Origin of the sequence: Amycolatopsis alba DSM 44262 (genome assembly GCF_000384215.1) — a bacterium.
Lineage (GTDB): Bacteria > Actinomycetota > Actinomycetes > Mycobacteriales > Pseudonocardiaceae > Amycolatopsis > Amycolatopsis alba.
Genome location: NZ_KB913032.1, coordinates 7,459,272 through 7,514,641, shown reverse-complemented (window position 1 = coordinate 7,514,641; position 55,370 = coordinate 7,459,272). Strand labels below are relative to the sequence as shown.

Here is a 55,370-nt window from a genome sequence, read left to right as displayed (position 1 = left end):
GCTCGACTCGCTCCCCGACGAGGTCTGCGCGACGCGGATCAGCCGCGCCAGCGCGCCTCCGGCACCGCGGGGACCCGGTGACCCCGATGGCCGGTCATCTCCTCGTTCGCGAACAGCGCGTTGAGCACCGCCTCCTCGGTCGCCTGCACCACGGCTTCGAAGAACGGGTCGAGCCTGCCCCACGGGATGAACCGGAGGTTCTCGTACTCGGCCTCTTCCGTCCGGGGGAACCGGCTGGTGAGCGCGCCGGGATTCGCCGTGCTGAACGCGAGGAAGAGATCACCGGAGAAATGCGAGCCCGTGGTGCCGGTGCGGGCGAGACCGAGCGGGACCCGGCGCGCGAGCGACGTGCACTGGCCGGGCAGCAGGGGAGCGTCGGTCCCCACGATCACGATCACCGAACCCGCGCCCGACGGCGCCGACCATTCCTCCTCCATCGGGTTGTCGGCCCCGAGTTCCAGGCCGACGTGCTCGCCCGCGACGGTGAGCTCACGGCGCGAGCCGAAGTTGGCCTGTACCAACGCACCCACGGTGTACTCGTCGTCCCCATAGGACACGACGCGGGAGGCCGTGCCGGTGCCGCCCTTGAAGCCGTAACACGTCATCCCGGTGCCGCCGCCGACGGAGCCTTCGCGCACCGGCCCGGTCCTCGCGGCGTCGATCGCGGCGATCGCGTGTCCACCGTGGACGGTCGGCGCGGTGCTGTCGTTCAGGTAGCCGTCCCAGGTTTCCGCGACCACCGGCAGCAGCCATTCGGCCGCGACGTCGGGCCGTTCGCGCACCACCCAGTCGATCACGCCACGATGACACGCGCCGACGGCGTGCGTGGAGGTGATCAGCACCGGCAGGGTCAGCGACCCGGTCTCGGCCAGCCAAGCGGTGCCGGTCATCTCGCCGTTGCCGTTGAGGGCGTACGTCCCGGCGGCGCACGGCACGGCGAAGTCCCCACGTCCGCGCGGCAGGACGGCGGTGACACCGGTGCGCACCGAATCGCCTTCGACGAGTGTCGTGAAGCCGACCTCGACGCCGGGGACGTCGGTGAGCGCGTTGAGCTCGCCGGTCCGGCCGGGCAGCGGGATACCCAGATCGCGGGCGCGGGTCATGGACGGTCCTCCAAGGGGTTCGAAGTCGCGGTGCGGGCGTAGGAGAGCAACATCGCTTCGGCGGTCGAGGTTTCCAGCGTCGGCACGGCCTGGGTGAGGTGCAGGCCGTAGCCGTCTTCCAGTGCGACGAGGTTCCGCGCGATCGACACCGCGTCCGCGGTCAGGGTGAATTCGCCGGTGGCGGCACCCGCTTCGAGGATGCCGGTGTAGATCCGGACCTGCTGCTCGTAGAGCGTGATGTGCCGGGCGGCGTACACGGGATCGCGGCGGGCGATCGTGCCGAGTTCGTAGAGCAGCACGCACAGTTCGTCGCCGGGACCGGTGGGCAGGCCGCTGCGGATCATCGAGAGCAGCCGCTCGCCGGGGTCCGTCTTCGCGCTCGCGGCCCGTTCCCGCGCCGAGCAGAACCGCGCCACCGCCTCACGCTGCACCTCCTGGAGCAGGTCGGCGAGGGTGGGGAAGTAGTACAGGACCGAACCCGACGACAGGCCCGCGCCTTCGGCGATGTCCCGCAGCCGCAGGTTCAGCACGCCGCGGTCGAGGACGGCCCGTCTGGCCACCTCGATCAGTTCGGCCCGTCGTTCCGGTGCCTTGCTCGGTCTCGCCATGCCCTCATTCTTCGAATCTTGTTCGAAAAACGCAAGGGCTGATCACGATCGGCTCTTGACGTCACAGCGCGGAGAGCCTTTGATGCGTGCTCAACAGTTCTTCGAAGGAGTTTCAAGGAACCTACCTTGTAGGAGGTCGGCCGTGTCCACTCCCGCCCTGCGCCGCGGTCTGCGCACCCTCGGCACGCTGCTCATCACGCTCTCCGCGATCAGCCCCGCCTCGTCGGTCTTCATCATCGCGCCGGGGGTGATCTCCGGCGCCGGGACGGGCGCCTTCTACAGCTTCGTGGCCGCCGCGGTCGTCGGCGTGTTCATGGCCTTCGTCTACGCCGAGCTCGCGTCGGCGTTCCCGCTGGCAGGCGGCGAGTACGCGATCGTCACCCGCACGCTCGGCCGATTGCCGGGGTTCGCCGTACTGGGCCTGATGATCATCACCCAGGTGCTCATCGTCGCGGTGATCGCGCTCGGCGTAGGCACCTACCTCGGCGTGCTCCTGCCCGGCGTGCCCGGCCCGGTCATCGCCGCCGTGACCTGCGTGGTCGCGGCCGTGGTCGGGGTGTTCGACATCAAGCTCAACGCCTGGGTGACCGGGATCTTCCTGGCGATCGAGATCCTCGCGCTGATCGTGGTCAGCGCCCTCGGCCTGTTCAATCCGGCGCGGTCGTTCAGCGAGTTGCTCGCGCATCCGGTCGCTTCCGACGGGAGCCCGGCCACGGTCGGCGCCATCGCGATCGCCACTTCGGTCGCGATCTTCGCCTACAACGGCTACGGCTCGGCGGTGTACTTCGGCGAGGAGACGCAGGACGCCTCCCGCGGGATCGCCCGCGCGATCCTGATGGCGCTCGGCATCACGGTGCTCGCCGAACTGATCCCGGTGACCGCGGTCCTGCTCGGCGCGCCCGATCTGAACGCGTTGTTCGCCTCGGAGAACATGCTGTCCTACTTCATCGGCTCGCGCGGCGGCGGAACACTCGACACGGTGCTCGGCCTGGCGGTCGCGCTCGCGATCATCAACGCGGTGCTGGCGATCGTGCTGATCAGCTCGCGGATGCTGTTCAGCAGCGGCAGGGACAGCGCGTGGCCGTCGCCGGTGAACCGGGCGCTGTCCGCGGTGCATCCGAAGTTCGGGACGCCGTGGGTGGCCACCGTCGGCACCGGCCTGGTGGCCGCGCTGCTCTGCTTCGTCGATCCGAAACTGCTGCTGGTGGTGACGAGCACGTCGATCGTGGCGGTCTACGCGGCGCTGTGCCTCGGTGCGATCATCGGCCGCCGCACCGGCGCCACCTCGCACGCGAAGTACCGGATGCCGTGGTTCCCGGTCGCGCCGGTGCTGGCGCTGGCCGTGCTGGTGTTCGTGGTCTATCAGAACCTGCTCGACCCGGCGGTGGGACGGCCGAGCCTGATCGTCACGGCCTGCGTCGTCCTGCTGTCGATCGGGTACTACCTCCTGGTGCTGCGGCGGAAGGGCGGCTGGAAGCTCGCCGACGTCACCGAAGAGAAGTCCGACGAGCCTGCCGCCTGATCAGGTGTACTCCGCGATCTCGACGCCGTACGTGCCCGGTTCGAGCGCCTCGAAGATGTGCGGGATGTCGCCGGGGTAGCAGATGTAGTCGCCGGGCAGGAGCTCGACAGGGTCGTCCTGTGGCCCGACCCTGGCCCGTCCGGCGCTGAGGACCATGTGCTCGACGATGCCGCTCATATGCGGATCCGAAAGCCGGGGCCGTCCGGGCTCGCCGCGAATCAGGTAGACGTCGCGCCGGGCACCGGGCGGGCAGGAGCTGAGCAGCGTGCACGCGTAGTCGGCGTGTTCGGCGAACACCGTCGGCCCGTTGCCCGAACGGATCACCTGCACGCGGGGGCGCTCGGGTTCGACCACACGGGAGAAAGGAATGTCGAGCGCGACGCACAGCGCCCAGATCGTCTCGACGCTCGGGTTCCCGGCCCCGGACTCCAGCTGGGAGAGCGTGGATTTCGCGATGCCGGCGCGTTTGGCGACCTCGGTGAGGGACAGCCCGGTGCGGGCGCGTTCCCGCCGCAGGGACGTGGCGATGACGTCCAGTGGTGCGCCGTCGGACGCGGTCGGGGACATGCGTTCGCTCCATCGGTCGTTTTGTTCGCCTTGACGAACATGGCTGCGTTCGTTCATTGTATGACACTATGCGTTCGATATGGCGAACAACCACTCGTGTCCTGGGGCGCGATCTTCTCCGTGACATCGGGCTGGTCTGCCTCGCCGACATCATTGTCGGCATCTCCTACGGCGCGATCGCGGTGGGTTCCGGCTTCCCGATCTGGGCGCCGATGCTCCTGTCGGTGCTCGTCTTCGCGGGTGCCTCGCAGTTCATGTTCGTCGGCATCATCGCCGCCGGCGGCAGCCCGGTCGCGGCCGTCGCGGCGGGCCTGCTGGCCAACGCGCGGCATCTGCCGTTCGGCTTCGCGATCGGCGACGTCCTGGGGAAGCGGTGGTCGTCGAGGATCGTCGGCAGCCACCTGATGATCGACGAATCGGTCGCTTTCGCGCTGGCCCAGCGAGACGAAGAGCGGCGCAAGGCGGCGTACTGGGTGTGCGGGATCGGGCTGTTCGTGTGCTGGAACATCGGTGTCCTCGCCGGGGCGTACGCCGGGACGGCGATCAGCGACACCGACGCCTTCGGCCTCGACGCGGCCTTCCCGGCGGTCCTGCTCGCACTGGTCCTGCCGTCGCTGCGCGACCGTGCCACCCGGCTGCCGGTGGTCCTCGGCGTGGCTGTCGCGCTGGCCACGACACCGTTCCTGCCCGCCGGGCTGCCGGTCCTGCTCGCGCTGGTCGGCGTGCTGGCCGGAGTGGCCGCGAAGGAACCCGCCGAACGTGAACCCGAGGGAGTGCGCTGATGGATCCGCTGGACCTGATCATCGCGGGCGGCGTGCTCGCGGCCGGGACTTTTGCCTTCCGGTTCGCCGGACCGGTGCTGAAGACGCGGTTCACCGTGTCGCCCAAGGCCGAGAAGCTGATGGCACGGTCGGCGATCGTCCTGCTGGCGGCGCTGGTCGCGGTCGCCGCGCTCACCGAAGGGCACGAGTTCGCCGGATACGCCCGGCCCGCCGGTGTCCTGGTCGGCGGCGTGCTCGCCTGGCGCAAGGTGCCGTTCGCGCTGGTCGTCGTCGCGGCGGCGGCGACCGCCGCCTTGCTGCGGCTGGCCGGGGTCCCCTGACCTGGCCGTTCCCCTGGGCGCCTAAGCTGAGGGGAAGGTCTTTCGGGAGGTCGGGTGGCGATCGCGACGGGAGCACGGCCGGTGGTCGGCGTGCTCGCACTGCAGGGTGACGTGCGGGAGCACGCCGCGATGGTGGAGCGCGCCGGTGCCCGTGCGCTGCCGGTCCGCCGCGCGAGCGAACTGTCCGAAGTGGACGGCCTGGTGCTGCCCGGCGGCGAATCGACCACCATGTCGAGGCTGCTCGAGACCTTCGAACTGCTCGAACCCCTGCGCGAGCGCATCGCGGGTGGCCTGCCCGCGTTCGGTTCCTGCGCCGGGATGATCCTGCTCGCCCGCCAGGCCCTCGACGGACGGCCTGACCAGCAGCAACTCGGCGGGCTCGACGTCGTCGTGCGGCGCAACGCGTTCGGGCGGCAGGTGGACTCGTTCGAGGCCGACCTCGACTTCACCGGCATCGAAGGCGGTCCGGTGCACGCTGTGTTCATCCGCGCCCCGTGGGTCGAAAAAGTGGGCGACGGGGTCGAGGTACTCGCCAGTGTCCCCGAAATGCCGGGCTCGGACGACGCGGCCGCTAGGATCGTCGCGGTCCGGCAGGGGGCGGTTCTCGCCACGTCGTTCCACCCCGAACTCACCGGGGACGAACGCGTGCACAGGCTGTTCGTCGACCTCGTGCGGCAAGCTTAAGCAAAACCGGTGCTCAGCGGCGGGCACAGGAGTAGATGGAGGAGAGATGAGCGGCCACTCCAAGTGGGCCACCACGAAGCACAAGAAGGCCAACCTGGACGCGAAGCGCGGCAAGCTCTTCGCCCGGTTGATCAAGAACATCGAGGTGGCGGGACGCACCGGCGGTGGTGACCCGGACGGCAACCCGACGCTCTACGACGCCATCCAGAAGGCCAAGAAGAACTCGGTCCCGCAGGACAACATCGAACGCGCCCGCAAACGCGGCGCCGGTGAGGAAGCGGGCGGCGCCGACTGGCAGACCATCACCTACGAAGGCTACGGCCCGAACGGTGTGGCCGTGCTGATCGAATGCCTCACCGACAACAAGAACCGTGCCGCCATGGAGGTCCGGACCGCGCTCACCCGGAACAACGGCTCGCTCGCCGACCCCGGTTCGGTCGCCTACATGTTCAACCGCAAGGGCGTCGTGATCATGCCCAAGGGTGAGGCCGCCGAGGACGACGTCCTCATGGCCGTCCTCGACGCGGGCGCCGAGGAGGTCAACGACCTCGACGAGAACTTCGAGATCGTCTCCGAGGCCACCGACCTCGTCCCGGTGCGGAAAGCCTTGCAGGAAGCCGGTTTCGAGTACGAGTCCGCGGATCTCACCTTCCTGCCGACGGTCAGCGTCCCGCTGGACGTCGACGGCGCGAAGAAGGTCTTCAAGCTCATCGACGCCCTCGAGGATTGCGACGACGTGCAGAACGTCTACGCGAACTTCGATGTGTCCGATGAGGTCATGGCCGAGGTCGGCTGATCGTTTTTCCCGCCGTGCCGCGGAAAAACGGTCCCAGGGCTAGGTGCGGGCGCCCGCGTGGGGCAGAATGTCGCGCGTGACGACCTCCGAAGCCGATGCCCTCACCGCCGAAGAAACCGAACTCGTCCAGTGGATCGAGTCGCAGGCGCAGGCGAGAGGGAACGCGGTCATCGCGGTCGACGGCGACGAGAACGACGCGCCCTTCTGTTTCACCGCGTGCGCCTGGGCACTGCACAACGTGGCGGAAGCGGTCGTCATCGGACTGCCGGGGCAGATGGGGCCGGTCCTGCTCGACGCCTACGTCGACCGTGCGGCCGCGGGCGAGATCTTCGAGGTCGGCAAGCGCTACGACGATTTCTTCGAGGGCGCGGCGGTGGTCTTCGAACGGGTCGCGAAGGGGCACTATCCCGAGTACTTCGGGAGCGCGTTCCTGATCTACCCGGACGGGGACTTCCCGGCGCTGCAGCTGATCGTCGCCACGCCGGACGGGCACTTCCCCTGGCATCCGGACGCGCCGGAGGGCTTCGAGCAGTACCAGCCGGTGCTGACCGAATCCGGCGATCCGGAGAGCTGGACGCCCGGCGTCGACGGCCCCTGAGGTCCGCGGTCTGGTGAGTGGCGATTCGCGTTAGAGCGGACCGGTGTTTGCCCACCTGCGCCTGACCTGCACGAAGGGCGCCGGTCGCGCGGGCATGTCCCGCATGACGGCCGAGCGGGGAAGATTCGGGACGTTGAACGTCCCGAATCTTCCCCCGTCACACCTTCCGCCCAGCACGAAGACACCGACGCGAGACCGGATTCCCGTGGGTGGGCAAATACGGGTCCGCCAGAACCCGAACCGCCACTCACGATGGGCTGAGCCGGTACTTTCGCGTGACTGGACGGACGTCACGCGTGATCAGACGGACGGCACACGTGATTGGACGGACGACACAGCCACGGCCGAGTCCGCCGCTGTGTCGTCCGTCCAATCACGCGTGCCGTCCACTCAGTCACGTGTGTCGTCCCACTGGTCACGCGAAACCGCCCGGCCGAAGGTGCCTGAGACACGGTTGGCTCCAGCCGTCTCAGCACTCACGAGACCCGTCATGGTCCGCGAGTCAGACATTGCCGGACTCCGGCTGAGGCTGCCCGCACGAACGCTCACTCAAGCCAAGTGGCCAGGTCCTCTGCGGCTCCCGGCCACTCCGCGGCCAAAGCCGCCGCGGACCGGAACTCCACACAGTCGTCGGTGTAGGGCGGCACCACCACCGTCCCGAGCAGGCTCCACTCACCGGTGCTCACCGACGCCTGCCAGACCCCGGCAGGCACCCCCACCTGCGGACGCTGCCCGGCCGCGACGTCCGGCCCCAGCACCGGCCGGGAGATCCGCCCGTCGGGGTACAGCAGCAGCATCCGCACCGGCGCGCCCGCGTGGTGGGCGTAGATCTCCAGCCGGTCCAGCCGGTGCGGTGCCGAGTTCTCCGGCGGGACGAGCAAGTAATAGATGGCCGAAGCGGTCTCGTCGCGCCAGCTCTGCGCCCAGCGGCCGCCCTCCACGGGCAGCGGCTGGAGACCCAGATGGGCGGTGAAGTCGTCGAAGCTCGGCATGTCCTCATCTTGCCCGGAGGCAGCTCCGGGTAGCCTCAGTCCTCGAACTGATGTTCGCCGGAGCGGAGGGAAACGCGTGCGGGTACTCGGGGTCGACCCCGGTCTGACCAGGTGCGGGCTCGGAGTGGTCGACGGCGGCACGGGCCGCACCGTCCGCCCCGTGGCCGTCGAAGTCGTGCGGACGCCGCCTGAAGCGGATCTTTCCGTGCGCCTGCTGGGGATATCCGACGCCGTCGAGCGATGGCTCGATCGCTACAAGCCCGAGGCCGTCGCAGTGGAACGGGTTTTCGCTCAGCACAACGTCCGCACCGCGATGGGCACCGCGCAGGCGGGTGGCGTCGTCGCGCTCGCGGCCGCCAAACGCGGGCTGCCGGTCGTGTTCCACACGCCGAGTGAGGTCAAAGCGGCCGTCACCGGCTCCGGCCGCGCGGACAAGGCCCAGGTCACCGCAATGGTCATGCGGTTGCTCGGCCTCGAGGTCAAACCGCATCCGGCGGACGCCGCCGACGCGCTCGCGCTCGCCATCTGCCACCTGTGGCGCGAGCCGATGCGGGTCCGGCTCGCCGAAGCCGAGGCCAGGGCGGCCGAGATCGCCAAGAACCACAAGGCCCGGCTCGCCGCCGCGGCCAAAGAAGCCAAAGCACAGGGAGCGGCTCGATGATCTCCTCGGTACGCGGCGAAATCCTCGCCATCGGTCTCGACCACGTCGTGATCGAGGTCGGGGGAGTGGGCTTCGCCGTGCAAGCCACCCCCGCCACCCTCGCGACGCTTCGCCGCGGCGAGGAGGCGAGGCTGCACACCGCGCTCGTGGTCCGTGAGGATTCCTTGACGCTGTTCGGTTTCGCCGACGCCGACGCGCGCGAGCTGTTCGGTCTGCTGCAGACGGTTTCCGGGATCGGCCCGCGGCTCGCACTGGCGACGCTGGCCGTCCTCGATCCCGACAAGCTGCGGTCCGCGCTGGTCGAAGGCAACATCACCGTGCTCACGCAGGTGCCCGGCATCGGCCGCAAGGGCGCCGAGAGGCTCACGCTCGAACTGCGCGACAAGGTCACCGCGCTCGCCGGCCCGACCGACGGTTCCCCGGCGGTCGTCGCGCCCGGCGCGCTGCGGAACGAGGTCGTCGAGGCGCTCGCGGGTCTCGGCTTCCCGGCCAAGCAGGCTGAACAGTCTGTCGACAAGGTGCTCGGCGAGGGCGAAGGCCACACGACGTCCTCCGTGCTGCGTGCCGCGTTGGCCACCCTCGGACGTAAGCGATAACCCGCCACATGGACTATGAGGCCGTGACGGAATTCGAGGCAGGCGAGGACACCGAGACGCTGTCCGCGCTGCCGCAAACGGGCGAACGCGAGGTCGAGACCACGCTGCGCCCGCGAAAACTGGACGAGTTCGTCGGCCAGCCGCGCGTGCGCGAGCAGCTCGAACTCGTCTTGGAGAGCGCACGCCGCCGGGGAGTTCCGCCGGATCACGTGCTGCTTTCCGGCCCGCCGGGGCTGGGCAAGACGAGTATGGCGATGATCGTCGCCGCCGAACTCAACGCCGCCATCCGGATCACTTCGGGGCCGGCGCTGGAACGCGCGGGCGACCTGGCCGCGATGCTGTCCAACCTGGCGCCCGGCGACGTCCTGTTCATCGACGAGATCCACCGCATCGCCCGCCCCGCCGAGGAAATGCTGTACCTCGCGATGGAGGACTTCCGCGTCGACGTCGTCGTCGGCAAGGGACCCGGCGCCACCAGCATCCCGCTGGAGATCGCGCCGTTCACGCTGGTCGGGGCCACCACCAGATCCGGTTCGCTGACCGGTCCGCTGCGCGACCGGTTCGGTTTCACCGGGCAGATGGAGTTCTACAGCGACAGTGAACTGGAACTCGTCGCCCGCCGCGCCGCCACGATCCTCGACGTCGACATCGACCGGGACGGCTGCGCGGAGATCGCCCGCCGCTCCCGCGGCACGCCCCGGATCGCGAACCGGCTCCTGCGCCGGGTGCGCGACTACGCCGAGGTCCGGGCCGACGGCAAGGTCACGCGTGAGATCGCGCGCGCCGCGCTCAAGGTCTACGACGTCGACGAACTCGGCCTCGACAGGCTCGACCGCGCGGTGCTGACGGCGCTGGTCAGGTCCTTCGGGGGCGGCCCCGTCGGCGTGTCCACGCTGGCCGTCGCGGTGGGGGAAGAACCGACTACGGTGGAAGAGGTGTGTGAGCCTTACCTGGTCCGCGCCGGTATGCTCGCCCGCACTCCTCGCGGCCGGGTCGCCACAGCGGCCGCCTGGGAACATCTCGGCCTGCCGGTTCCGGCCGGCGCCACACGTGGCGAGCAGGGTGGCCCGAGCCTGTTCGACCAGGACTGACCAGACCAATCGCGAGGTCCGAGGCCTGTGGTGGCGACGGGTGGTGGTGGAGTTTCCGCTGGCACCTGGCACACTCGGGTAGAGCACACCCCGCCAAACCGGACAAAACAGCGCACCGCGCGGCGTCCGCTCGAAATGGAGAATCATGAACCAGTTATTGCTGCCGCTGCTCCTGATGGCCGTCGTGGCGATTCCTCTCGTCATGGGCACCCGTAAGCAGAAGAAGGCGGCGGCAGCGCAGCAGGAGCTGCTCTCGAGCCTTGCTCCCGGTGACCGGGTGATGACCACCTCCGGTCTCTACGCGTCTGTCGCCGACGCCTCCGCCGACACCACGATCGACCTCGAGATCGCTCCGGGCGTCGTGACCACCTGGCTGCGCCAGGCCGTCCGTGAGAAGGTCGAGCCGGTCGTCGAGACCGACGAGGACACCATCGACGACGAGGCCCTCGTCGAGGAGCCGGTCGTCGAGTCGAAGGACGACGAGCGCGTCGAAGAGAAGACCGGCGCGCAGATCGCTCCTCCGCTGGAGCACGGCAAGAAGTAGCGCTTGTAAGGCCATCCCCGACACCAGACTTTCGTAGGTGCGGGGCCAACGCCGGGCTCACGCAGCACCGAGTAGTGTCTCGGTGCTGCGTGCGTGTCCGTCGTCATAGTCGTGCCCGTTCACCGGGCATCGTCATCGAGGCAGGTTCGCGGTACCACCGGACTCCCGTCCGGCGAGTGAACAGCCAAGTCCATTGGGGAAAACCCAGTCCGTCCGAGGAGACCGAAGCACAGTGGCCGCACCGGCCGGGCATCTCCGCCCGGGACGCTATCTCGCCTTCTTCGCCCTGATCGTGGTGGCGCTGTACGCACTGGTGTTCTTCACCGGTGGCGGCAAGCCGACGCCGAAACTCGGCATCGATCTGCAAGGCGGCACGAGGGTCACCCTGTCCGCCCGTAATCCCGACGGCGGCGACCCTCCGCGAGAGTCCCTCGAACAGGCCCGCTCGATCATCGAGCGCCGGGTCAACGGTATCGGCGTCGGTGGCACCGAGGTCGTCCTCGACGGCAGCAACGTCGTCATCACCGTCCCCGGCGAACAGGGCGACCAGGCCAAGACCCTGGGCAAGACCGCGAAGCTCGGCTTCCGGAAGGTCGTGACGTCGCAGCCGGTGACCCCGGTACCGCAGCCGTCGAACCCGCCGGCCTCGGGCGCGCCGTCATCGGCACCGCCGTCGTCTTCGGGTGCTCCGGGCGCGAGCGCACCGCCGAGCAGCCCGGCCAACGGTGGCGGTGGCGCCGCCGGTGCGCCGCAGCAGCAGCCCGGTGGCGATTCCGACGAGCAGACGAAGAAGGAGATCGAGGAGGCCCGGAAGCTCCGGCAGAATCCCGATCTGCTTTCGACGGACCAGGCGAAGCAGGCCGCGGCCGCCGAGAAGGCCTTCTCGGCCCTCAACTGCGACCCCAAGGTGACGGACCCGCTGGTCGGCAACGACCTCACCGACAAGCCGCTGGTCGCCTGTGGTGACAAGAACACCGCGAAATACCTGCTGGAGCCGGAGTTCCTTCCCGGAACGGAGATCTCCGACGCCTCCTCGGGCTACGACACCCAGAACTCCCAGTGGGTCGTCAACCTGAACTTCAAGGGCGAAGGCTCCCGGATCTGGGGCGACTTCACCTCGAAGAACGTCCAGAAGCAGGCGGCGTTCGTCCTCGACACGCAGGTCGTCTCCGCGCCGACCATCCAGTCCGCGATCCTGGGCGGCCAGACCCAGATCACCGGCCGGTTCAGCCAGGCCGAGGCGAAGGACCTGGCGGACGTGCTGAAGTACGGCTCGTTGCCGCTGTCGTTCGAGTCCTCGGACGCGACGACGGTGTCCGCGACGCTGGGTCTCGCGTCGCTGCAGGCGGGCCTGATCGCGGGCGGTATCGGCCTGCTGATCGTCTTCATCTACTGCCTGTTCTATTACCGGCTGCTCGGTGTGCTGACGATCCTTTCGCTCGCCTTGTCGTTCTCCCTCGTCTACGCGGTCCTGGTGTTGCTGGGGCGGTGGATCGGGTACACCCTCGACCTCGCCGGCGTGGCGGGTCTGATCATCGCGATCGGTATCACCGCCGACTCGTTCGTCATCTACTTCGAACGACTAAAGGACGAAATCCGCGAGGGAAGGACGTTCCGGTCCGCGGTGCCGCGCGGCTGGTCCCGTGCCCAGCGCACGATTCTGGCGTCGGACGCGGTCAGCTTCCTCGCCGCGGCGATCCTGTACTGGCTGGCCGTCGGTGAGGTCAAGGGCTTCGCGTTCACCCTCGGTATGTCGACGGTGCTCGACCTCGTCGTGGTCTACCTCGTGACGCACCCGCTGGTCGCCTTGATCTCGCGGTCGAAGTCGAAGGTCCTGTCCAACCCCAAGAACCTCGGCCTCGGTGCCGTGCAGCAACTGGGCTCGGAGCGCAAGGCGGCCCGTCCCGCCACCGGTCGCCCGAACGTCAAGGAGGCGTGACCGTGGTCGACGACAACACCACCACTGCGGGCAAGCGCGACAGCATCTTCCGTCGCCTCTACGTGGGCACGGGCGCGTTCGACGTGGTCGGCAAGCGCAAGCGCTGGTACCTCTTCTTCGGCGCGCTGGTCCTGGTCTGCGTCGCGTCGATGGGGATCAAGGGGTTCAACTTCGGGATCGACTTCGAAGGCGGCACCCAGATCCAGATGCCCGCCAACGGCAAGAGCGGGCAGATCACCGAGCAGCAGGCGAAGGACGTCTTCGCCGAAGCCCTCGGCAGGCCCGCCGACGAGGCGCAGAAGGTCGGAACGGGCGGCTCCTCGACCATCCAGCTTCGTTCGGAAACGCTGGAGACGTCCGAGGTCAACAAGCTCAAAGAGGCGCTGTTCGAGAAGCTGGGTCCGATCGGGTCCGACGGGCAGCCGAGTGTCCAAGCGATCAGTGACAGCGCGGTGAGCGCGTCCTGGGGCGGGGAGATCTCGCGGCAGGCGTTGATCGCGCTCGGGGTGTTCCTGCTGGCGGTCACGCTGTTCCTGGCGTTGTACTTCGACACCAGGATGGCCGCGGCGGCGCTGATCTCGCTCCTGCACGACATCGTGGTGACGGCGGGCGTGTACTCGCTGATCGGCTTCGAGGTCACGCCGGCGACGGTGGTCGGCCTCCTGACGATCCTCGGGTTCTCGCTATACGACACGGTGGTGGTGTTCGACAAGGTCCGTGAGAACACGCGCGGCCTGCTCGGACTCACCCGCCGCACGTTCGGCGAGGCGGCCAACCTGGCGCTGAACCAGACGCTGATGCGGTCGTTCAACACCGCGCTGATCGCGATGCTGCCGATCCTCGGCCTGCTCGTCGTCGGGTACATCCTGCTCGGCTCCGGCACCCTGCAGGACCTGGCGCTGGTGCAGCTCACCGGCACCGTGGTCGGCGTGCTGTCCTCAGTCGCGCTGGCCACCCCGCTGCTGGTGGACCTCAAGATGCGTGATCCGAAGTTCCGTCAGCAGGCCGACCGGGTCCACGCGCGGCGCGCGAGCCAGGCCCGCAAGGCCGCCGAGCGCGACGACGACGACTTCGACCCGAACGACGAGGACTCTCTCGCCGCCGAACTCCGCAAGGAGAAGGCGTACGCCGCCGCGGCGAGCGTCCCGGCCCGGACCCAGAAGGCCCACAAGGGCCGTCCGTCGGGCAAACGCAAGAAGTAACCGGTTTCAAGCCAGGAAAGGTCCTTTTCTCGCGAACTCCGTGAGGAAAGGACCTTTCCTGGTGTTCAGGAGAGCAGGAAGTACATGGAGCTGGACAAGGCACTCGACCTCATCGCCGACGTGCCGGACTTCCCGGAACCCGGCGTGTTGTTCCGCGACCTGAGTCCGCTGTTCGCCGACGCGGGGGGCTTCAAGGCCGTCACCGACGCGCTGGCCGCCACCGTCGATCCCGATGCCGACTTGCTGGCGGGCGTGGAGGCGCGCGGGTTCCTGCTGGCCGCCGCCGTCGGCTACGCCAGGGGGCTCGGCGTCGCGTTGATCCGCAAGCCCGGAAAGCTGCCGAGGGTCGCGGGCCGGGTCGGGTACACCCTGGAATACGGGACGGCGACCGTCGAACTTCCCGAAGGCGTCGTCCAGCCGGGGCAGCGTGTCGCGGTTCTCGACGACGTGCTCGCCACCGGCGGCACGGTCGCGGCCACCTGCAAACTGCTGGAAGACGCGAAGGTGCAGGTCACCGGGGTTTCGGTGGTCATGGAACTCGGGGCGCTCGGTGGTCGTTCCGTCCTTGAGGGGCGTCGCGTGGAGGCCCTCCGGGTGTGTTGAACGGGCGTACCAAGTGAGCCGCGAGGGGGAGCGGTTACCCTTGATGTCCGAAGGCCGCACGAAGCGCAGGAGGTGCGGGTGAGCCAAGAGCTCGATGCCGCGGTGTCCTCGAAGGACGGCACCGAGCAGAACGGTGCGGCGCGACAGGGGGCAGCGCCGACGCCATCCGCGACGCGCCGGGTTCGCGCCCGTCTCGCCCGCCGGATCACCGCGCAACGCGCCGCCCCGGTCAAGCAGGTCCTCGAGCCACTCGCCGTCATCCACCGCGAGCTGCATCCGAACGCCGACCTCGCGTTGCTCCAGCGCGCCTACGACGTCGCCGAAGAGCTTCACCGTGAGCAGCGGCGCAAGTCCGGCGACCCGTACATCACGCATCCGCTCGCCGTCGCGACCATTCTCGCCGAACTCGGCATGGACACGACGACGCTGGTCGCGGCACTGCTGCACGACACCGTCGAAGACACCGGGTACTCGCTGGAGAGCCTGAAGGCCGACTTCGGTGAGAAGGTCGGCGAGCTCGTCGACGGCGTCACCAAACTGGACAAGGTCAAGCTCGGCACGGCCGCCGAGGCCGAGACCATCCGCAAGATGGTCATCGCGATGGCCCGCGATCCGCGCGTGCTGGTCATCAAGCTGTCCGACCGGCTGCACAACATGCGCACCATGCGTTTCCTCCCGCCGGAGAAGCAGGCCCGCAAGGCTCGCGAGACCCTGGAGGTCCTCGCCCCGCTGGCGCACCGGCTCGGCATGGCGACGGTCAAATGGGAGCTGGAGGACCTGGCCTTCGCCATCCTGCAGCCGAAGAAGTACGACGAGATCGTCCGCCTGGTCGCCGATCGCGCGCCTTCGCGCGACACCTACCTGCGGTCCGTGATCACCGAGCTGACCGGCAACCTCGAAGGTTCGCGGATCACCGCCAAGGTCGAGGGCAGGCCGAAGCACTACTACTCGATCCACCAGAAGATGATCGTCCGCGGGCGCGACCTCGACGACATCCACGACCTGGTGGGCGTGCGGATCCTGGTCGAGGACGTCCGCGACTGCTACGCCGCGATGGGCGTCGTCCACGCGCTCTGGCAGCCGGTCCCCGGCCGGTTCAAGGACTACATCGCGCAGCCCCGGTTCGGCGTCTACCAGTCGTTGCACACCACGGTGATCGGCCCGGACGGCAAGCCGCTGGAAGTCCAGATCCGGACCTACGAGATGCACCGCACCGCCGAGTACGGCATCGCCGCGCACTGGCGGTACAAGGAGACCAAGGGCACCCACAACGGGAACGCCATGGACGTCGACGAGATGGCGTGGATGCGCCAGCTCCTCGACTGGCAGCGTGAAGCCGCAGACCCCGGAGACTTCCTGGAGTCCCTGCGCTACGAGCTCGCCTCGCGCGAGATCTTCGTGTTCACGCCCAAGGGCGACGTGATCACGCTGCCGGTCGATTCGACCCCGGTCGACTTCGCCTACGCCGTGCACACCGAGGTCGGGCACCGTTGCATCGGTGCCCGCGTCAACGGCAGGCTCGTCGCGCTCGAGCGCAAGCTGGAGAACGGCGAGGTCATCGAGATCTTCACCTCGAAGGCCGAGACGGCGGGACCGAGCCGCGACTGGCTGCAGTTCGCCGGGTCGCCCAAGGCCCGCGCGAAGATCCGGCAGTGGTTCGCCAAGGAACGCCGCGACGAGGCGATCGAAGGTGGCAAGGAGGCCATCACCAAGGAGGTCCGCAAGGTCGGCCTCCCGATCCAGCGGCTGGTCTCCGCCGAATCGATGGGCGCGGTCGCCACCGAACTGCGGCATCCGGACATCAGCTCGCTGTACGCGGCCGTCGGCGAGGGCCACACCAGTGCGAAGCACGTCGTGCAGCGGCTGGTCGCGCTCATCGGCGGGGTCGACGAGGCGGAAGAGGAACTCGCCGAGCGGGCGACACCGTCCACGGTCACCCGCCGCCGCGGCTCGAACGACGTCGGTGTCGTGGTGAAGGGCGCCAGCGACGTCTGGGCCAAGCTCGCCCGCTGCTGCACGCCGGTGCCGGGCGACGAGATCCTCGGTTTCGTCACCCGCGGTGGCGGTGTCAGCGTGCACCGGACCGACTGCACCAATGCCGACGACTTGACGGCTCAGCCCGAGCGGCTGGTCGAGGTCGAATGGGCCCCGTCGGCGTCGTCGGTGTTCCTCGTCGCGATCCAGGTCGAGGCGCTGGACCGGCACCGCCTGCTCTCCGACGTCACCAAGGTGCTCGCGGACGAGAAGGTCAACATCCTGTCCGCGTCGGTCACGACGTCGCGGGACAGGGTCGCGGTCAGCCGGTTCTCGTTCGAGATGGGCGACCCGAAGCATCTCGGGCACGTGCTGAAGGTGGTCCGAGGTGTCGAGGGCGTCTACGACGTGTATCGGGTCACTTCGGCTTCGTGATCGCGAGTGGGGTCCGGTTAGGTTCGAAGCATGACTGACGGGTTCGAATTCACTCGCGACGGCGAGGTCGCGCGGCTGACGTTCACCAGGCCGGAGAAGATGAACGCGATCACCTACGGGATGTGGTCGGCGATCCCGGACGTGGTGGCGCGGGTGGAGGCGGATCCGGCGATCAAGGTCCTGGTCCTGACCGGCGCGGGCGCGCATTTCTCGGCGGGCGCGGACATCAGCGAGTTCCAGGACCTGCGATCCACCGCCGACGCGGCCGAAACCTACGACAAGGCCGTGGACGGGGCCGTGGCGGCGCTGACGGCGTCACGGAAGCCGACGGTGGCGATGATCCAGGGGAACTGCATCGGCGGCGGCTGCCAGATCTCGGTCGCCTGCGACTTCCGGTTCGCCGCGGAGGGCTCGCGGTTCGGCATCACGCCGTCGAAGCTCGGCATCGTCTACCACTTCGACTCGACCCGGCGGCTGGTCTCACTGGTCGGCCCGGCGCACGCGAAGTACTTCCTGCTGTCGGGTGAGCTCGTCGACGCGCGGCGGGCGCGGGAGATCGGGCTGCTCAACGACGTCTTCCCCGCCGACGAGCTGGAGGCGTCGACGGCGAAGTTCGTCGAGACGCTGGCTTCGCGGTCGCAGGCTTCGGTGCGCGGGATGAACCGGATCATCGAGAAGATCGTGGCGGGACAGCAGGAATCCGACGCCGAGGTGGACGAGATCCGGCTCGGCGCCCTGCACGGTGAGGACTACGCCGAGGGCGTTGCCGCCTTCCTCGCGCGGCGGCCGCCTAAATTCACCTACCGCTGAGACGCCGCATTTGAATGCGAGTCGGGCTAGATCTCGTCCCAGGGGTTGCTCTCGTACGCCTCGGTCAGGATCCGCCGGGTCTCCGGCGCGAAGGGCAGCGCGACGTCGTCCACCGACGCCACCGGCCAGCCGACCGATTCCGAGTTGGTCAGGAACATCGCGTCGAACCCCGGCAGCTCCGCCGGCCGGACTTCGCGGGTCTCCTGCGGGATCCCGTGGCGCGTCAAGCCGCGCCGGATCAGCTGCTGGGTGATCCCGTCGAGAACGGGAGCCTGCGGCCAGACCACCGTGCCGCCGTCGAGGAAACCGACGTTCCAGATCGACGCCTCGCTGATGCGGCCCTGGTAGTCGACGAACACCGCGTCGTCGTAACCTGCCAGCATCGCCTCGCGCGTGTGGTGGACAAGGCCGAACGAGCCGACGTGCTTGACCTCCGGCAGTACCCGTTCGTAGCGCACGGAGCGCAGGCGCAGCGGCGTCAGCTCGTGTTCCTTCGGCGGCGCGGTCCGGACGAGGACGTCCGGGGCGGCGGGCGCGCCGGGGTCTGACCAGTCCATCGCGCGCGAGAAGACCAGCACCCGCACGGACAGCGCGTCCGCACCCTGGATCGCCTGCCGGACGTATCCGCGCACCGCCTCGGTGTCGAGGTCGCTCGCGAACAGCCGCCGCGTGCTCGTCACGAGCCGGTCCAGATGGACGTCCAGGCCGCGCACCTTGCCGTCGCGGACCTGCATCGCGGTGAAGTGGGCGTAGCCGAACGCGCCCGCCAGGTCTTCCGACCGGGCGGGCGCGCCGTTGATCTCCAGCTTCACGTCAGGGGCTGACCGTGACGCCGGTGAACTTGACCTCGGTGTTGGGCGGGCCGGTCCCGTCGCCGTTGCCGGCCTGGGCGTTGGCGCCCGCCTTGGCGACCTTGTCGAGCACCTTCAGGCCCTCGTCGGAGATGCTGCCGAAGACCGAGTACTCCGCGGGCAGTTCGGCCTCGCCGTACACCATGAAGAACTGGCTGCCACCGGAGTTCGGCTGCTGCGTCTTCGCCATCGCGAGGATGCCGCGGCCGTACTTGATCTCCTTGAACGCCTCGTCCGGCATCGTGTAGCCGGGGCCGCCCATGCCGCTGGCCTCGGGGTCACCGCACTGCAGCATCTGCAGGCCGGTGGTGCCGAGCCGGTGGCACTTGGTGTCGTTGAAGTAGCCCTGCTTCGAGAGGCTGATGAAGCTCTGGACCGCGCACGGGGCGAGCGCCTTGTCCAGCGTCAGCGGGATGTCGCCCGCGGTGCTCTTCAGCACGAGGTTCACCGTGCCGGTGGATGAGACGCCGCCGCCCTCCGGCTTGGTCACCTTCTTCGACGCCGGCTTGGTGGTGTCGTCCTTGTAATCGCAGGTCACCGGGTTCGCCAGCGGCGTCGGCCGCTTCGGCATCGGGGTGCGCTCCGTGGGGATGGTGACCTCCGGGGTCGGAGGAGCCGAGCTCGGGGAAGCGTCGGAGGCGGCGTCGTCACCACTGCTACTGCTGACGATCCACCACACCGCGCCCGCCACGATCGCGACGACGCCGACGACCGCCACCGAGCCGACGATCTTGCGCCGCTTGGCCTTTTCGGCCCGATGCACGATCTGTCGCTCGAGCTTGCGCTTCGCGGCTTCGCGGCGCTGCTGGTTGGTCGGCACCCGCCCTCCCGGTTTCCACTCGATGTCACACGTCTGAGGTAGCGGAAGTCTATGGGCACAGCCTGTGAGACCCCCGTACAGGGGCCGCTAGGCTTACTTGATCGTGATCAGGGCCATCCTGTCACCTGTTCGGCGGAAGAACTGAGGAGGCGTTTCGTGCTGGTTGTCGGTTTTCCGGCAGGCCCCCTCGAAGCCAACTGCTATCTCCTCGCCTCGGACGACGGCGGGGAGTGCGTGATCGTCGATCCCGGCGAGGACGTCGTCGAACCGCTCGAGGCCGCGCTGTCCGGACACCGCCTGACGCCGGTCGCGATGCTCGCCACCCATGGGCACCCGGACCACGTCGCCTCGGCGGCCGAGGTCGGCGCGCGCCACGGAATACCTCTTCATCTGCACGAGGCGGACCGGCCACTCCTGGGTCCGGGCGCCGGGGAACGGAAGGACGGGATCGTGTCACTCGTCGATGGCCCGCTCAGGCTGGCCGGACTGGAGATCTCGGTGTCCCGCACACCGGGGCACACCGCCGGTTCGGTGGTCTTCGGGCTGACCTCCGCCGAGGGCGGCCGGATCGTGCTCACCGGGGACAGCCTGTTCGCCGGTTCGATCGGCCGGTCGTCCGGCGACGGTGACGAGCTCATGCGGTCCTTGGGCGCCAAGGTGATGACGCTGCCCGACGACACCGTCGTCCTGCCAGGGCACGGCCCGGCCACGACGATCGGGCAAGAGCGCGCGGGCAACCCGTTCCTGGCCGGGACGGGCGTGTGATGACCGAGCCGACCGGGACGCCCGAGACCCCCGAGCGTCTCCCGCTGTTCCACGACGACCCCAAGCTCCGCCGCAGGCGCGGCTGTTCCAGCGTCGCCGGCGTCGTGATCTTCGCGGCCGCTTTCGGCGGGATCGCCGGGCTGATCGGCGGTGAGATCGTCGGGCTCGTGGTCGCCGGGGTGATCGCGCTGCCGCTGCTCTACATCATGTTCTACAACCTGCGTCGCCGAGTCTGGCTCGAAGGCGACACGCTCATCGTGCGGACCTGGGGCGTGCGGCGGATCGCACTGACCACAGCCGAGCGGATCGACCTGGTGATCAGCGACGTGCGCGGCACCCGGACGGTCAGCCTGCTGGTCAACGCGGGCAAACGCCGCAAGGTCGCGAAGGTCGACCTGGCCGTGTACTCCGGCGCGGGCGGCCGCGAACTCGGCATCCTGCAACTGCGCAAGCTGGCGAACGCGCTGCTGAACAACACCGACGCGAACGGCCTGGTGTTCTCGGAACTGCTGGTGGCGCAGCTGAAATCGGAGGCACGCGGAGACGCGGCGGCGGAGCGGCCGCTCTACCGGCTGGCTTCGGCGGCGCCCACCGGGAAGTACATCCAGCGGTTCACGATGGAGGCGGTCAGCCGTTTCGTGGCGACGCTGGACTGATCTCCAGCCAGGGTCGGTCTCAAGCCCGGTCCGTGAAGGACTCCTTGAGGGACTCAGAGTCCCTCAAGGAGTCCTTCACGGACCTCCGGCGCACCGTGAGTGGCGATCATGAGACGTCGGTGCAGGTTTCCAGCTTCTCCAGCCGCGCCTTGATCTCCTCCAGCTGGTAGACGATCTCCGGCAGCTCGCCCGCCGCGAAGGTCGCCAGCCGCTCGGAATGCTTGAGCGTCGCCCGGACGTCGTCGAGCGCGGCGGCGATCTTGGGGACCGCCTCGACGGCTTCGAGCGTCGAGACGAGTACGCGCCGCGCGACGGCGGTCAACTGTCTCGGGACGGCGAAAACGGCGTCGAACATGGCCCCTCCGATCACGCGGCGAACCTCGGGTGCGGCCTCTTCGTACCCGACTCCGGCCCGTGATCGCGAGGGGGACTCGCCCTTTGGGGTGCCTGTGACTACAGGGACTCTTGAGGCTCCCGCGAGGCGATCAGCGCGGCCAGCACGGTGGTGACCGGGACCGCCGCGACGATGCCGACGCTGCCGGCGAGTGTCCGCACGATCTCCTGCGCGATGTCCTCCGCGCCGAGGATCGAGCCGAGCCCGACCCCGGAAAGCGACGTGTACAGCAGCACCGGCAACGCCGCGCCCGCGTACGCCATGACGAGCGTGTTGACCGCCGAGCCGACGTGGTCACGGCCGATCCGCAGGCCCGCGTTGTAGAGCTCACGCCAGCCGAGTGACGGGTTCGCCCGCCGCAGCTCCCAAACGGCGCTCGTCTGCGTCACCGTGACGTCGTCCAGCACGCCGAGCGCGCCGATCACGACGCCAGCCAGCAGCAGTCCGCGCGCGTCGATGCCGTGCCCGAGCGAGCCGATCAGCTGCGAGGTGCTGTCGTCCAACCCGGTCAACGACGCCGCGGCCGAGAAGATCGCCGACAGGACGCCGATCAGGACCAGGCTCACCAACGTGCCCAGCACCGCCACCGAGGTTCTCGCGGACAGCCCGTGCGTCAGGTACAGCGCGACGAACATGATCGCGCCCGCGCCCGCGATCGCCACCAGCATCGGGCTTTCCCCGGCGAGGATCGACGGCAGCACGAACAGCGCCAGCACCAGGAAGCTCAGCCCCAGCGCGATCAGCGCGGCGAGTCCCTGCCACCGGCCCAGCACGATCACCGCGAGCGCGAAGAGCCCGGCGAGCAGCAGCAACGGTGTGCCACGCTGGAAGTCGACGATCTGGAACGACGCGGGATTCGCGACGTCGCCGCCGTTGTAGGACAGCACCACCTTGTCGCCCGCGGCGAACCGCGGCGTGCTCGGCTCGATCGGGAGCGTCAGCTTCAGCGGCTTTCCGGACCCCGGACCGTCGGTCATCGTCACTTCGCTGGTGAGACAGGGTTTCGCGTCCGGCGGTGGCTCGCCGACCTGGACCTGGCCCTCGGCGAGACACGGTCCGGTGATCGTCGCGGTGACCGTGGCGCTCACCGGGGTTCCTTGGGGGAACACGCTTTTCGCTGGATCCTTGCCCCACGGGTAGAGCAGGATCATTCCGGCGACGGTCGCGACGGCGAGGGGGATCAGGAGCCACATCAGCAGCAGCCGGACCCGGCGCGACGCGGGCGCGGCCGGACCGTGCCCGTGCGAGTGCCCGTGACCGTGTCCGACCGGCTCGGCCTTCGGTTCCGGTTTCGGCTCGGGCGCGCGTCGCTTGCCCGGTTCGGCCTGCCGCGGCCGCTGGGCCGGGGGCCGGGGGCGTCGCGGGCCGTCCGGCGGCGGGGTCCGGCGCGGCGAACGGGACGTTCCGGGCGAACGATCGGACGGGGTGTCCGTTACCCGGCGAATCGGGCCGGTGTCGTCGTCGGAGATGTCGCGGCGGTTCACTCGCACATCCTCCACAGTCCGTGGCGCGTGCTGCACACGGCCTAGCCGAATGCCTGCCTGAGGTGGACCCGGCGGTAGGCCGACGGCGGGGTGTCGAAGTGGTCGAGGAATGCTTGCCGCAGGGTTTCGGTCGACCCGAAGCCGCATCGCCGTGCGATCGAGGTGAGCGGGAGTTCGGTGCCGCACAACAGTTTCGCCGCGTTCTCGGTCCTCGCCGCCCGTACGTACCGGCTGGGCGTGGTGCTCAGGTGCGCGTCGAACAGCCTCGTCAGCTGCCGGGTGCTGATCCCCGCCCGTTCGGCGAGGACGGCGGTGCCGAGATCACCCGCAAGGTGCTCGGCGACGTACGCGGTGATGTCGCGGACCAGCCGGTTCTCCGGCGGCGGTCCGGACAGGAACATGCTCACCTGCGCCTGATTGCCCGGCCGCTGCAGGTAGGTGACCAGCATGCGGGCGACCTCCCTGGCGACACTCGGGCCGTGATCGTCCTCGACGAACGCGAGGGTGAGGTCGATCCCGCTGGTGACACCCGCCGCCGTATAGACGTTGCCGTCGCGCACGTACAGCGGCACCGGGTCCACGTTCACCTGCGGATAGTTCGTCGCGAGCCGGTTGGCGAACCTCCAGTGGGTGGTGGCGCGACGCCCGTTGAGCAGCCCGCACGCCGCGAGCACGGTGGCGCCGGTGCACACCGAAGCGACGCGACGGCTCTGGTGCGCGAGCCTGCGAACGTGGGAGACGACCCTCGGATCGGCGGCCGCCGCCTCGTGCCCGGTACCGCCCGCGACGATCAGCGTGTCCAGTTCACCGGTCACCTGATCGAGCCGGTGCTGCGCCTGCAGCGTCAGCCCGGACTCGCAGCGGATGCCGCGGCCGTCGACGCTGGCGAGCATGATCTCGTAGCCCGGCTTGCCGCCGAGTTTCGTCGCGGCGTCCAGGACGTCCGCCGGACCGGCGATGTCGAGCATCTCGGCGTTGCTGTAGCCGACGATCAACACTCTTCTGGGTGAACCCGGCATGATCGAACGCTAGCAGTAGCGCCCGGCCGACGGACGTTGTTCGCAGGAATCCGGACATCCGGCCGGTCGGGGCCGCGTCTCTTCGACACCGTTGTCCCATGACAGACGACAAGAAGATCATCGCGTTCGTGGTGTATCCGGGGATGACCCCGCTCGACATGGTCGGTCCGCTGACCGTGCTGGACGGGATGGCGAGCACGGCGCAGGAGTACCGGACGGTCGTGGTCGGCGAGACGAAGGACCCGGTCACCACCGACAACCCGCTGAAGCTCGTGGCGACCCACACCTACGACGAAGTCCCGTCGCCGTACGCGCTGCTCGTGCCGGGTGGCGCCGAACCCACGCTGAAGGCACTCGCCGACGAGAAGCTGATCGGATACCTGCGGACCGCCGGGGCGAACGCGGAACTCGTGACCTCGGTGTGCACGGGATCGCTGCTGCTGGGGGAGGCCGGACTGCTGAAGGGCCGCAAGGCCACGACGCACTGGATGTTCCGCGAGCTGCTGGGCGCGTTCGGGGCGGAGCCGGTGGCCCAGCGCTGGGTCGAGGACGGGAACGTGATCACCGCCGCCGGGGTGTCGGCGGGGATCGACCTCGCGCTGCATCTGGTCGAACGGCTCGTCGGCGCCGAGATCGCGCGGACCATCCAGTTCGTCATCGAGTACGACCCGGAGCCGCCGCAGGGCCCGCTGGACTGGTCGAAGCGGCCGTACGGGGACCTCAAGCCGTTACTGGAGCACTCCCTGAACGAGGCGCTCGCGGGCGAACCCGCCCTGAGGGACAGGCTGCTCGCGCACACTGGACGGTGAGGGGACGGCCATCCGGGTGAGAAACCGCCGAAACGGGGACTGCGCCGGGTTACATTCTGGGCATCCGTCCAGGTGATAGGTGGTTCGTGGAGTTCACAGTGCTCGGCCCGCTCGGGGCCTCGGTCCAGCTCCCGTCGGCGGCTCAGCCCCGTCGGGTGCTCGCGGTGCTCCTGACCCGGCCGAACGAGTTCGTCCACCGGGACACGCTGGTGGACGAACTCTGGCCGCAGGACCCGCCGTCGAGTGCCGCCGCGGTCGTGCAGATGGCGATTTCCAAGCTGCGCAAGGCGTTGTCACCCGGATTGCCGTCGGACGACGTCCGGCAGCGGCTGCGGTCCGGGCTGGGCGGCTACCGGCTGACGGTTGCGGAAGGGGAGCTGGACGTCACCGGCTTCTCCGAGCTGGTCGCGGCGGCCGCGACGGCGGCCGGTGGTGAGCGCAGGACACTGCTCGAACGGGCGCTGGGGTTGTGGCGCGGCCGGGCGTTCGCCGACGTTCCGGCCGGTCCGCTGGTGGAGGCGCACCGGCTGTGGCTCGAGGACCAGCGGTGTTCGGTACTGGGCAAGCTCGTGGAGCTGGAGCTGGCGGCCGGTGACCACAAGGCGGTCGCCGAGCGGTTGGGACCGGAACTGGCCACCCGGCCGGGTGACGAGCGCTTCGCCGGGTGGCTGGCCGAGGCGTTGCAAGGACTCGGGCGGCGGGACGCGGCCTTGGCCGTGCTCGACCGGTGCCGCCACGCGCTGTGGGCGCACGCCGGCGTCTCACCGGGGGAAAGCCTGCTCGCGATCCATCACCGGATCGCCGGAACCGGCTGGTCGGCCGGGGGACCGCCGTGCGGTCTTCCCCCGGCGACGCCGGATTTCACCGGCAGGGCACGGGAACTCGCGGAGGTCGGACGAGCACTGCGGACTTCCGCGCCGGTCGTGCTGCACGGCGCGGCGGGAGCGGGCAAGAGCGCGCTGGCCGTCCAAGCCGCGTGGCGGGCGCGCAAGCGGTTCCCGGACGGTCAGCTCGTCGCCGACCTGCGGGCGAGTGGCGACGTGCTCGCCGCGTTCCTCCGTGCGCTCGGCCTGGCGGAAGCCGAACTCCCCGCCGACCGTGCCGGGCTGATCTCGTTGTGGCAGCGCCATACCGCGGACCGGCGGCTGCTGGTGATCCTCGAGAACTGCCGGTCCGAGGCGGAGGTGCGGCCGCTGCTGCCGAGCGGTCCCGGCTGCGCCACGATCGTCACGACGCGGCGTCGGCTGGCCGGGCTCGCCGGGGCGAGGCCGGTCGAGGTCGGCGCGCTGCCCGGCGCGGAATCGCGGGCACTGCTCGGCGCGATCGCCGGGGAGAGCCGGTTGTCGGCCGAACCCGACGCCGTCCGGCGGGTGCTGGCCTGCTGCGACGGGCTCGCGCTGGCGGTGCGGATCGCGGGGATGAAGCTGCTGCAGCGATCGAGAGTGAGCGTCGCCGAGTTCGCGACGCGCCTGGAGAACGAGCGCCTGCGCCTTGACGAACTCGCCGTCGGAGACCTGGCCGTTCGCCCCGTGCTCGCCGAAGCCCTCGCCGAGCTTTCACCGAGGCAGCGAAATTCCTTGCGGTTGCTCACTTTCCCCGGCGCGACCGAGATCGCGGACTGGTTCGCGGCGGCCCTGCTGGGCGTTTCGTCCCGCGAGGCGGGCGAGCTGCTCGACGAACTGGTGGACGATCATCTGCTCCACGCCGAGCCGGATCAGGCCGGTTTCCCTCGGTACCGGCTGCCGGGTCTGGCCAGGCTCGCGCTCCGGGAACCGCAGGACCCAGGAGCTCTCAAGCGTGCGCTGACGGTCACGGCGGCTTTGGCCGAACACGCTGCCGCCGCGCTCGGCGCCGATTATCCGCCACCTCGGCTGGCTGGCGTCCCGATGGCGGCCTCGGACCGGGTCGCGGCCGATCCGATCGGCTGGCGCGCCTCGGAGAAGGTGAACCTGGCGCTCGCCGTCCGGACCGCGAAAAGCCACGGCTGGACCGGGCTGACCGCGCGGCTGGCCGACGCCTACACCGATCTCGTCGGCGCTCGGAACGGCGGTTCCCCGGCCTGGCTCGGGTTCGGCATCGCGCGTGATCGCCTCGACGTCCCCGCCGAGGCGGGGAAACTGCTGAAGCTCGGCCATTCCCACGCCGACGCGGGGGATCTGGCGCGGGCGAGGACGTGTTTCTCGCTGGCAGAGGGCCGATTCCGTACTTCGGGCGATCCGCGGGGGACCGGGGCCGCGCTCGTCGCGCTCGCCGACGTCGACGCGGATTCCGGCCGGACCCACTCGGCGGTCGACGCGCTGCGGGAGGCCCTGGACCTGTTGCGGGAGTGCGGTGACCTCGCCGGTCAGGCGATGGCGTCGGCGCAGTTCGGCTCGCTCTGGGACGATCTCGGTGACTCCGGGCGGGCGAAGGAATGCTTCGAGGCGAGTCTGCTGCTTTCGCTGCATTGCGAGGACGGGCGGCAGCACGACCGGTCCGCCAAGCGGTACGCCGACGTCCTGCGGCGGCACGGCCGGATGGACGAGGCCGGCGAGCTGCTGGCGAGCGCGTTGACCGGCACCCGGAGCTCGCGTGAACGTCACTGGGAGGCGCATGTCCTCCGCAGTCTCGGCGATCTCCACGCGAAAGCAGGCGACGCCGGGGAGAGCGAAATCTGTCTCTCCCGGTCACTGGAGCTGTTCGAGTACGTCGGGCACCGGCACGCGGCCGCGTACACGCATCGGAGTTTCGGCGAATCCCTGCGGCTTGCGGGCGAGCACGGCCGCGCGGCGGAGCACCTGCGGCTCGCGATGAGCACGTTCCGCGAACTCGGTGACCGCCGAGGCGGCGGATACGCCTTGCTCAGCTTCGGGCGTCTACGGGCCGACGAAGGCGTCACGACCGAAGCCGTCGAAGGGCTTCGCACGGCCGCGGGACTGTTCCGTGAGCTGGGATTCCCGGTGTGGGAACTGCGGGCGCTCCAGGACCTTTCCGCCGTCGACGGTGGCGGACGCCAGCGTGACCGTGCTCGTGAAGCCTTGACGAAGATCCGCTTCGGGGCGACGCAGGCCTAGCCCGGCGAGAGATCACCGGCCGCCGCGTTTGGCGAAGTTATGGCACCGGCGTGTTGACTCTCGCTCATGTGAGCGGACTTCGCGCCGTCCCGAACGCGGGACTGGGGGTGGCGGCGCGTGCTCGTGACCGGGTGACGCCTTCCGAGGGCAGGAGGCGTCACCCGGTTCGAAGGCTAGCCGCGGACGTGCAGAACCGTCTCCGCGTCGTCGAGGATCCCTTGGTCGAGCGGGAAGTAGCCCTGTCGCGGAACGGGATCGGTCCGGACATCCGCCGGAGGGACGTCGGAGGCGGTGAGCAGCCCCCAAGCCGTGGTGACGTGCTTCTGCAGGAAACCTTCGTAGGTGTCGGCCTCAGGCTCTTGAAGCGCTATGGCCTCGCTTCGGCCGAGGCTGGTGACGACGAAGGTGTAGCGATCGCCGAGCAGCGGGGCCACCAGCGCGCCGGCGGGGAACCAGGTGGTTTCCGTCCCGGCGACGTGCATCGTGCTCGCCTGGCGGCGCAGATGGAGATTGTGCGCGAAGACCAGCGTCCTGCCCCGGCAGGCTTCGGCGGCCCGGATGTCCAGCAGATTTCGCGCCATGATGGCGTCCCTGGTCGCGACCAGTGGCATGTACCGCTCGCCCGGTTCGAGGGGTTCGGCGCATTGCCGGTGGTAGCGCAGCAGATCGATCCCCGCCATGAGGTGGATCTCAGCCCGCGACCACGCGTCCGTGACCGGTTTCCGCGAACGGAGCGCGGCGAGCAGTTCGGCCGCGATCGCGCGCAGCCGATAGGCGTCGGCCGTGGCGCCGACCGACGAAGCCGCGTCCATGACCGCTTCCGTGCGACTCCAACGCTCGTCGTCACCGGCGGGGCCCGCGATGTCCACGTCGAGTTCCAGGAAGTCGCGGGCGTATTCGAGATAGCGCCGCGGGCTGGGCGCCGAGGTGTTCTCGGTCTGGGTGTCGAAGCCGTGGAACGAGAGTCGTTCCGCGGGCGGGCGGTGGTGGTTGTACTCGCGCATCCAGGCGATCAGGCGCCTGTTCGCGTCGACGGTGCCGAAGACGTGTGTGAAGCCTTCGCTCATCGCGAGGTCGAGCGATCCGGTGCCGTGCAGGACGTAGTCGTTCGCGACGAGCGCGGCCACGCGATCGGTTTCGAGCGCGATCGAGCGGAAGCCGCGGTCGACCAGCTGGGCGAACAACTCGTTGCGGACCTCGGCGAACACCGGCGTCGCGTGTGTCGGTTCGCCCAGGCCCAGCAGGTCGCAGGAGGGGGTCACGAAGTCTCGGATGTCTTGACTCATGAGGTTCAAGCGTATCGTTGATGTCTCGGTTGAAACTTCGCGCGCTTTGACCTGCTTTTCGCCCACCAAAGCCTCAAAGCCCATGTCACCGCTCGCCGGGAGTGGCCCTCCGCTGTCCGTGAAGGCCTCCTTGAGGGACTCAGAGTCCCTCAAGGAGGCCTTCACGGACAGTCCCGCAGTGAGGAGGCTCGCGGGGGCGCAATAATTGCACTTCTGAATGGTGGATCGCATTTCATTCTTCCGCTATAAACTTAAGTACCCTTCGCGTGCGAAGGTGCTTCGCTCGCGAAGCAGTGTTTCGAGGGAATGCGCGAGCGCAAGTTATCAGCAGTTGAGGTGAATTACCGCGTGGCAATCACTGCGCGGCCGCGGTTCCGCTCTACTTTGTCCCGCATGGTTGAGAAGGATTCGACGGCGCGGACCCGTGAACTGGGCCACCGCATGAAGGCGTTCCGGCAGCGCAGGCACTTCAGCGGAGCCGACGTCAGCCGCCGTAACGGCTGGTTGCAGAGCAAGGTCACGAGGTGGGAACAGGGGCTGCGCGAGCTGTCCGTGGTGGACGCGGCGCTGTATCTCGCGAGCTGTGGCGAGGCGGAGCCCGAGCGTGACCTGTTGCTGGAACTGACGCAGCCCGGCGGAGACCTGTACTGGGTGCGACCGTACTTCGACGAGCTCGTCGATCCGATGAAATCCCTGGCCATCCAAGAGGATCTCGCGCACACCATCGTGCGCTACGAGTCGTTGACGCTCCCGGGGTTGCTGCAGACCGAGCCCTACGCCCGCACCGCCTACGAACTGATCGGCAACCGTGACCAGGCTCAGCTGGACCAGGTCGTGAACGCCCGGCTGGACCGGCAGCGGCTGCTGCACCGGGACCGCCCGCCGCGGTGCCGGTTCCACATCCACGAGCGCGCGTTGCGTTCGGTGATCGGCGGTCCCCGTGTCATGCACGAGCAGCTGCTCCACCTCGTCCTGTCGGCGAACCTGCCCTATTGCTCCATCCGTATCGTCCCCGAAAGCAACGAAGTGAGCAGAACAATCGAGAATTCCTTCACCATCATGGAATTCGCGGAGCATCCGGCGGTGGTGTACACGGATTCCTATGCCGCCGGAGTGTTCATCGACGATCGGGTCGCGGTCGAGGCGTATTATTCGCTCGTCGCCCGGCTCGAAAGCGATACCCTGACCGAGGAGAGATCGCGTCAGACACTCGCCGAATGGGCGGACCGGTACGACCGGATGGACGAGTGACCCCGATGGGGTTTCCCGCAGCCGCTTCACGGGGCAGTCGTTCCGGGTAGCCGAGGAGAAGGAGGACGTGGTGACGAAGACGCAGGACGGTGTCCCGGTCGCCGAGGCGGAGATCGAGCGGAAGTACGACCTGGCGGCGGACAGGCCGATCCCGCCGCTGGTCCCGGCCGGTCCCGTGACGAACCAAGCCGATCCGCGGGTCGACGTCCTCGACGCCACGTACTTCGACACCGCGGACTTCCGGCTCGCGCAGGCGGGCATCACGCTACGGCGACGGCTTGGCGGAAGCGACGAAGGCTGGCATCTCAAACTCCCGGTCAGTGCGGACAAGCGCGAGGAACTCCGCCTCCCGCTGTCGGGCAAGCCGGACAAGGTGCCCGGCGCGCTGGCGAGGTTGGTCCGGGCACATACGCTCGGCGCCGAACTCGTCCAGGCCGCGCACCTGCGCACCGAACGCACGTCGTATGCCCTGCTCGACGCGAAGGGGAACGAGGTCGCGACACTGACCGACGACGTCGTCACCGGCGAGGCGGGCGGGGAGAAAGCGCACCTCGACCGCTGGCGGGAGATCGAGATCGAACTTTCGCCCGGCACCGATCCCGAAGTGCTCGACAGCCTGGACCGGGCCGTCGTGAAGGCGGGCGCGGAGCGGTCGAGGTGGCCGTCGAAGCTCCGGCGGCTGACCGATGAGCTCGTGCCGTCGGCCAGGGGAGCGTCCGGCTCGGTACTGGCGGACCACTTCGCGGAGCAGCTCGCCGTGCTGCGCCGCAACGACATCGGGGTCCGCCGGGACGTCGAGGACGCGGTGCACCAGATGCGGGTCGCGAGCAGGCGGCTGCGAAGCGGCTTGAGAACTTTCCGTCGCTCTTTCGACGCCGACGTCGCGGACGAGCTCGCCGCCGAACTCCGCTGGCTCGGCGGCGAGCTCGGGCCCGCGAGGGACAACGAAGTGATGGCCGCTCGGCTGCACGCCGAGGTCGGGGCGCTTCCGGCCGAACTGGTGCTGGGCAACGTCGGGCAGCTGATGACGCGGCACTTAGCGCGCGAGGCCGAAGACGCCAAGGCGCGGGCGGTCCGGGCGCTCGACAGCAAGCGGTACACGGACCTGTTGCGATCACTGGAAAAGCTTGTCGCCAAACCGCGGAAGATCAAGGACGGCAAGGAGGAACTGCGCAAGGCGGTCGCGCGTTCGGACCGGAAGCTGCGCAAGGCAGTCGCGGTGGCGAGTGAGCTGGAGCCCGGAGCGGAGCTGGACGCCGCGTTGCACGAGGTGCGCAAGAAGGCGAAGCGTGCCCGGTACGCCGCGGACGCGGTCAGGCCGGTGACCGGCAAGAAGCTTCGAAAATGGCGAAAGAACGTCAAGGCGGTGCAGACCACCCTCGGTACGCATCACGACGTCGTGGTCACCCGTGAGGTCTTGCGCCTTCTCGGTCTCCGCGCCTACGCCGAGGCCGAAAACGCTTTCACCTACGGTCTCCTGCACGGGCGCTCCGTCGCCGCCGCCGAGGCCGCGCACCGGCGCTTCGCCGGGGAATGGCAACGGGTAAGCAAAGGTTCTCGTCCGAAATGGCTCAAATGAGGTAGGCCGGGTTGACCTCTCGCCGCTGGTGAGTACCGTCGAGGGGACTTGGTGGTCTGGAGAGAGGCGCCCCCAATGTTGCCTGGCCAGCGCGTACCCGGCGAACCGCCGCCCCTGGCCGTGACCCCCAGCCGCCGCGAAGACGGCGTCCTCGTCCTCACCGCCGTGGGGGAGATCGACGCGGCCACCATCGGGCGGTTCCGCACCGAGCTGACCGGTGCGTGTGTCACGGAAAAGCAAGTGATCCTCGACCTTTCCGGCGTAGGTTTCCTCAGTTGCGCCGGATTGCACGCCCTCGAGGAGGCCAACGCCGCGGCGCCCCGGTTCTCGGTGATCGTGAAAACCGCTTTGGTGTCACGGATTCTGGACGTCAGCGGGGTCGGAGCCGGTCTCGACGTGCGTCGGGACGTCGAGGACGTGCGGCTCTAGGTCAGCCGTCGAGTTCGACCTCGTCGGCGGTGACGTCCGGCAGCAGGCCACGCCAGCGCGGGTTGCGCAGGCAGCCCGCGTCGGTCCAGTCGCCGAAGACGACCTCGCCGACGATGGTGGGCCGCGACCAGTGCGCGTCCCGTGCCTGTTTGTCCGGGACGGAGTCGAACGGGGAAGTCTTGCGTTCCAAGCGGAACAGCCGCTGGGACAGCGCTTCCAGTTCGTCGGCGGCGAAGCCGACACCGACGTTTCCGATGTACCGCAACCCGTTCTCGTGCGGGACACCGAGCAGCAGCGAACTGAACGTGCCCGCCCGGCTGCCACCGCCCGGCCGCCAGCCGCCGAGCACCACTTGCTGGACCCTGGCCCCGGTGATGGAAAGCCATTCCCCGGTACGCCTTCCAGGGTGGTACCCGGAGCCTGCCCGTTTGGCGATCACACCGGCGAGCCCGTGTTCCCTGGCCGCTCGCGCGACCGCGCCGCCGTCCCCGAGGTAGAACCGGGGGACCTGCCAGTGCGGACCGGCGAGGTCGAGCGTGTCGAGGAGCGCCCGCCGGTCGACATAGGGCGACTCGACGCAGGGACGGCCGTCCAGATGCAGGAGATCGTTGACCAGGTAGAACGCCGGATACCGCGAGATGAGCCGTTTCGCGGAACTCTTCGTCGCCCGTGCGCGGTGCCCGAGCCCCTCCGGACTCGGCCTCCCGCCGTCGAAGACGACGATTTCCCCGTCGAGAAAGGCTTCCGTGGCACCGAGCTGCTCGCCCAGACCGCGGAACTCGGGGTACAGCCCGGTGACGTCGTCGCCCGAATCGTCGTAAGCGGTGATCCGGCCCCCGGAAACGCGGATCAGGGTGCGGCGCCCGGACCAGTCGAATTCGTAAGCCCATTCCGCGTCTTCGCCGGTCGAGGGGAGCCGCCCCGGTTTGGACAGCATCGGGGCGAGGAATGAGGGGAGTTCCACGCGTCCCGGTTCGGCGGGGTCGAGCCGTTTCAGCAGCCAGCCGCGATCGTTGCCGTCCTTCTTCACATTGAGGAACAGGTATTTCCCGCGCGCCCGTTTCCCGTGGAAGACGACCTCGACCTTGTGGTCGTTGAAGTGCAGCGTTTCGTACCGGCCGGTGTCCCAGATCGTCATGGTGCCACCGCCGTATTCGCCGGCGGGTATTTCGCCTTCGAAGGTGAGGTATTCCAGCGGATGGTCCTCGGTGTGCACGGCGAGCCGTTCGAGGTCCGGTGACATCGGCAGGCCCTTCGGCACGGCCCAGGAGACCAGCACACCGTCCCGTTCGAGGCGGACGTCCCAGTGCAGGCTGCTCGCGTGGTGTTCCTGGATGACGAAGAGATCGTCCGCCCCGGTCTCCCCGTCGCGATCCGGAAGCGGTTCCGGAGTCCGCCCCGGTCTGCGCTTACGGCGGTATTCGCCGAGTTTCTCCGCCATGGTCGGCCAGCGCACCCCTCTCCGGATCCGTTCACGCAAGCCTAGCGCCGTTCACGGTCGGTACGGGTGCCGAAAGGCCCCTTTCCTACAGTGAAAAGCAGGAAAGGGGCCTTCGCTCCGATGCGGTTCAGTCGGTTTCGGCCAGCGCCTCGGCGAACTGGGCCGCGTAGAGCCGCGAGTACGCACCTCCGGTGAGCAGCAGCGTTTCGTGGTCGCCCTGTTCGACGATCGAGCCGTTTTCCATCACGAGGATGACGTCCGCGTCCCGAATGGTGGACAACCGGTGCGCGATGACAAAACTCGTCCGTCCCTCGCGCAGCGAATTCATCGCCCGCTGGATCAGCACCTCGGTCCGGGTGTCGACCGAACTGGTGGCCTCGTCGAGGATGAGGATCGCGGGTTTCGCCAGGAACGCCCTCGCGACGGTGATCAGCTGTTTCTCGCCGGCGCTGACCGTGCCGCCCTCGTCGTCGATCACCGTGTCGTAGCCGTCGGGCAGCGTACGGACGAACCGGTCGACGTGGGTCGCCTTGGCCGCCGCGACGATCTCCTCCTGCGTGGCGCTCTCGGAACCGTAGGCGATGTTCTCCGCGATCGTGCCGCCGAACAGCCACGCGTCCTGCAGCACCATGCCGGTCTTCGCCCGCAGGTCCTCACGGTCCATCTCGGCGATGTCGACGCCGTCGAGGGTGATCCGGCCACCGTCGAGTTCGTAGAACCGCATGAGCAGATTGACCAGCGTGGTCTTCCCCGCGCCGGTCGGGCCGACGATCGCCACGGTATGCCCTGGATCGACGGTCAGCGACAGATCCTCGATGAGCGGCGTGTCCTCGACGTACCGGAACGACACGTGCTCGAACTCGACCTGGCCACGAGGGGCCGCCACCCGTGCGGGTTCGGCGGGCTCGGGCTCCTGCTCGTCCGCGTCGAGCAACGCGAAGACCCGCTCCGCGGACGCGATCCCGGACTGCAGCAGGTTCGCCATGCTGGCGATCTGCGTGACCGGCTGGCTGAACTGCCGCGAGTACTGGATGAACGCCTGGACCTCACCGAGCGTCAGCGTCCCGGACGCCACTCGCAGCGCGCCGATCACGGCCACCAGCACGTAGCTCAGGTTGCCGATGAACATCATCGCGGGCTGGATGGTGCCCGAGATGAACTGCGCCTTGAAGCTCGCGCCGTAGAGCGTGTCGTTGTGCTCCCGGAAGACCTCCTGGGCCTCCTCACGGCGGCCGAACACCTTGACCAGCGAGTGTCCGGTGTACATCTCCTCGATATGCGCGTTGAGCCGCCCGGTGGTGGACCACTGCTTGATGAACTGCGGCTGCGCCTTCTTGCCGATCTTGGCCGCGACGAACACCGAAGCCGGCACCGAAAGCAGCGCGACCAGCGCGAGCACCGGCGAGATGACGAACATCATCACGAGCACGCCGATGACCATCAGCAGTGACGACACGATCTGGGCGAGCGTCTGCTGAAGGGACAGCGCGAGGTTGTCGATGTCGTTGGTGGCCCGGCTCAGCACCTCGCCGCGCGGCTGGCGGTCGAAGTAGCTCAGCGGGAGCTTGGCGAACTTCTCCTCGATCCGCTCCCGCAGTTCGAACACCGCCCGCTGGACCAGGTTCGTGGTCAGCCGAGACTGCAGCAGCGCGAAGAACGACGCCACGATGTAGAGCAGCAGCACCCACATCAGGACCTGGCCGACAGCGTCGATGTCGATGCGCTGGCCGGGTACGAAGTCGATCCCCGAGTACAGGTCGGCGAGCGTGGTGTTGCCTTCCGCCCGCAGCCCGGCGATGACCGCTTCCTTGCTCACCCCCGGTGGCATGTCCTTCGCGACGACGCCCGCGAAGATCAGGTCCGTCGCCATGCCGAGGATCTTCGGGCCGATGACACTCAGCGTGACACTGGCGATGCCGAAGAGCAGGATGCCGTACAACATGGCGCGCTGCGGCTTCAGCAGGCCCAGCAGACGCTTCAGCGACCCTTTGAAGTCCAAGGCCTTTTCGGCGGGCTGTCCGCCCATGAAGGCGCCGGGACCGCGGCCGAAACCGCCTCCGCCGGGGCCTGGTCCCCGTGCCGCGCTCGCGCGCTCACCCATCGGTTTGGCCGGGGCATTCGTGGTTTCTGCGGTGGATGCCGTGGATTCGGGCGCGCTCATCAGGCGGCCTCCTGCTCGGTCAGCTGGGACAGCACGATCTCCCGATAGGTTTCGTTGCGGTCCATGAGTTCGGTGTGCGTTCCGTTGCCGACGACGCGGCCCTCGTCGAGCACGATGATGCGGTCGGCGTGGCGGATCGTGCTGACCCGCTGCGCGACGATGACCACGGTCGCCTCGGCGGTCTCGGCCACCAGCGCGCGCCGCAACGCTGCGTCGGTCGCGTAGTCGAGTGCGGAGAAAGAGTCGTCGAACAGGTAGATCTCGGGGCGCCGCACCAGCATCCGAGCGATCGCGAGCCGCTGCCGCTGGCCTCCCGAGACGTTGGTCCCGCCCTGGGCGATGGTGGAGTCCAGCCCCTCGGGCATCCGCTCGACGAAGTCCTTGCCCTGCGCCACTTCCAGCGCGTGCCACAGTTCCTCGTCGGTGGCGTCGGACTTGCCGTAGCGCAGGTTGCTCGCGACCGTCCCGGCGAACAGGTACGGCTTCTGCGGCACCAGCCCGACGGCGTCGGACAGGACGGTCGGATCCAGCTCCCGGACGTCGACGTCATCGACGCGCACCGAGCCGTCGGTGGCGTCCATCAGCCGGGGGATCAGGTTGAGCAGGGTGGTCTTCCCGCTGCCCGTGCTGCCGATGATCGCGGTCGTCTCGCCGGGCATGGCCAGCAGTGAGATCTCCTGCAGCACCGGCTTCTCCGCGCCGGGGTAGCGGAACTCCACATCGGACAGTTCGAGTCGTCCGTGCACTTCACCGGGGCTGACCGGGTTCGACGGAAGGACGACGCTGGTGTGCGTGTCGAGCACCTCGGTGATGCGCTCGGCGCTGACCTCGGCGCGCGGCACCATCATGAACATGAAGGTGGCCATCATGACCGCCATCAGGATCTGCATCAGATAGGACAGGAACGCGGTGAGCGCGCCGATCTGCATGCTGCCGTCGTCGATGCGCAGCCCGCCGAACCACAGCACGGCGACGCTGGAGGCGTTCATCACGAGCATGACGATGGGGAACATCAGCGCCATGAGCCTGCCGACGATCAGGGAGACGTCCAGCAGTTCGGTGTTCGCCTTGGTGAACCGCCGCCGCTCGTGATCGTCCTTGACGAAGGCCCGGATCACGCGGATGCCCATGATCTGCTCACGCAGGATCTGGTTGATCTTGTCGATGCGCTCCTGCATCAGCCGGAACGCCGGCCGCATCTTCGCGATGATGATCCCGACCGAGACGCCGAGGATCGGCACCACGACCACGAGCAGCCACGACAGGGTGACGTCCTGGTTCAGCGCCATGACGATGCCGCCGAAGCACATGATCGGCGCGGACACCATCAGGGTGAACGACATCAACGTCAGCATCTGCACCTGCTGGACGTCGTTGGTGGTGCGGGTGATCAGCGACGGCGTGCCGAACTGGCCGACTTCGCGGGCGGAGAAGTCCTGGACCCGGTGGAAGATCGCGCCGCGGACGTCACGGCCGACCGCCATCGCGGTGCGGGCGCCGAAGTAGACGGCGCCGATCGAGCAGGCGATCTGCACCAGCGACACCAGCAGCATGACGCCGCCGACGCCGAGGATGTAGTCCATGTCGCCCTTGACCACGCCGTGGTCGATGATGTCGGCGTTCAGCGTCGGCAGGTAGAGCCCGGCGAGGGTCTGGACGAACTGCAGCAGCACGATCAGCCACAGTTCTCGCCGGTACGGGCGCAGATGAATGCGCAACAGCTTCGTCAGCACAACGGTTACTCCCCCAGTGGTGGGTAGGGTGTTACTGCTTCTTCGGTTTCTTCACCGGTTCGGGGCGGGTGAGCGACGGGATTCCCGCCGCGGCCTCGCGCAGAAGGACACCGAGCGTCTCGAGGAACGGCCGGGAACCCTCGTTGATCAGCCAACTGAAGAACGCGGTCTTCACCGCGGACTCCACGATCGCCGCCATGAGCCGCGCGTTCAACGCGTTTTCCGCGCCCGCCCCCGCGCGTTCCAGGATGGCGTCCGCCAGTACCTGCTCGACCTTGGCGTGCGCCTTGAGGAACTCGCCTTGCACCGACGGGTGCAGGAGCAGCGATCGCGCCAGCTCCACCGAGCCGCGGTTCGGCTCGCCCAAGCTGCCGTAAGCCTCCAGCGTGGCGGTTCCGACCGCCTCCCACAGCGTCTCTTCCGAAGGTCGCTCGCGCAGCGCCTCCCGCAGGAGTTCCTGCCGTTCGACGATGAACGAGCAGATCGCTTCCTCCTTGCTGGAGAAGTAGTTGTTGAACGTGCGCGGAGAGACGCCGACGGCGTTGGCGATGTCCTCGACGCGGACCTGCTCGACCCCCTTCTCCATGGCGAGTTTGAGCGCTGCCTCGCTCATGGCGCGACGGGCCGCGCGCTTCTTGCGTTCGCGCAGTCCGAGAGGGGCGACGGGGTCGAGACTCACGACCGACAGGTTAGGCAAAAGTTGCGTGCCCCGCAAATTAATGCGCACTCCGCACTTTTCGGACATCCCCCGTGTCGCAGGACACTCAAGATGAGCCGAATGGCCTAGTGAGCACCGCTCACCAGCCGTAACGCTTTGGTGGATACGTCACTACCAGCGGTTGGACGGAAACCGACTGTGGACACGGATAGTGACTTCTGCTTGCATGACCGTCGTTGTGCTGGAGAGTGCGACACGGGTCCGGGTAGGCGAAGAGAAAGAAGTGGAAGCACATGGTGACGCGGGCTCGAGGCTTGCTTGACCGCTCACGGGTTCTTCTGGACCGTTCCAGGGTCGCCGCGGCGCAGTTCCTCGCCGCACCGCCCCGGCACGATCCGTCGGCTCCGCCCGCCGAACCGGCGGTGGAACAACGGCCTGCCGTCGAGGCGCCGGAAGCAGGCGCGCTCGCCGGTGTCTGTTCCAATGTCGCGCTGCGCGACCTCAATCTGCTCGACCAGTTGCTCGCGCAGCTGGAGACGATGGAGGCGGGGGAGGAGAACTCCGACCGCCTCGCCGAGCTCTACCGGCTCGACCACCTGGCGACCCGCTTGCGGCGCAACGCCGAGAACCTGCGCGTGCTCGCCGGCCGGGACGCCGACGACACGGCTGCCGGGATCTCGTCCGTGCTGGACGTGATGCGGGCCGCGATGTCGTCGATCGACCACTACTCGCGGATCACGATCGGCCGCGTGGTTTCGCTCGGCGTCGTCGGTTTCGCCGCCGAGGACGTCAGCCGGATCCTCGCGGAACTGTTCGACAACGCGGCGAACCAGTCGTCACCGAGTTCGCCGGTCAGTGTCAGCGCGCACCTCACCGAACAGGGGAGTGTGCTGATCCGCATCGAGGACGAGGGCATCGGCATGCCACCCGACCGTCTCGCGGCACTGAACGAGCGGCTGGCCGCCGGTGCGGTGCTCGACGACGATTCGGTGCGGCATATGGGACTCGCCGTCGTCGGCAGGCTCGCCGACCGGCACGAGATCACCGTCAAACTCGACCGCCGCACCCCGCACGGCACGGTCGCCACCGTGCTGCTGCCGGTCCCGGTGGTCTCGGAACTGGCCGAGAAGCAGTGGTCCGGTTCGCAGACCGTGGTGCTGCCACAGGCCAGGATCACCAACGGAGCGCCCGTGGGAAACCCCGTCGCGGCGCCGTCCGGGCTGCCGCGGCGCCGTCCGGCCGCCACGACGGAGCCGGAACCGGAACGCAAGCCCAGCCCGCGTCCGCGCACGGCCTTCCAGCCGCCCACCGACGGCGGCACCACGCCGAGCGGTCTTCCGCGCCGGGTTTCCCGCAGTATCAGGACTTTGCCCGACGAACCGGCCCCGCCGACCCCGTCCGCCGACGCGGCGGACGGGCACGAGGCGCTGCTGGCCGACCTCGATGCCTTCACCGACGGCGAGCGCGCCGCTCTCGACGACCGGCACGAGCGTGAGACCGGAGGAAACACCCAGTGACCGCCCAGGACGCGACCACGGATTTCACGTGGCTGCTCGACGACTTCGTGCGCAAGGTGCACGGCGCCAGCCACGCGCTGATCATGTCCGTCGACGGTTTCCCTTTGACCGCGTCGGAATCGGTGTCCAGTGACGACGCCGAGCAGCTCGCCGCCATCGCGAGCGGCCTGCTCAGCCTCGCGGGCAACAGCGCCGCGCTGTTCGGCAAGGGCAACTGCGAGCAGATCATCATCCGGCTCACCCGCGGGTACTTCCTGTTCATGGGGATCGGCTCCGAGGCCGGGCTCGCGGTGCTCACCGAACCGGACTGCGACATGAAGGTCGTCGCCTACGAGATGACCCAGTTCATCACCAACGCCGGTCACGCCCTCACCCCCGAGGTGCGAGCGGGACTCCGGCAGGTCCTGACCGCCCGACGGCCGCCGGCCTGAGAATCCGGAGAAGGAAGGGATGACCGTGTCCAGCGACCAATCTCCGGACCGGCCGGTCAAGATGCGCAGCCGCAGAATCCGGCCGTACGCGCTGACCGGCGGCCGCACCAAGAGCAGCCAGCTGTTGCTGGTGGAGACCCTGATCTCGGTTCCGCGCTACGACCCGTCGCTGGCGGAGGCGCTGATGCCCGAATCGCGCTCGCTGTACGAGCGGGCCCGCGAACGCGCGTCGATCGCCGAGCTTTCGGTGGGACTGGATCTGCCTTTGGGCGTGGTCCGCGTGCTCATCGGCGACCTCGCCACCCAGGGCGCCGTCTTCGTGCACCCGACGGCCCACGCCTACAACCACGACACGAACGTGCTCGAGAGGATCCTCGATGGACTCAAGCGCCTCCCGGTCTGACGCCGATCTTCTGGCGATCTCCGCCAAGATCGTGGTCGCCGGTGGATTCGGCGTTGGCAAGACGACGTTCGTCGGCTCCGTCTCCGAGGTCCCGCCCCTGAGCAACGAAGCCTGGATGACCGAGGCAGGCGCCGGGGTCGACGAACTGGTGCCACCCGGAACCAAATCCACCACCACGGTCGCGATGGACTTCGGCCGGATCACCCTGCGTGAAGACCTGCTCCTGTATCTGTTCGGCACCCCCGGCCAGGCCCGGTTCTGGTTCCTCTGGGACGACCTCTCGCGCGGCGCGCTCGGCGCCGTGGTGCTGGTCGACACCAGCCGGATCGACCAGTCGTTCGCCGCGATCAACTACTTCGAAAACGACTCCGAGCTGCCGTTCATCGTCGCGGTCAACCAGTTCGAGGGGGCACCGGTGCACGACCTCGACGAGGTCCGCGACGCGCTGGCGTTGTCCCCGGACATCCCGCTGGTCACCTGTGACGCCCGCGACCCGAAGTCGGCGGTCGCGACGCTGCAGGAACTGGTTTCCCACACGCTGTCCCTCGCGGTGGTCTCCGGACCGGGTCGAGAGTTCGCTTCACTCAGCTGAACAGTTCCGGGAGGAATGTCGAGGATGCGCAAGGTTCTGATCGTCGGTGCCGGGCAGTCGGGATTGCAGCTGGCCTTGAGCCTGCTGAACCACGACTACGACGTCACGGTGATGTCGGCGCGGACGCCGGACGAGATCCGGTCCGGCAAGGTGATGTCGACCCAGTGCATGTTCCACTCCGCCCTGCAGCACGAGCGGGACCACAAGCTGAACCTGTGGGAGGACGAGACCGTCCGCGTCGAGGGACTCGGCGTGTCTATCGCGGGCCCTGACTCCAGCCGGGTGCTGGACTGGTTCGCGCCGTTGGAGCACTACGCGCAGTCGGTGGACCAGCGGGTGAAGATGGCGGCCTGGCTGGAACTGGTGGAGGACCGTGGCGGCAAGGTCGTCATCCACGGCGTCACCACCTCGGATCTGGCGCCGTTGGCGAAGCTGTACGACCTGGTCGTCGTCGCGGCGGGCAAGGGCGAGCTGGTCCAGCTGTTCGACCGGATCCCGGAACGCTCGCCGTACACCGAGCCGCAGCGCGCGCTTTCGCTGGCGTACGTGCACGGCCTCGAACCCCGGCCCGAGCATCCGGACAAGGCCGCGGTGCGCTTCAACATCATCCCCGGCGTGGGGGAGCTGTTCATGATCCCCGCGTACACGCTGAGCGGGAACTGCGACATCCTCTTCTTCGAGGGCGTCCCCGGCGGCCCGCTCGACTGCTGGGGTGACCGGCCGTCGCCGCAGCAGCATCTCGACAGGATCCTTTCGCTGATGAAGCAGTTCCTCCCGTGGGAGTACGAGCGTTCGAGGAACGCCGTGCTGACCGACGAGAAGGCGACGCTGGCGGGGGGCTACACCCCGGTCGTGCGGAGCGCGGTCGGCAAGCTGCCGACCGGGACCGCGGTGCTCGGCATGGCCGACGTCGTGGTCGCCAACGACCCGATCACCGGCCAGGGCTCCAACAACGCGAGCCACTGCGCGGCGTCCTATCTGGACTCGATCCTCGAACGCGGCGACAAGCCGTTCGACGAGGAGTGGATGACGGCGGCGTTCGACAAGTACTGGGAGTACGCCCAGCACGTGACGACCTGGACCAACGCGATGCTGCAGCCGCCGCCCCCGCACGTGCTCCAGATCATCGGCGCGGCGGGGGAGAAGCCCGCCGTCGCGACGCGGTTCGCGAACGGTTTCTCCGATCCGACCGACTTCCAGCACTGGTTCTTCGATCCCGCGAAGGCGGAGAAGTACCTGGCCGAAGCCTGATTCGGGAGCCGTGGCAGTCCCGCGACCGGGTTCGCGGGACTGTCGCGTTGCGTCTTTTCGGGCTACCGTTGTTACCGAGCGTGAGTACGGTCGGTGACGGCGGTGGAGGTGCGGCTCGATGCGTTCGATGTGGAAGGGCTCGGTGTCCTTCGGGCTGGTGAGCATTCCGATCCAGCTGTACGCGGCCACCGAGAACAAGAACGTCTCGCTGCGCCAGGTGCACGAGGCCGATGGCGGCCGCATCCAGTACAAGCGGTTCTGCACGATCGACGGCGAAGAAGTGCCCTACGCCGAGATCGCCAAGGGCTACGAACTGCCCGACGGCGAGATGGTCGTGCTCACCGACGAGGACATGTCCGAGCTGCCGCTGGCGTCGTCGCGGGCGATCGACGTGCTCGAGTTCGTGCCGCTGGAGTCCATCGACCCGATCCACTTCGACAAGACCTACTACCTCGAACCGCAGAAGAACGCCGTCAAGCCGTACGTGGTCCTGCGTGACGCGCTGGAGAAGGCGAGCCACGTGGCGATCGCGAAGGTCGCCATCCGGCAGCGGGAGACGCTCGCGATCCTGCGGGTGCACAGCGACGTCCTGATGATGACGACGATGCTGTGGCCCGACGAGGTCCGCGTCCCGGACTTCGGCTTCCTGCACGAGGACCCGCCGCAGGTGCGGCCGCAGGAACTGACGATGGCGGGTTCGCTGATCGACTCCCTCTCGGAACCGGTGTTCGAGCACGAGAAGTACACCGACTCCTACCGCGAGGCGCTGGAGGCCATGATCGAGGCCAAGGCCGCGGGGAACGAGACGACGAAACCGAAGGCCGTCGGCGCGAAAGCCGACGTCGTCGACCTCATGGAGGCCTTGCAGGCCAGCGTGAGCGAGGCGAAGAAGAGCCGGAAGCCGTCGACGGCCAAGAAGGCCACCGCCGCCAAGAAGCCCGCTTCCGGCAAGCGAACCCCGAAGAGCGCCTGACTCTCCTTTGTGGACAGTTGTGCCCGATGTCACCGGGCCGGGTCTCGCGACACGCCGCGCGTATGCCAGGATCTGTCGTCCCTCGGTGGTAGTAAGGCAATCGAGGAGAACTTCGACCTGGTCGCGGGAGGCGGCATGACCATGGAGTGCGCGCTCTGCGCCGGCGGGCTCGACCACTGTCACGGAACCCTGGTGGTCCACCTCGAGGGTGGTTTCACCGAATGCAGCGAAGACGGCTGCGTCGACTTCGACTTCGCCCGGCACACGCTGACGATCGACTGCTTCGACGTCGACGGTGGCTGCTCGTGCGCCGAGGTTTCGGCCCAGCTGCTGCTGCGAGCTTCTTGACCGGCGGTCAATACACCAGTCCCGGCCCGATTCGGGTGATCGAGACCGATTGCCACTCGAAGGTGTATGCATCCGTGTACATCGCGGCCGGGAATGTGTTAACTATGACGGGGGTCCTCCGGCTCTCCCTCCCCCTCGGAGCCGGGGGACCCCTTCATGTCACGAAAACGGACCGGGCACCCATGGGTGCCCGGTCCGTTTCGGTGCTGGTGCTCAGTACCAGTGGGCGCGACCGCCGATGGCCTTCCCGGTGTTCCCGAGGACGGCCAGGATGATCCCGATGACCGCGAGCGCGATCCCGATCGAGTACAGGACAGGGATGGTGGCGATGACACCGATGACAATCAGGATGACGCCGAGAATGATCACGGGGGCACCTTCTCCTTCGTAGTCGCCCCGGCCTGCTTGCCGCCGGGGTGTGGCTACTCAAGGGATTCCCGCCTCACTCCGCGAGAAACAGGTCCATCCGGCCGCATTTTTCACGCATTCGGTCTAATGCGCGGATGTCCCGAGCGCCACGCTCGGGACGTTCACCGTCTCAAACGTGGCGCTCGGGACATCTCAGCGATGAGCGGCGGGACCTCAGTAGCGGTAGTGGTCCAGCTTGTACGGACCCTCGACGTCCACGCCGATGTACTCGGCCTGGCGCTTGGTCAGCTTCGTCAGCCGGACGCCCAGCGCGTCGAGGTGCAGGCGCGCCACCTTCTCGTCGAGGTGCTTCGGAAGCACGTGGACGTCGGTGGCGTACTCGCCCTGCTTCGTGAACAGCTCGATCTGCGCGATCGTCTGGTTGGTGAAGGAGTTCGACATCACGAAGCTCGGGTGGCCGGTCGCGTTCCCGAGGTTCATCAGCCTGCCCTCGGACAGCACGATGATCGAGTGTGCCGCACGGTCGGCCGTCGCGGGGAAGACCCATTCGTGCACCTGCGGCTTGATCTCGATCTTCTGGATGCCGGGGATCTTCGCGAGCCCGGCCATGTCGATCTCGTTGTCGAAGTGCCCGACGTTCGCGACGATCGCGTTGTGCTTCATCTTGGCCATCTGGTCGGCCATGATGATGTCGAAGTTGCCGGTGGTGGTGATGAAGATGTCGCCGCGCTCGACGACGTCGTCGAGTTCCACGACGTCGAGGCCCTCCATCGCCGCCTGCAGCGCGCAGATCGGGTCGATCTCGGTGACGACCACGCGGGCGCCCTGGCCCCGCAGCGATTCCACCGCGCCCTTGCCGACGTCACCGTAACCGCAGATGACCGCGACCTTGCCCGCGATCATCACGTCGGTGCCGCGGTTGAGACCGTCGATGAGCGAGTGACGGATGCCGTACTTGTTGTCGAACTTCGACTTCGTCACCGAGTCGTTCACGTTCATCGCCGGGAAGAGCAGTTCGCCTTCCTTGGCGAGCTTGTAGAGCCGCTTGACGCCGTTGGTGGTCTCCTCGGTGACCCCGCGGACCTCCTTGGCGATGCGGGTGAACCGGCCGGTGTCGCGGCCGAGGCTCTCGCGCAGCGTCTCCAGCACGAGGCCGTACTCCTCGCCGTCCTCCTCGGTCGCCTTCGGGACGGCGCCGGCGGCCTCGAACTCGACACCCTTGTGGATCAGCAGGGTCGCGTCGCCGCCGTCGTCGAGGACCATGTTCGGGAGGCGGCCGTCACCGAAGTCGAAGAGCTGGTCGGTGCACCACCAGTACTCGGCGAGGGTCTCGCCCTTCCACGCGAACACCGCCGAGCCCGAGGGCTTCTCGACGGTGCCGTCCGGGCCGACGACGACGGCCGCGGCCGCCTCGTCCTGCGTGGAGAAGATGTTGCAGGACACCCAGCGCACTTCGGCGCCCAGCGCGACGAGCGTCTCGATCAGCACGGCGGTCTGGACGGTCATGTGCAGCGAACCCGCGACCCGCGCGCCCTTCAGCGGCTGCGAGTCGGCGTACTCGCGGCGCAGCGCCATCAAGCCGGGCATCTCGACCTCGGCGAGGCGCAGCTGCTTGCGGCCCGCCTCGGCGAGGGAGAGGTCGGCGACGGCGAATTCGATCCCGTTGACCTTGGACAGGGTGGGGCTCACAGGTTCTCCAATCATCAAGGAAGGCAAGGCGGAGCGGTCCTTCTCGCCGGTGGCGGAAAGGACGGTGTCAGTGCGGGGGTCGTTCAGCGCACGGCCTCGACGAAGAAGGCCGGAAAAGGGTTCTGACGCAAGAAAGGCACCTCCGCGGTGGGAGGCGCCCTTACGTCTGTCGCAGCGGGCCGAGCGTGGCGGAAGAATTCCGTCGCAGCGCCTCTCGGCCCGGAACCAGGATGGCAAAGCGCCGCGAGCGCTGTCAAGGCGACGCGGATCGCTCCGCCGTCGAGAGGAATTCGGCCCGGACCCCCAGCAGCCGGACCGGTCTGCCGAGGTCGAACATGCCGAGGACGGTCAGGGCCGCCTTCTCGATCTCGGCCGGGTCCGCGGTCGGTGCGGGCAGGGTCACGCTGTGCGTATGGGTCAGGAACGGTGCGAACCGGACCTTGACCGCGACCCGCGCGGCGGGCCTTCCTTCTTCGGCGACGTCCTGCGAAACGCGCTTCGCCAGCGTGGCGACTTCGGCCGCCATGGCGTCGGGGTCGGTCAGGTTCTGCTGGAAAGTCGTCTCACGGCTCCGGGACCGTGCGACATAAGGCGTCGCGGTGACTTCGGTGTCGCCGATTCCCCCGGCGAGGATCCGGTACCACGGGCCGAGCTTCGGGCCGAACCGGACGGCGAGGTCCGCCGGATCGGCGCCCGCCAGCTCCAGCACGGTGTGATAGCCGGCCTCGGCGAGCTTCTTCGTGGTCTTGGTGCCGATGCCCCAAAGCGCGTCCGTCGGCTTCTCGGCCATGACGTCCCACCAGTTCTCCTGGACGAGACGGTAGATCCCGGCCGGTTTGGCGAATCCGGTGGCGAGTTTGGCTCGCAGCTTGTTGTCCCCGATACCGACCGAGCAGGACAGCCCGGTCTCCTCGGCCACCACCCGCCGGATGTCGGCGGCGAGCGCCTCGGGATCGTCGATGGCGGCGCCGAGGAACGCCTCGTCCCAGCCGAGCACCTCGACCACCACCGGGAATTCCCGCAGCGTCGCCATCACCCGATCGGAGACTTCTTGGTACGCGGGCGCGTCGGTCGCCAGGAAGATCGCGTCAGGACAGCGTTTCGCGGCGGTTCGCAACGGCATCCCGGACTGGATGCCGAACTCCCGCGCCTCGTACGAAGCCGTCGCCACCACGGCCCGTTCGGCCGGGTCGCCGGTGCCGCCGACGACCACGGGCTTGCCGCGCAGCTCCGGCCGCCGGGCGACCTCGACCGCCGCGATGAACTGGTCGAGGTCGACGTGAAGCACCCACTCCTGGACGGCCACGAGGTGAGCCTACTGAGGGCAAGGCGAAGGTGCCGTGCTCGCTCGCCCTCGTGCCGGTTCCGGATGTTGCGAAAGTGGCTTTCGCAACGCCGCCGACCCGCAGACCGGGGGTCGTGTTCCGGGTCCGGTCCGTGAAGGCCTCCTTGAGGGACTCAGAGTCCCTCAAGGAGGCCTTCACGGACTTGCGGATCGCCACGCGCGTACCGCGAGAGGGGGCGCGACGGTGTGGGCCGAGGGGGTCGTGAGTGGCGTTTCGGGTTAGGGCCATCCGTGTCTCAGGTACCTACTGGTGGGCGGTTTCGTGTGACTGGACGGACGGCACACGTGACCGGCTGGACGACACCTGTGTCCAGGTGGACGACTCACGGCGGGCACCCGGCCGCGATCGTGTCGTCCACGCAGTCACGCGTGTCGTCCGTCTGATCACACGAGCCGTCCGGCCGGTCACGCGGCGGTGAGACGTCGGTACAGCTGGTCGTGAGTGGCGTTTCGGGTCAGAGCCAAGGGTGTCTTAGGTGCCTACTGGATCGTGGCCGCGGTTGATCATGGGGTCCGTCGCGTGGCGTCCATCTGGACACGTGTGTCGTCTCTTCCGTCACGCGAGTTCGCGGCCGCGGGTGTCGTGAAAGCCACTTTCGCGACGCCTGATGTCCCGAAAGTGGCTTTCGCGGCGCTGCCCGGCCTCACTGGACGCGGGGTCGGCCGGGCGGGGCCGTGAACGAGCCAGAGGTGCACGGGTGTCCTGAAGGCCTCCTTTGAGACGTTCAACGTCTCAAAGGGGGCCTTCAGGACACCGCGACAACCGCCCTCGCGACGGTCGTGAGTGGTAAGGACCGCCAGAACCCGAAACGCCACTCACGACCACCCCGGCCGACACCTTTGCCTTGTCACTCAAGACCGTTCGGCGATCTCGTCGCGCATCCGCTGCTCGTTCTCCTGCAGTTCCGGGGTGAAGGCCTCGCCGAAGTCCTCGGCTTCGAGGATCTTGCGGACCTCGAGCACGGTGTCGCTGTTCGGGGGAGTGGGACAGCGCTTCGCCCACTCGATCGCCTCGGCGCGCGACGGGACATCGACGATCCAGAAGCCGCCGACGAGTTCCTTGGCTTCGGTGAACGGGCCGTCGGTGACGGTGGTCCCGGCGGCGCCGATCGTGACCCGCGCACCCTTCGAGCTCTGCTGGAGTCCTTCGCCGCTCAGAAGGATTCCGGCGTCGTGCATCTCCTGGTTGAACTTCGCCATGGCGGTGAAGGCCTCCATCGGCGGCAGCTTCCCGGCTTCGGAATCCTCGTCCGCCTTGATGATGATCATGTACCGCATGCGTCTTCCTCCCAGTGAACCGGACGTTTCGCCCGGACTCTACCGGCGCACGGGAGGGTGTCAGTCGCGCCCGAACCGGGACAGATGCACGATCACCGCCGTGGTCACGGTGATCATCCCGGTCAGCAGAAGGGCCGGGCTGCTCAGCACCATGCCCGCCAGCATGAGCAAGCCGGCGAGGATGTCGAGAGTCAGGACGACCACGAGCCGGAGCAACGGGGGACGCGCGGGCCTGCCGGAGCCGAGCCGGGCGGCCAGCGCGGGTTCGGTGAGCTCGAACCAGCGCTCGATCTTCTCCAGCTCTTGCCGATCATGATGGCTCAGCATCGGTTTCTCCTTCGGCGCGCCCCGGCCGTCGACATCCACGGAATACCCCGGTACCGGGTCGGGTAAGCATCGAATTTCGCGCCCATTTTGTATAACGGCCTATACGGATTGGCGAATGGAACAGCCCTCATGGTCCGAATGGTTGCGCCATTGGTGGTCTCGGCACGGGGAAAGATCGTCAAAGAGGGGGGTGATCGGTAGTTTCTGCGCTTGTGGCCATGGCGGTCACGGCTGCTCCATCTGGGAGGACGAGAGCAATGACCATACCCACCGAACCGATCGGCAGCATTCCCCGTCCGGGCTATCTCGTCGAAGCGCTCGGCGAGCACGCGGCCGGGCGGCTCGACGCCGACGGGCTCGGCGAGTTGCAGGAAAAAGCCCTCGTGGACACCATCAAACGACTGGAGGAGACCGGTTCGCCGGTCATCACCGATGGTGAACAGGGCAAACCCAGCTTCGCCACGTATCCCTTGGCGGGCCTCGCTTCCCTGGCGTCCGACGGCGTCGTCATCCCCTTCGCCGACGGGCACACCCGGCAGCTTCCGAAGCTGACCGCCGGACCTTTCCGCTATCAGACCTACGCCGACACTTATCTGCGCGAAGCGAAGAAGCACGCGACCAAACCGGTGAAGCAGGCGGTGATCGCGGCGTCGGCGATCGGGCTCGTCTATCCCGGTGAAGAATTGGCCGGATATGACAAAGAACAGTTCATTGCCGACCTGGTGAATGAGGCGGAAGCCGATATCCGGCGCAGTCTGGACGCGGGCGCGGACAGTGTTCAGATCGACTTCACCGAAGGCAGGTTGTCGCTGAAGCTCGACCCGTCCGGCGGACTGCTGCAGTCCTTTGTGGACCTGAACAACGCCGTGCTGGACCGGTTCTCCGACGAGGAGAGGAAGAAGATCGGCGTGCACACCTGCCCCGGCGGCGACCAGGACTCGGTGCACAGCCTCGACGTCGACTACGCGGGCCTGCTCCCGACGTTGTTCCAGCTGAAGGTGGGCAACGTCTACGTCCAGCTGGCCAGCGAGGCGGATCCCGAGCGGGCGCTGCGGGTGATCGCCGAGCACGCAGGCCCGGAACAGCGGATCTTCGTCGGCGTGACCGACCCGATCGACCCGCGTGTCGAAACCCCCGAGGAGGTCCGGGACAGGGTCCTCCGCGCCGCCCAGTACATCTCGCCGGACCGGCTCGGTACCTGTGACGACTGCGGTTTTTCGCCGTTCGCCGACGACACCTCGACGTCGCGCGAGACCGCGTTCGCCAAGATCGCCGCCCGTGTCGAAGGCACCCGCCTCGCCGCCGAAGCGCTCTGACGTGGCGTGATGGGCACCTTCGGTCAGTTCTGGACGGCGACCTTGATGCCGAGCCCGACCAGGAAGGTGCCCATCACCGCGTCCATCCCGCGCCGGACGCGGCCGGAGCTGAAGAACCGCCGGAGTGAGCCGACCAGCGTCGCCAGGGTGAACGTCCACACCACGGCCACCGTCGTGGCCAGCACCGCCAGCTGCAGGGTCTGGGCGGTCGAGGCCGAATGCGGGAGGAACTGGGGGATCAGCGCGAGGAAGAAGACGGCGACCTTCGGGTTGAGCAGGTTGGTCAGCAACCCCTGGCGGAACGCTTCCCTGGTCGAGACGACGGGTGTCGCCTTGTCCTTGAGTTCGCTGTAGTCGCCCCGGCGCACCGCCAGCCACGCCTTGACCCCGAGGTAGATCAGGTACGCGGCGCCGATCAGCTTCACCACGGTGAAGGCGATCGCCGACACGGTGAGGATCGCCGCGACGCCGAGCGCGATCGCGACCACCCAGACGAACACGCCGAGCGCGATGCCGAGTCCGGCCGCGACCCCGGCCTTGCGCCCGCCGAGGATCGCGCTGCGGGTGACCACCAGGAAATCCGGGCCGGGTGCCATGGCGCCGAGCAGGCAGATCAAGACGAACGAGAGTGCGGTAGCCCCGGAGATCATGGTCCGATGCTATCCGGCCTGTCGATGTCTTTGACCATGATCGCCCCAGGGATGTCGACGCCGTCGGGCGTCGTCATCATCACCCGTTCGACTTCGGTGAAGCCGAACGACCGGTACAGCGGGACGCCGGGCATGGTCGCGGTCAGGGTCAGCGAGGTGAATCCCGCGGCTTTCGCCGCGAGACGGCACGATTCGAGGATCGCGCGCCCGAGGCCGCGCCGGGTCCAGTCGCCGCGCACGAACATGGCGCGCACCCGCGCCGGCTCGGTGGCCGGGTCGAGCGGGCGGTCGTCGTCCGCCGCGTCGCCGTCGCCGGCGTGCGTCTTGTTGCGCTTGCTCCAGCCTCCGCACGCGACGATCTCGCCGTCCGCCTCGTGCACGAAGTAGGTCCCGTCCTCGATCAGCAGCAGATCGATGGCCGCGATGTGCTTCGCCGCGCTCGCGGTCTGCCGCTCGTCGTAGAACCGGGGGAACAACTCCAGCACCGAGGCCCGCATCAGCGCCGCGATCGCGGGCGCGTCGGCGAGGGTGGCCGTCCGCTGCGGTGGTGTGTATGTCGTCATGTCGCGGAAGATAGCCAATGCCGCGCCTGACGGATAATCGTGCGGTGATCTCCGACGACGGCTGCGAGCTGTGGACCTCGACGACCGGCCGGGGCGAGCCGATCCTGTGCTGCCATGGCGGGCCGGGTCTGTGGGACATGTTCGGCACGCTCGATCCCGGTCCGGGCTTCCGGCTGATCCGCTGGGATCAGCGCGGCGCGGGCCGCTCGGCACCGCGCGGCCCTTACACGATCGAGCGAATGGTGGCCGACGTCGACGCCGTCCGTGAGTGGCACGGGCTCGACCGCGTCGCGGTGCTCGGGCATTCGTGGGGCGCGCACCTCGGTCTTCTCTATGCCCTCGCGCACCCGGAGCGGGTGAGCGCGCTCGTCTACGTGTCGGGTGTCGGCCTCGGTCACGACTGGCATGAGGAGTTCAAGCGGAAGTTCGAGCGGGTGCTGGGGGAACGGCACCGGCGGTGGGCCGAGCTTCGCGCGATGGACCGCGATGAGCCCGAAGAGCGTGAGCTCGCGGTGCTGCAGTGGACGGCCGATTTCGTCGCCGACGGCGGTCGCCATGCCGAGGCGATGGCGACGCCCTGGTTCCCGATCAACTACGAGGCGAACGCCGCGCTGGGCGAAGAGATGCGGACGGTACCGGAGCCGGAGCTCGTCGAGGCTTGCCGGTCGCTGCGGGTGCCGACGCTGATCGTGGACGGGATGGCGGACAACCGTCCCCGATGGGCCGTCGACTCGCTGGAGCGGGCCCTGCCGTCGGTAACCAGGGTGCGGCTGCCCGGAGTCGGTCACGTGCCGTGGCTGGAGGCGCCTGACGCGGTCCGCGGCGCCGTGACCGACTTCCTGGAGCAGTACGTCAGGCCTTGGTGATCGGCTGCTGCAGCTCGGTGACCCACTTGTCCCCGTCGTCGGGACACTCGAGATAGAACTCCCTTGCCGGGCCGCTCGCGCGATACCCGTGCGCGTCGACCCACTTCGCGAGTGCCTGATAGCTGGCGAGGACGGTCGCCATCGAACCCCGGTGCAGGATCGTCGCCGCAGCCGTCACTTCGGCGAGGCTCACCGTCGAGAATCCTTCGGAGCCGTCGGTCTCGGCCGCGATCGGGACGGCGGCGTGGATCAGCACCCGTTCGCCGTCGGAGTCGTCCTCGTAGTAGGCGATGAGCGGTCCGGACGGCGTGATCGGGCCGAGCGCCCCGAACAGCTGCTTGTACAGATCCTGCACGACCGGCCCGATCTCGTCGTTCACGTATCCGCTCGCCGTGCCGGTCAGTTCGGCGACGCGGACCGCGGGCAGGCTTTTGACGACGACGTCTTCGGAAGGCATGCTTCCCTCTCTTTCGATCGACCGGAGCCTCGCTTCGACAGCCTTGAGCCGTGCCTCGTCGGCCGCGATGGCCGCTTCGAGCTCGGCGCGACGCAGCCGCAGCATCCCGCGCAACTCGTCCGCGCCGATCTCCGCGTCGAGGATCTCCTGCACCTGGGTGAGCGTGAAGCCGAGATCCTTGAGCGCGATCACCCGGTTGAGCCGGGCCAGCTGGTCACCGGTGTAGGACCGGTACCCGCTGAACGGGTCGACGTGGGCGGGCCGCAGCAGCCCGATGGCGTCGTAGTGACGCAGCATCCGGACCGACACCCGGCCGTGCTTGGCGAAATCTCCGATACTGAACATGACGCCTCCCAGCCGACAGCCTGACACGGTGTCACAGTCAAGCGGTCACCGCACGAGCCGGAAGAACGACCGCACCTCCTCGGTGAACACAGCCGGCTGCTCGAAAGCCGCGAAGTGGCCTCCTCGCTCCAATTCGTTCCAGTACCGGATGTCGGTGAACCGGCGCTCGGCCCAGCGACGGGACGGCCGCGGCGACTCGCGCGGGAAGATCGAGCAGCCCGTCGGCACGGCGATCGTGTCCACAGTGGAATCGGTGAACCAGCTCGACACCTCGGCGAAACTCTCCCAGTACAAGCGCGCGGACGAGGCGCCGGTCCCGGTCAGCCAATAGAGCGTGATGTCGTCGAGCATCGCGTCCCGGCTCAGCGCGTTCTCCGGATGACCGCCGCAATCCGTCCAGGCCTGGAACTTCTCGACGATCCACGCGCACAGCGCGGTCGGCGAGTCGGCGAGCGCGTAGCCGATCGTCTGAGGCCTCGTCCTCTGCAAGTTCGCGTAACCCGAACCGTCCGCGTTCCCGCGTTCGAGATCGTCGAGCGATTTCCGCTCGGCTTCGGTGAGGTCGCCGAACGTCGCCGGATCCGGTGCCGCCAGCGGCGGGTTGAGGTGGATCCCGGCCAGGCGCTCGGGCGCCGTCCGTCCCATGAGCGTGGTGATGCTCGTGCCCCAATCGCCGCCTTGGGCGCCGAAGCGTTCGTAGCCAAGGCCGTCCATGAGGTGGATCCACGTGTCAGCGATGCGCTGGATCGACCAGCCCGGCTTGGCGGGTTTGTCGCTGAAGCCGTAACCAGGCAGGGACGGCACGACGACGTGGAAGGCGTCGGCCGCGTCGCCGCCATGGGCGACCGGATCGGTGAGCGGGCCGACCACGTCGAGGAATTCGAAGATCGACCCCGGCCAGCCGTGACTGAGGATCAGCGGCAGCGCGCCGGGATGCGGGGAGCGGGCATGCAAGTAGTGGATGCCGAGACCGTCGATCTCGCTCCTGAACTGGGGGATCGCGTTGAGCCGGGACTCCGCGGCACGCCAGTCGTAGGTTTCCGCCCAGTACGAGCAGAGCTCGCGCAGGTACGCGGCGGGCACTCCTTGCGACCAGCCGTCGACGGTCTCGTCTTCGGGCCAGCGGGTGCGGCGGAGCCGGGCGCGGAGGTCTTCGAGATCGGCCTCCGGGATCCGGGCTCGGAAAGGCGTTGTCTCCATATCCGCCGACGCTAACAACGGCATCCGACAAAAATCCGATGCGCCGTGCGGTCCCGTCCGCCTACCGTCGCCAGGGTGAGCCACACCTACCCTCCGCTGAACATCGAGGTACGGACGCCGCGGCTGACCTTGGCCGGGGCGTCGGACGAGTTGCTGGAGCGGCTGGTCCCGACCGTCCGTGCCGGTGTCGCGGAAACCGCGCCATGGCCGTTCGACGATCCGATCTCTTTGTACGCGGACAATCCCGACCGCGAATGGCGGTGGCTGCGGGGGATCTGGGCGGGACGCGCCCGCGTCGACCCGAGCTTCTGGCGGCTGTATTTCGTCGTGTTGCTTGACGGCGAGCCGGTCGGGATGCAGGACCTGATCGGGACCGATTTCGCCAAGTTCGGGACGGTCTCCAGTTTCTCGTGGCTGGCGCCGGGACAGCGCGGACGTGGCCTTGGGAAGGAGATGCGCACGGCCGTGTTGCATCTGGCCTTCGCTGGACTGGGCGCGCGGGAAGCATCAAGTGACGCCTTCGCCGACAATGATGCGTCCAACCGGGTGTCCAGGGCGCTGGGTTACGAGAAGAACGGCACCACATGGGACACCCGGCGCGGTGAGGTCGGGCTGATCCAATGCTGGCGGTTGACCAGGGACGCCTGGGACCGGGCGCGGCGCGACGACATCGAACTCGCCGGTGTCCAGGAGTGTCTCCCGGTGCTGGGCCTCGTCTGACGGTCGGCTCTGCCCTGCGTGGACTTCCGGGCTGAGGGCTGCTATAACCAAACTACATACTGTATACAATCTGCCGTGAGCGGGTGGGACCGATGCCCGATCCTCGAATCCTGCGGGACCACTACGGGCGCCGGTATCGCGTCGGCGAGAGCGACGTGGACCTGCTCGGCAGACCCCGGTCATGGATGTCGTGGCTCAGCTGGGCCGCGATGTTCGCCGCCGGGATCCAGCAGTACGGCTTCGGCGTCATCGCACCGGTCCTGATGACGGCTTACGGCTGGACGTTCCCCGAAGTGGTCGTCTCCTTCGTGCTGTGGACGGTGTGCCAGGCGTGCGCGGTGTACCCGGCTGCCCGGCTGCGCGAGCTTCCAGGCGATCGTGGCCTTCCCGGCGGGGAAGATGCGGGAGAACGGCAAGCTGCCTGCCAAGGCGGCGATGCTGCTCGGCGCCGCCGGCACCCTGCTGGCCTATGTGTCCTTGGCCTACGCGCCCAGTTCGTTCTGGGCCTATCTCG

57 protein-coding genes (1 of these 57 only partly in view) are annotated in these 55,370 nt (G+C 68.4%); 33 read left to right on the top strand and 24 right to left on the bottom strand.

Going from position 1 to position 55,370, the window contains the following annotated elements; genetic code table 11:
- Positions 1-38: 38 nt before the first annotated feature.
- Entirely contained in the window at positions 39-1,103 is a 1,065-nt protein-coding gene (locus AMYAL_RS0135215) for a DmpA family aminopeptidase (protein WP_020636004.1), read from the bottom strand.
- Positions 1,100-1,711 carry a TetR/AcrR family transcriptional regulator gene (locus AMYAL_RS0135210; protein ID WP_020636003.1) on the bottom strand — a complete coding sequence of 204 codons (612 nt, stop codon included), beginning with the start codon at positions 1,709-1,711 and terminating at the stop codon, positions 1,100-1,102. The genes AMYAL_RS0135215 and AMYAL_RS0135210 overlap by 4 nt, the downstream gene beginning before the upstream one ends.
- Positions 1,712-1,853: 142 nt before the next feature.
- Between AMYAL_RS0135210 and AMYAL_RS0135205 the strand changes: the two genes are divergently transcribed.
- Complete coding sequence (locus tag AMYAL_RS0135205) at positions 1,854-3,233, top strand: APC family permease (RefSeq protein ID WP_020636002.1); 1,380 nt, start codon at positions 1,854-1,856, stop codon at positions 3,231-3,233.
- Here AMYAL_RS0135205 and AMYAL_RS0135200 read toward each other — a convergent pair whose 3' ends face one another.
- On the bottom strand, positions 3,234-3,800 hold the full coding sequence (locus tag AMYAL_RS0135200; protein WP_020636001.1) for an XRE family transcriptional regulator: 567 nt from the start codon (positions 3,798-3,800) through the stop codon (positions 3,234-3,236).
- 68 nt (positions 3,801-3,868) lie between these two features.
- On the opposite strand from AMYAL_RS0135200, the gene AMYAL_RS0135195 reads away from it, so the two are divergent.
- From AMYAL_RS0135195 to AMYAL_RS0135175, 5 genes are all read left to right on the top strand, one after another.
- On the top strand, positions 3,869-4,582 hold the full coding sequence (locus AMYAL_RS0135195; protein WP_020636000.1) for an AzlC family ABC transporter permease: 714 nt from the start codon (positions 3,869-3,871) through the stop codon (positions 4,580-4,582).
- The gene (locus tag AMYAL_RS0135190) at positions 4,582-4,902 is read left to right on the top strand and encodes an AzlD domain-containing protein (RefSeq protein WP_020635999.1); all 321 of its coding nucleotides are present in this window, start codon (positions 4,582-4,584) and stop codon (positions 4,900-4,902) included. Before AMYAL_RS0135195 ends, AMYAL_RS0135190 begins: the two co-directional genes overlap by 1 nt.
- A 54-nt stretch (positions 4,903-4,956) precedes the next feature.
- Positions 4,957-5,586, top strand: a complete 630-nt coding sequence (pdxT, locus tag AMYAL_RS0135185) for a pyridoxal 5'-phosphate synthase glutaminase subunit PdxT (protein WP_020635998.1) — start codon at positions 4,957-4,959, stop codon at positions 5,584-5,586.
- Positions 5,587-5,632: 46 nt separating this feature from the next.
- Entirely contained in the window at positions 5,633-6,382 is a 750-nt protein-coding gene (locus AMYAL_RS0135180) for a YebC/PmpR family DNA-binding transcriptional regulator (protein ID WP_020635997.1), read from the top strand.
- Between the two features lie 67 nt (positions 6,383-6,449).
- A complete protein-coding gene (locus AMYAL_RS0135175; protein ID WP_020635996.1) occupies positions 6,450-6,980 on the top strand; it encodes a DUF4262 domain-containing protein in 531 nt (176 codons plus the stop codon).
- Between the two features lie 545 nt (positions 6,981-7,525).
- Here the strand turns inward: AMYAL_RS0135175 and AMYAL_RS0135170 are convergent.
- The gene (locus tag AMYAL_RS0135170) at positions 7,526-7,972 is read right to left on the bottom strand and encodes a cupin domain-containing protein (protein ID WP_020635995.1); all 447 of its coding nucleotides are present in this window, start codon (positions 7,970-7,972) and stop codon (positions 7,526-7,528) included.
- A gap of 76 nt (positions 7,973-8,048) precedes the next feature.
- On the opposite strand from AMYAL_RS0135170, the gene ruvC reads away from it, so the two are divergent.
- The 9 genes from ruvC to AMYAL_RS0135125 all read left to right on the top strand — a co-directional run bounded on the left by ruvC (position 8,049) and on the right by AMYAL_RS0135125 (position 17,827).
- Positions 8,049-8,633, top strand: coding sequence for a crossover junction endodeoxyribonuclease RuvC (ruvC, locus tag AMYAL_RS0135165; protein ID WP_020635994.1), 585 nt, complete (start codon positions 8,049-8,051; stop codon positions 8,631-8,633).
- Positions 8,630-9,229 carry a Holliday junction branch migration protein RuvA gene (gene ruvA / locus AMYAL_RS0135160; RefSeq protein ID WP_020635993.1) on the top strand — a complete coding sequence of 200 codons (600 nt, stop codon included), beginning with the start codon at positions 8,630-8,632 and terminating at the stop codon, positions 9,227-9,229. Before ruvC ends, ruvA begins: the two co-directional genes overlap by 4 nt.
- Positions 9,230-9,237: 8 nt before the next feature.
- Positions 9,238-10,320: a Holliday junction branch migration DNA helicase RuvB gene (gene ruvB / locus AMYAL_RS0135155; protein ID WP_020635992.1), complete on the top strand. Its 1,083-nt coding sequence runs from the start codon at positions 9,238-9,240 to the stop codon at positions 10,318-10,320.
- Between the two features lie 145 nt (positions 10,321-10,465).
- The gene (gene yajC, locus AMYAL_RS0135150; RefSeq protein WP_020635991.1) at positions 10,466-10,864 is read left to right on the top strand and encodes a preprotein translocase subunit YajC; all 399 of its coding nucleotides are present in this window, start codon (positions 10,466-10,468) and stop codon (positions 10,862-10,864) included.
- A gap of 232 nt (positions 10,865-11,096) precedes the next feature.
- A complete protein-coding gene (gene secD / locus AMYAL_RS0135145; RefSeq protein ID WP_020635990.1) occupies positions 11,097-12,803 on the top strand; it encodes a protein translocase subunit SecD in 1,707 nt (568 codons plus the stop codon).
- Positions 12,800-14,005 (top strand): protein translocase subunit SecF, encoded by a 1,206-nt coding sequence (gene secF / locus AMYAL_RS0135140; RefSeq protein ID WP_020635989.1) that lies wholly within the window; start codon positions 12,800-12,802, stop codon positions 14,003-14,005. Before secD ends, secF begins: the two co-directional genes overlap by 4 nt.
- Before the next feature lie 84 nt (positions 14,006-14,089).
- Positions 14,090-14,608 carry an adenine phosphoribosyltransferase gene (locus AMYAL_RS0135135; protein ID WP_020635988.1) on the top strand — a complete coding sequence of 173 codons (519 nt, stop codon included), beginning with the start codon at positions 14,090-14,092 and terminating at the stop codon, positions 14,606-14,608.
- Positions 14,609-14,686: 78 nt separating this feature from the next.
- Positions 14,687-17,017, top strand: a complete 2,331-nt coding sequence (locus AMYAL_RS0135130; RefSeq protein ID WP_020635987.1) for a RelA/SpoT family protein — start codon at positions 14,687-14,689, stop codon at positions 17,015-17,017.
- Positions 17,018-17,047: 30 nt separating this feature from the next.
- The gene (locus AMYAL_RS0135125; RefSeq protein ID WP_020635986.1) at positions 17,048-17,827 is read left to right on the top strand and encodes an enoyl-CoA hydratase/isomerase family protein; all 780 of its coding nucleotides are present in this window, start codon (positions 17,048-17,050) and stop codon (positions 17,825-17,827) included.
- A gap of 26 nt (positions 17,828-17,853) precedes the next feature.
- On the opposite strand, the gene AMYAL_RS0135120 is transcribed toward AMYAL_RS0135125, so the two are convergent.
- On the bottom strand, positions 17,854-18,639 hold the full coding sequence (locus AMYAL_RS0135120) for an aminotransferase class IV family protein (RefSeq protein ID WP_020635985.1): 786 nt from the start codon (positions 18,637-18,639) through the stop codon (positions 17,854-17,856).
- 1 nt (position 18,640) lies between these two features.
- Positions 18,641-19,498, bottom strand: coding sequence for a peptidylprolyl isomerase (locus AMYAL_RS0135115; RefSeq protein WP_020635984.1), 858 nt, complete (start codon positions 19,496-19,498; stop codon positions 18,641-18,643).
- Positions 19,499-19,654: 156 nt separating this feature from the next.
- On the opposite strand from AMYAL_RS0135115, the gene AMYAL_RS0135110 reads away from it, so the two are divergent.
- Together AMYAL_RS0135110 and AMYAL_RS0135105 are read left to right on the top strand one after the other, a co-directional pair.
- The gene (locus AMYAL_RS0135110) at positions 19,655-20,263 is read left to right on the top strand and encodes an MBL fold metallo-hydrolase (protein WP_020635983.1); all 609 of its coding nucleotides are present in this window, start codon (positions 19,655-19,657) and stop codon (positions 20,261-20,263) included.
- Positions 20,263-20,919, top strand: coding sequence for a hypothetical protein (locus tag AMYAL_RS0135105; protein WP_020635982.1), 657 nt, complete (start codon positions 20,263-20,265; stop codon positions 20,917-20,919). The genes AMYAL_RS0135110 and AMYAL_RS0135105 overlap by 1 nt, the downstream gene beginning before the upstream one ends.
- A gap of 106 nt (positions 20,920-21,025) precedes the next feature.
- On the opposite strand, the gene AMYAL_RS0135100 is transcribed toward AMYAL_RS0135105, so the two are convergent.
- The 3 genes from AMYAL_RS0135100 to AMYAL_RS0135090 all read right to left on the bottom strand — a co-directional run bounded on the left by AMYAL_RS0135100 (position 21,026) and on the right by AMYAL_RS0135090 (position 23,816).
- Positions 21,026-21,289: a hypothetical protein gene (locus tag AMYAL_RS0135100; RefSeq protein WP_245193227.1), complete on the bottom strand. Its 264-nt coding sequence runs from the start codon at positions 21,287-21,289 to the stop codon at positions 21,026-21,028.
- Between the two features lie 83 nt (positions 21,290-21,372).
- The gene (locus AMYAL_RS0135095) at positions 21,373-22,797 is read right to left on the bottom strand and encodes a YibE/F family protein (RefSeq protein WP_020635980.1); all 1,425 of its coding nucleotides are present in this window, start codon (positions 22,795-22,797) and stop codon (positions 21,373-21,375) included.
- 41 nt (positions 22,798-22,838) lie between these two features.
- Positions 22,839-23,816, bottom strand: a complete 978-nt coding sequence (locus AMYAL_RS0135090; RefSeq protein WP_026467709.1) for a GlxA family transcriptional regulator — start codon at positions 23,814-23,816, stop codon at positions 22,839-22,841.
- Between the two features lie 98 nt (positions 23,817-23,914).
- On the opposite strand from AMYAL_RS0135090, the gene AMYAL_RS0135085 reads away from it, so the two are divergent.
- Both AMYAL_RS0135085 and AMYAL_RS0135080 read left to right on the top strand, forming a co-directional pair.
- Complete coding sequence (locus AMYAL_RS0135085) at positions 23,915-24,625, top strand: DJ-1/PfpI family protein (protein ID WP_020635978.1); 711 nt, start codon at positions 23,915-23,917, stop codon at positions 24,623-24,625.
- 86 nt (positions 24,626-24,711) lie between these two features.
- Positions 24,712-27,678 (top strand): AfsR/SARP family transcriptional regulator, encoded by a 2,967-nt coding sequence (locus tag AMYAL_RS0135080; protein ID WP_020635977.1) that lies wholly within the window; start codon positions 24,712-24,714, stop codon positions 27,676-27,678.
- Between the two features lie 173 nt (positions 27,679-27,851).
- Here AMYAL_RS0135080 and AMYAL_RS0135075 read toward each other — a convergent pair whose 3' ends face one another.
- On the bottom strand, positions 27,852-28,964 hold the full coding sequence (locus AMYAL_RS0135075) for an erythromycin esterase family protein (RefSeq protein ID WP_020635976.1): 1,113 nt from the start codon (positions 28,962-28,964) through the stop codon (positions 27,852-27,854).
- A gap of 393 nt (positions 28,965-29,357) precedes the next feature.
- Here AMYAL_RS0135075 and AMYAL_RS0135070 point away from each other — a divergent pair, with 393 nt between their 5' ends.
- The 3 genes from AMYAL_RS0135070 (at position 29,358) to AMYAL_RS0135060 (ending at position 32,223) form a co-directional block, all read left to right on the top strand.
- The gene (locus AMYAL_RS0135070; RefSeq protein WP_026467708.1) at positions 29,358-30,215 is read left to right on the top strand and encodes a helix-turn-helix domain-containing protein; all 858 of its coding nucleotides are present in this window, start codon (positions 29,358-29,360) and stop codon (positions 30,213-30,215) included.
- Between the two features lie 70 nt (positions 30,216-30,285).
- Positions 30,286-31,794, top strand: a complete 1,509-nt coding sequence (locus tag AMYAL_RS0135065) for a CYTH and CHAD domain-containing protein (RefSeq protein ID WP_245193225.1) — start codon at positions 30,286-30,288, stop codon at positions 31,792-31,794.
- Positions 31,795-31,869: 75 nt separating this feature from the next.
- A complete protein-coding gene (locus AMYAL_RS0135060; protein WP_020635973.1) occupies positions 31,870-32,223 on the top strand; it encodes an STAS domain-containing protein in 354 nt (117 codons plus the stop codon).
- A gap of 1 nt (position 32,224) precedes the next feature.
- On the opposite strand, the gene AMYAL_RS0135055 is transcribed toward AMYAL_RS0135060, so the two are convergent.
- From AMYAL_RS0135055 to AMYAL_RS0135040, 4 genes are all read right to left on the bottom strand, one after another.
- A complete protein-coding gene (locus tag AMYAL_RS0135055) occupies positions 32,225-33,679 on the bottom strand; it encodes a DNA polymerase ligase N-terminal domain-containing protein (protein WP_020635972.1) in 1,455 nt (484 codons plus the stop codon).
- A 112-nt stretch (positions 33,680-33,791) separates the two neighbouring features.
- Positions 33,792-35,825, bottom strand: coding sequence for an ABC transporter ATP-binding protein (locus AMYAL_RS0135050; protein ID WP_026467706.1), 2,034 nt, complete (start codon positions 35,823-35,825; stop codon positions 33,792-33,794).
- Positions 35,825-37,558: an ABC transporter ATP-binding protein gene (locus AMYAL_RS0135045; protein ID WP_020635970.1), complete on the bottom strand. Its 1,734-nt coding sequence runs from the start codon at positions 37,556-37,558 to the stop codon at positions 35,825-35,827. Before AMYAL_RS0135045 ends, AMYAL_RS0135050 begins: the two co-directional genes overlap by 1 nt.
- Before the next feature lie 31 nt (positions 37,559-37,589).
- Complete coding sequence (locus tag AMYAL_RS0135040) at positions 37,590-38,237, bottom strand: TetR/AcrR family transcriptional regulator (RefSeq protein WP_026467705.1); 648 nt, start codon at positions 38,235-38,237, stop codon at positions 37,590-37,592.
- 272 nt (positions 38,238-38,509) lie between these two features.
- Here AMYAL_RS0135040 and AMYAL_RS0135035 point away from each other — a divergent pair, with 272 nt between their 5' ends.
- The 7 genes from AMYAL_RS0135035 (at position 38,510) to AMYAL_RS0135005 (ending at position 43,731) form a co-directional block, all read left to right on the top strand.
- Complete coding sequence (locus tag AMYAL_RS0135035) at positions 38,510-39,733, top strand: ATP-binding protein (RefSeq protein ID WP_020635968.1); 1,224 nt, start codon at positions 38,510-38,512, stop codon at positions 39,731-39,733.
- Positions 39,730-40,164: a roadblock/LC7 domain-containing protein gene (locus AMYAL_RS0135030; protein ID WP_020635967.1), complete on the top strand. Its 435-nt coding sequence runs from the start codon at positions 39,730-39,732 to the stop codon at positions 40,162-40,164. Before AMYAL_RS0135035 ends, AMYAL_RS0135030 begins: the two co-directional genes overlap by 4 nt.
- A 19-nt stretch (positions 40,165-40,183) precedes the next feature.
- A complete protein-coding gene (locus AMYAL_RS0135025) occupies positions 40,184-40,567 on the top strand; it encodes a DUF742 domain-containing protein (protein WP_020635966.1) in 384 nt (127 codons plus the stop codon).
- On the top strand, positions 40,542-41,159 hold the full coding sequence (locus tag AMYAL_RS0135020; RefSeq protein WP_020635965.1) for a GTP-binding protein: 618 nt from the start codon (positions 40,542-40,544) through the stop codon (positions 41,157-41,159). The genes AMYAL_RS0135025 and AMYAL_RS0135020 overlap by 26 nt, the downstream gene beginning before the upstream one ends.
- Before the next feature lie 24 nt (positions 41,160-41,183).
- A complete protein-coding gene (locus tag AMYAL_RS0135015) occupies positions 41,184-42,410 on the top strand; it encodes a styrene monooxygenase/indole monooxygenase family protein (RefSeq protein WP_020635964.1) in 1,227 nt (408 codons plus the stop codon).
- 118 nt (positions 42,411-42,528) lie between these two features.
- Positions 42,529-43,383, top strand: a complete 855-nt coding sequence (ku, locus tag AMYAL_RS0135010; RefSeq protein ID WP_020635963.1) for a non-homologous end joining protein Ku — start codon at positions 42,529-42,531, stop codon at positions 43,381-43,383.
- A gap of 135 nt (positions 43,384-43,518) precedes the next feature.
- Positions 43,519-43,731 carry a hypothetical protein gene (locus AMYAL_RS0135005; RefSeq protein ID WP_020635962.1) on the top strand — a complete coding sequence of 71 codons (213 nt, stop codon included), beginning with the start codon at positions 43,519-43,521 and terminating at the stop codon, positions 43,729-43,731.
- 213 nt (positions 43,732-43,944) lie between these two features.
- Here the strand turns inward: AMYAL_RS0135005 and AMYAL_RS49990 are convergent, their stop codons facing one another.
- From AMYAL_RS49990 to AMYAL_RS0134980, 5 genes are all read right to left on the bottom strand, one after another.
- Positions 43,945-44,100: a DUF6131 family protein gene (locus AMYAL_RS49990; protein ID WP_020635961.1), complete on the bottom strand. Its 156-nt coding sequence runs from the start codon at positions 44,098-44,100 to the stop codon at positions 43,945-43,947.
- 213 nt (positions 44,101-44,313) lie between these two features.
- Positions 44,314-45,789, bottom strand: a complete 1,476-nt coding sequence (gene ahcY / locus AMYAL_RS0134995) for an adenosylhomocysteinase (protein WP_020635960.1) — start codon at positions 45,787-45,789, stop codon at positions 44,314-44,316.
- 253 nt (positions 45,790-46,042) lie between these two features.
- Positions 46,043-47,095, bottom strand: coding sequence for a DNA polymerase IV (locus AMYAL_RS0134990; RefSeq protein ID WP_020635959.1), 1,053 nt, complete (start codon positions 47,093-47,095; stop codon positions 46,043-46,045).
- Between the two features lie 891 nt (positions 47,096-47,986).
- Positions 47,987-48,412 carry a YciI family protein gene (locus AMYAL_RS0134985; RefSeq protein WP_020635958.1) on the bottom strand — a complete coding sequence of 142 codons (426 nt, stop codon included), beginning with the start codon at positions 48,410-48,412 and terminating at the stop codon, positions 47,987-47,989.
- 60 nt (positions 48,413-48,472) lie between these two features.
- Complete coding sequence (locus AMYAL_RS0134980; protein WP_026467703.1) at positions 48,473-48,739, bottom strand: DUF3040 domain-containing protein; 267 nt, start codon at positions 48,737-48,739, stop codon at positions 48,473-48,475.
- Between the two features lie 257 nt (positions 48,740-48,996).
- Between AMYAL_RS0134980 and AMYAL_RS0134975 the strand changes: the two genes are divergently transcribed.
- On the top strand, positions 48,997-50,055 hold the full coding sequence (locus tag AMYAL_RS0134975) for a cobalamin-independent methionine synthase II family protein (protein ID WP_020635956.1): 1,059 nt from the start codon (positions 48,997-48,999) through the stop codon (positions 50,053-50,055).
- A 23-nt stretch (positions 50,056-50,078) separates the two neighbouring features.
- Here AMYAL_RS0134975 and AMYAL_RS0134970 read toward each other — a convergent pair whose 3' ends face one another.
- A complete protein-coding gene (locus AMYAL_RS0134970; RefSeq protein ID WP_020635955.1) occupies positions 50,079-50,705 on the bottom strand; it encodes a LysE family translocator in 627 nt (208 codons plus the stop codon).
- Positions 50,702-51,268 carry a GNAT family N-acetyltransferase gene (locus AMYAL_RS0134965; RefSeq protein ID WP_039795977.1) on the bottom strand — a complete coding sequence of 189 codons (567 nt, stop codon included), beginning with the start codon at positions 51,266-51,268 and terminating at the stop codon, positions 50,702-50,704. The genes AMYAL_RS0134970 and AMYAL_RS0134965 overlap by 4 nt, the downstream gene beginning before the upstream one ends.
- Positions 51,269-51,312: 44 nt before the next feature.
- Between AMYAL_RS0134965 and AMYAL_RS0134960 the strand changes: the two genes are divergently transcribed.
- The gene (locus AMYAL_RS0134960) at positions 51,313-52,134 is read left to right on the top strand and encodes an alpha/beta fold hydrolase (RefSeq protein ID WP_020635953.1); all 822 of its coding nucleotides are present in this window, start codon (positions 51,313-51,315) and stop codon (positions 52,132-52,134) included.
- Here AMYAL_RS0134960 and AMYAL_RS0134955 read toward each other — a convergent pair.
- Together AMYAL_RS0134955 and AMYAL_RS0134950 are read right to left on the bottom strand one after the other, a co-directional pair.
- Positions 52,121-52,936 (bottom strand): MerR family transcriptional regulator, encoded by an 816-nt coding sequence (locus AMYAL_RS0134955; protein WP_020635952.1) that lies wholly within the window; start codon positions 52,934-52,936, stop codon positions 52,121-52,123. The two genes, AMYAL_RS0134960 and AMYAL_RS0134955, sit on opposite strands and share 14 nt — an antisense overlap.
- Positions 52,937-52,981: 45 nt before the next feature.
- A complete protein-coding gene (locus AMYAL_RS0134950) occupies positions 52,982-54,136 on the bottom strand; it encodes an epoxide hydrolase family protein (protein ID WP_020635951.1) in 1,155 nt (384 codons plus the stop codon).
- 75 nt (positions 54,137-54,211) lie between these two features.
- Between AMYAL_RS0134950 and AMYAL_RS0134945 the strand changes: the two genes are divergently transcribed.
- Positions 54,212-54,856, top strand: a complete 645-nt coding sequence (locus tag AMYAL_RS0134945) for a GNAT family N-acetyltransferase (protein WP_020635950.1) — start codon at positions 54,212-54,214, stop codon at positions 54,854-54,856.
- Positions 54,857-54,977: 121 nt separating this feature from the next.
- Here AMYAL_RS0134945 and AMYAL_RS50875 read toward each other — a convergent pair whose 3' ends face one another.
- Entirely contained in the window at positions 54,978-55,106 is a 129-nt protein-coding gene (locus AMYAL_RS50875; RefSeq protein ID WP_280632814.1) for a hypothetical protein, read from the bottom strand.
- A gap of 128 nt (positions 55,107-55,234) precedes the next feature.
- Here AMYAL_RS50875 and AMYAL_RS50555 point away from each other — a divergent pair, with 128 nt between their 5' ends.
- Positions 55,235-55,370, top strand: partial view of an MFS transporter gene (locus AMYAL_RS50555; RefSeq protein WP_245193223.1) — the 5' end (the start) only. It continues 749 nt past the right edge of the window; 136 of the gene's 885 nt are visible here — the first part of the coding sequence; the start codon lies at positions 55,235-55,237; its stop codon lies off the right edge, out of view.

Coding starts and splice junctions, on each gene's coding strand:
- AMYAL_RS50875 (WP_280632814.1), bottom strand. CDS start 55,106: ATGACGCCGAAGCCGTACTGCTGGATCCCGGCGGCGAACATCGCGGCC.
- ruvA (WP_020635993.1), top strand. CDS start 8,630: ATGATCTCCTCGGTACGCGGCGAAATCCTCGCCATCGGTCTCGACCAC.
- AMYAL_RS0135085 (WP_020635978.1), top strand. CDS start 23,915: ATGACAGACGACAAGAAGATCATCGCGTTCGTGGTGTATCCGGGGATG.
- AMYAL_RS0135170 (WP_020635995.1), bottom strand. CDS start 7,972: ATGCCGAGCTTCGACGACTTCACCGCCCATCTGGGTCTCCAGCCGCTG.
- AMYAL_RS0135090 (WP_026467709.1), bottom strand. CDS start 23,816: ATGCCGGGTTCACCCAGAAGAGTGTTGATCGTCGGCTACAGCAACGCC.
- AMYAL_RS0135105 (WP_020635982.1), top strand. CDS start 20,263: ATGACCGAGCCGACCGGGACGCCCGAGACCCCCGAGCGTCTCCCGCTG.
- AMYAL_RS0135190 (WP_020635999.1), top strand. CDS start 4,582: ATGGATCCGCTGGACCTGATCATCGCGGGCGGCGTGCTCGCGGCCGGG.
- AMYAL_RS0135070 (WP_026467708.1), top strand. CDS start 29,358: ATGGTTGAGAAGGATTCGACGGCGCGGACCCGTGAACTGGGCCACCGC.
- AMYAL_RS0135025 (WP_020635966.1), top strand. CDS start 40,184: ATGACCGTGTCCAGCGACCAATCTCCGGACCGGCCGGTCAAGATGCGC.
- AMYAL_RS0135020 (WP_020635965.1), top strand. CDS start 40,542: ATGGACTCAAGCGCCTCCCGGTCTGACGCCGATCTTCTGGCGATCTCC.
- AMYAL_RS0135175 (WP_020635996.1), top strand. CDS start 6,450: ATGTCGCGCGTGACGACCTCCGAAGCCGATGCCCTCACCGCCGAAGAA.
- AMYAL_RS0135060 (WP_020635973.1), top strand. CDS start 31,870: ATGTTGCCTGGCCAGCGCGTACCCGGCGAACCGCCGCCCCTGGCCGTG.
- AMYAL_RS0134955 (WP_020635952.1), bottom strand. CDS start 52,936: ATGTTCAGTATCGGAGATTTCGCCAAGCACGGCCGGGTGTCGGTCCGG.
- AMYAL_RS0134965 (WP_039795977.1), bottom strand. CDS start 51,268: ATGACGACATACACACCACCGCAGCGGACGGCCACCCTCGCCGACGCG.
- AMYAL_RS0135005 (WP_020635962.1), top strand. CDS start 43,519: ATGACCATGGAGTGCGCGCTCTGCGCCGGCGGGCTCGACCACTGTCAC.
- AMYAL_RS0135125 (WP_020635986.1), top strand. CDS start 17,048: ATGACTGACGGGTTCGAATTCACTCGCGACGGCGAGGTCGCGCGGCTG.
- AMYAL_RS0134985 (WP_020635958.1), bottom strand. CDS start 48,412: ATGCGGTACATGATCATCATCAAGGCGGACGAGGATTCCGAAGCCGGG.
- AMYAL_RS0134950 (WP_020635951.1), bottom strand. CDS start 54,136: ATGGAGACAACGCCTTTCCGAGCCCGGATCCCGGAGGCCGATCTCGAA.
- AMYAL_RS0135210 (WP_020636003.1), bottom strand. CDS start 1,711: ATGGCGAGACCGAGCAAGGCACCGGAACGACGGGCCGAACTGATCGAG.
- AMYAL_RS0135180 (WP_020635997.1), top strand. CDS start 5,633: ATGAGCGGCCACTCCAAGTGGGCCACCACGAAGCACAAGAAGGCCAAC.
- AMYAL_RS0135015 (WP_020635964.1), top strand. CDS start 41,184: ATGCGCAAGGTTCTGATCGTCGGTGCCGGGCAGTCGGGATTGCAGCTG.
- AMYAL_RS0134980 (WP_026467703.1), bottom strand. CDS start 48,739: ATGCTGAGCCATCATGATCGGCAAGAGCTGGAGAAGATCGAGCGCTGG.
- AMYAL_RS0134975 (WP_020635956.1), top strand. CDS start 48,997: ATGACCATACCCACCGAACCGATCGGCAGCATTCCCCGTCCGGGCTAT.
- AMYAL_RS0135195 (WP_020636000.1), top strand. CDS start 3,869: ATGCGTTCGATATGGCGAACAACCACTCGTGTCCTGGGGCGCGATCTT.
- AMYAL_RS0135035 (WP_020635968.1), top strand. CDS start 38,510: ATGGTGACGCGGGCTCGAGGCTTGCTTGACCGCTCACGGGTTCTTCTG.
- AMYAL_RS0135050 (WP_026467706.1), bottom strand. CDS start 35,825: ATGAGCGCGCCCGAATCCACGGCATCCACCGCAGAAACCACGAATGCC.
- ku (WP_020635963.1), top strand. CDS start 42,529: ATGCGTTCGATGTGGAAGGGCTCGGTGTCCTTCGGGCTGGTGAGCATT.
- yajC (WP_020635991.1), top strand. CDS start 10,466: ATGAACCAGTTATTGCTGCCGCTGCTCCTGATGGCCGTCGTGGCGATT.
- ruvB (WP_020635992.1), top strand. CDS start 9,238: ATGGACTATGAGGCCGTGACGGAATTCGAGGCAGGCGAGGACACCGAG.
- AMYAL_RS0135200 (WP_020636001.1), bottom strand. CDS start 3,800: ATGTCCCCGACCGCGTCCGACGGCGCACCACTGGACGTCATCGCCACG.
- AMYAL_RS0135135 (WP_020635988.1), top strand. CDS start 14,090: ATGGAGCTGGACAAGGCACTCGACCTCATCGCCGACGTGCCGGACTTC.
- AMYAL_RS0134970 (WP_020635955.1), bottom strand. CDS start 50,705: ATGATCTCCGGGGCTACCGCACTCTCGTTCGTCTTGATCTGCCTGCTC.
- AMYAL_RS0135075 (WP_020635976.1), bottom strand. CDS start 28,964: ATGAGTCAAGACATCCGAGACTTCGTGACCCCCTCCTGCGACCTGCTG.
- AMYAL_RS0135215 (WP_020636004.1), bottom strand. CDS start 1,103: ATGACCCGCGCCCGCGATCTGGGTATCCCGCTGCCCGGCCGGACCGGC.